This window comes from Sphingomonas sp. P3_C6 (assembly GCF_056402595.1).
Window position 1 is genome coordinate 1 of sequence record NZ_JBFUHB010000021.1, and the last position, 56,291, is coordinate 56,291.

A 56,291-nucleotide genomic window follows, 5' to 3' on the forward strand; every position below is an offset into this window, starting at 1 on the left:
GCCGGCATCCGGGCGTGCCTGGAAGACGCCGGCATGGGGCTGCTCTATCTCCCCGCCTACAGCCCCGACTTCAATCCGATCGAGCAGCTCTTCGCCAAAATCAAGAAACTGCTCAGGCGAATGGCACCTCGATCCTTCGACGCCATATGCAACGCCCTCAAGACCATCCTCGAAACTGTCAGACCTGCCGAATGTGCAAACTACCTCAAACACGCCGGGTACGTGCAAACCTGATCGAGAATGACTCTAAATTGTCCAGACCACCACATTACCGAAGATCACCAGCGCCAGCACCAGCATCAGCAGCGCCTTTTGCCGCTCGCGCTTCTTCACCAGCAGGTAGATCCCGCCGATCACCAGCGCGAACACCGCGAGCATGCTGATCGCCGGCGCGAGCGCCGACATCGCCTGAGCCACACCGCCCAACGCCCCGAAATACCCGTCCATTATTCGCGCCCCGCCAGCACGGCGCCATAAGCCGCCAGGTCGACATTGCCGCCGGACAGGATCACCAGCGTCCCCGGTACTAGCTCGACCTTCCCCGCCAGCAAGGCCGCCAGCGCCACCGCGCCGCCCGGCTCGACCACCAGCCGCAGCTTCTCCGCCGCCCAGCGCTGCGCGGTGCGGATATCGGCCTCACTCACGGCCACGCCCTGCACCCCACGCCGCGACAGCACGTCGAAGGTCAGCGGTGAGACGAGCGTCGTCTGCAGCGCATCGCACGCAGTCGGCGGCGGATTCGGACCGACCGGCTCGATCCAGCCCGCCTCCAGCGAACGCCGCATATCGTCCCATCCCTCCGGCTCGACGACAGTGACGAACGCGTCGCGCAAGCCGAGCGTGATTCCGGCCGCCAGCCCGCCGCCGCCGCAGGGAATGATCACCTGCACCGGCTCGCCCAGCCCGCGCTCGACCATCTGCGCCGAGGCTTCGATTCCGGCGCTGCCCTGCCCTTCAATGATCCACGGATCATCGAAGCTCGGCACCAGCACCGCGCCCCGCGCCTCGGCAAGCTGCGCCGCGATCGATTCGCGACTCTGGGTCGCGCGGTCGTAATCGACCACCTCGGCACCCAGTGCGAGGGTGCCGTCGCGCTTCGATTTCGGCGCATCCGCCGGCATAACGATCACGGCCGGCATGCCGAGCCGCTTCGCCGCCCAGGCGACACCCTGCGCATGATTGCCCGAAGAGAACGCAACCACGCCCTTGGCACGCGATTCTTCGTCGATCGCGGTCAGCCGATGCCAGGCCCCACGCAGCTTGAACGCGCCGATGGGCTGCAATGCCTCGGCCTTGAAAGCCACTGGAATTCCACGAATTTCCGTCACGAGCAACGGCGTGGGCGGCAGGATTGCAGCAATCTTCGCTGCGGCGTCACGCACGCCGGCACGGGTAGGCTGTCGCACAAATGTCACATTACGTCTCCGTGGCCCCAATTCCACTTTACATTGCAGAAAGTCGACCCTATTTCGCGCTTCCCGCTGCCCCATGGGACTTCCAACCGCAAGGCAGCTTTCGTCCGCCATTAGGCACTTGGAGGTCCCTTGAGTTGCACAAGCATCATAGCGCGCTGGGGTTAGCGACCACCCTTTCGAACGCCGTTCGCGGCATCGATATCGCTAAGCACGGACCGGTTCAGCCGGTAACGCTCATTCGCCCGCACGCCGCATCGCGTGCAGCCCGATTCTTCGTCGAGAAGTTTCCGGGCCGCTCGATGTATGCCGTGAAGGCCAATCCCTCGCCGGACCTGCTGAAGGTCCTGTGGGAGAGCGGAATCACGCATTACGACGTCGCCTCGATTGCCGAGGTACGGCTCGTCGCCCGCACCAATCCCGGCGCGACCCTGTGCTTCATGCATCCGGTCAAGGCTGAGGAAGCGATCGAAGAGGCGTATTTCACGCATGGCGTCCGGGTCTTCTCGCTCGATTCGCTCGAGGAGCTGGACAAGATCGTTCGCGCCACCCGTGGTGCACAGGATCTGACGCTCTGCGTTCGCCTCCGCGTCTCGTCCGAGCATTCGAAGCTCAGCCTCGCATCGAAGTTCGGCGCGGCGCCTGGCGAGACCAAGGCATTGCTGTTCGCGGCCCGTCAGGCGGCGGATGCCTTGGGCATCTGCTTCCATGTCGGATCGCAGGCGATGACGCCGGAAGCCTATGCCCAGGCGATGGAGCGCGTCCGCGCGGCAATCGTCGACGCGGCGGTCACCGTCGACGTCATCGACGTCGGTGGCGGCTTCCCCTCGTCCTATCCGGGCATGGAGCCTCCTCCGCTGGAGCGCTATTTCGAGACGATCCACCGCGCCTTCGAAAGCCTGCCGGTCAGCTATTCGTCCGAGCTGTGGTGCGAACCAGGCCGTGCGCTGTGCGCCGAGTACAGCTCGCTGATCGTGCGGGTGGAGCGTCGCCGCGGTGACGAACTCTATATCAACGACGGCGCATATGGTGCCCTGTTCGATGCGGCGCATATCGGCTGGCGTTTCCCGGTCGAGCTGCTGCGCGAGCCGGACAGCCGGGCGAAGCTGATGGAATTCAGCTTCTACGGCCCGACCTGTGACGACATGGATCACATGGCTGGCCCGTTCATGCTGCCCGCCGACGTTCAGGCTGGCGATTATATCGAGATCGGCATGCTCGGCGCCTATGGCTGTGCGATGCGCACCGCGTTCAACGGCTTCGGATCGGACGAGACGGTGATCGTCGAGGACGAACCGATGGTGTCGCTGTACATCAGCGACGAGCGCGAAGTCGCTTCGAACGTCGTCACGCTGTAACTAGCAACTACTATCGCCTTCCTTCCTCCCCTCCCGCTTGCGGGAGGGGTCGGGGGAGGGCCTGTATTCATTAGGGTTGCGGCGACATGCCCTCCCCTAACCCCTCCCGCGAGCGGGGGGGAATTAATGGAGCAACCAATGACCGAAGCCATCAACGACACTCGCAAGGCAGAGCTGCTTTCGACCCAGGTCGAGCATATCGACATCACCAAGTTCGACGCACGTCCGATCGTCGACGCGATGAAGAAGATGAGCTTCACCAGCCGCGATCTCGGCCGCGCGACCGACATCTACAACCAGATGCTCGCCGACCCCGACTGCTCGATCTTCCTGGTGATCGCCGGGTCGACCTCGGCCGGCGGCTGCATGGATCTCTATGCCGAGCTGCTGCGCAACAACATGATCGACGGCGTGGTCGCGACCGGCGCGTCGATCGTCGACATGGATTTCTTCGAGGGTCTTGGCCACAAGCATTACCAGGCGCTCGAAGTGCCGGACGACGACACGCTGCGCTCGCTGCTTATCGACCGCATCTACGACACCTATATCGACGAAGAGCAGCTCCAGGATTGCGATCACACGATCTACGAGATCGCGAACGCGCTCGAGCCGCGCCCCTATTCGAGCCGCGAGTTCATCCGCGCTATGGGCAAGTATCTCGTCGAGAACGGCAAGAAGGACAACAGCCTGGTCAAGCTCGCCTATGAGCATGACGTGCCGATCTTCTGCCCGGCATTCGTCGACAGCTCGGCCGGCTTCGGCCTCGTCAAGCATCAGGTCGATCGCGCCAAGGAAGGCAAGCCCTACATGGTGCTCGACGCCATCGCCGACTTCCGCGAGCTGACCGACATCAAGATCAAGGCAGGCACCACCGGCCTGCTGATGATCGGCGGCGGCGTGCCGAAGAACTTCATCCAGGACACCGTGGTCTGTGCCGAAATCCTCGGTCACGACGACGTCCAGGTGCACAAATATGCGGTGCAGATCACTGTCGCCGACGTGCGCGACGGTGCCTGCTCGTCCTCGACGCTTCAGGAAGCCGCCAGCTGGGGCAAGGTCAACACCGGCATCGAGCAGATGGTGTTCGCCGAAGCCGGCAGCGTGATGCCGCTCCTGGCATCCGACGCGTATCACCGCGGCCTCTGGAAGGACCGCACCAAGCGTCGCTGGGGTGCAAGCTTCGACTGACCTCACTCCTCCCCGACAGGGAAGGAAACCATGAAGTGGTGGAGGGGCTTGGAGCGCGGCACGCAACCGCACTCCGGCCCCTTTTAATTTGAGGCATCGCCAAGCCAACGCCCTGAACATTGCGCCACCGTCACGATTGAGGCAGCCTCTCCGAAAATAACAGGAGGGGACCTAGAGAATGACTGACCACAGCCCGATCCTTGCGCCTATTGTGGCGCTGATCGCCTGGAGCCTCGTAATGTGGCTCTGGATGTACGCGAAGCGCATCCCGGCGATGAACGCCGCGAAGATCGACACGAAGACCCTCGTCGGCGGCAACGGTGCCGATCTGAGAGCCCGGATTCCCGCCCAGGCGCAGTGGCCGGCCGACAATTACAATCACCTGATGGAGCAGCCGACGCTGTTCTACGCGATCGCGCTTACCCTGGCACTGCTCGATGCGGGCGGTGGCCTGAACCTGACGATTGCCTGGGCCTATGTCGGTTTGCGCATCCTCCACAGCATCGTGCAGGTAACGGTGAACCGGGTGATCGTCCGCTTCTCGATCTTCACCCTCGCGACACTCTGCCTGATCGCGCTGACGCTTCATGCGGCGATGCTGGCGTTCTGAAAATCGCATCGCCCCCGCCCCAACCCGTTCGTGCCGAATAGGGACAGGGCAGCCGAAAGCGTATCAAGGGCCCATATCGAGGTATAGTTGGGGCGCATAACGCGTGTCCCTCGACATGCTCGACGGCTACTCGGGACGAACGGAGAGGGAGGCCGATTCAGCGAAACGTCATCCTGCTCCATAAGCACGTCGGACTAACCGAACAGCCGCGCCATCGAGCGCTCCAGCATCACCAGCTGCCACAATGTCCGGCCATGCTCTGCCCGCCCTGCGCGATGGTCGGCCGCGATCCGCTCGATCGCGCGCGGATCGAACCAGCCACTACCGGTGAGCACCCGCGACCTCGCCAGGGCCGCAGCTTCCTCGGCAAGCGGTCCACGGAACCACGCGCTGATCGGGGTGACGAAACCCATTTTCTGCCGGTAGAGGATGTCGCGCGGCAGATAGCGTTCCATCGCCTTTTTCAGCAGCCATTTGCCCTGCCCGCCTTTCAACCGCATCGACACGGGCAAGGTGGCGGCGAACTCGACCAGCCGGTAATCGAGTAGCGGCTCGCGCGCTTCGAGGCTCACCGCCATGCTGGTGCGGTCGGCCTTGGTCAGGATATCGCCGGGCAGCCAGTGCTGAAAATCAGCATATTGCGCCCGGTCGATCGCGTCACGTGCAGGCGCGTCGCGCATGCTGCGCACATAGCGGTCCTCGGCACGATGCCCGTCGAGTGCCCGGCGTGCGCCATCGGTGAACAGCAGCGCCCGCAATGTCGGGTTGGTCACGCCGACCGACCGGGCATAGGCCTCCGCCCCGTCCTCGGCCAGCGCGAGCAGGGTCGTCCTGGCGCGCAGCGGGCGTGGCGCCCAGTCTGCCTTGGGATAGAAGCGCCCGAGCGCGCCGAACACATCCGAGCGGATCGATGCCGGCAACAGCGCCCTAACCCGCTCCTCGGCCGCCTGGAACTTGTAGCGGCGATAGCCGGCAAAGGCCTCGTCGGCACCGTCACCAGACAAGGCGACGGTCACATTCTCACGCGCCAGTTCGCAGACCCGGTAGGTCGCAAGTGCGGAAGCATCGGCAAAAGGCTCGTCGAACGCAGCGACCAGTGTATCGATCAGCGCAAAATCATCCGCCGCTACCACCCTCTCGCGATGCTCGGTGGCGAACCGCTTTGCTACGGCATCGGCGTAGGAGCGTTCGTCATGCCCGGCTTCGTCGAAGCCGATGGTGCAGGTTTTCACCGCGCGCTTTGACGCCTCGGCCATCAGCGCGACCACCGCCGAGCTGTCGACCCCGCCCGACAGGAAGGCCCCGAGCGGCACATCGGCAACCATGCGCAACGTCACGGCATCGCGCAGCAGGACTACCAGTTGCTCCTCGAGCGCCTCCGCCTTGCCCGTCGCGCGCCGCGAGAAATCGACGTCCCACCAGCGCGCCGGCGCGGGAACCGCCCTGCCGCGTTCGATCAGCAGCGAATGGCCGGCGGGTAGCTTCTTCACGCCCGCCACCAGGCAGGCATCGTCCGGCACATAACCGAACGCCATGAAATCCTCGACCGCACGGATATCCGGTGACCGCCTGAGCAGCGGGTGCGCGAGCAGGCCCTTCAGTTCCGACGCGAAGGCAAGCCCGCCGTCCGACAGATCGACATAATGGAGCGGTTTTACGCCGAGCCGGTCGCGTGCGAGGAACAGGCTCTGCCGCCGCGCATCATGCAGGGCGAAGGCGAACATGCCGTTCAGCCTGTCGAGCATCGCCGGGCCCCAGAACGCCCAGCCATGCAGCAGCACCTCGGTATCGCCCTTGGTGACGAACACGGCGCCCAGCGAGGCGAGTTCGGCGCGCAGTTCGGCGAAATTATAGATCTCGCCATTATAGGTGACGGTCAGTGCCCCGTCGGCGCTCGCCATCGGCTGGGGGCTGCCCGCAACATCGATGATCGACAGGCGGCGATGGCCAAGCCCGACGCCCGGCGCGGTCCACACGCCCGAACCGTCAGGCCCGCGATGCGCCTGCGCATCCGCCATAGCGGTAATGCGGGCCGGATCGACCGGCTTGGGCGTGGCGGGATAGAAGATCCCGGCGATGCCGCACATCAGTTAAGTCCCCACCCGATCGTCACGCGGCTCGATAGACAGGAAGCGCGCCGCTTCGACAAGCTCGACACGACCGAAATCACTGCTGGTTCAGCGCGCCATGCCGGCGCTGCGGTCGGCCAGCACGTCGATCGGGCCGAGCGCCCCCATAAAAGCCTCGATCGCGGCACGCGGATCGCGGCCCGGCAGCGCCTCGGCCGAGACATGCACCGCAACCGCACGCTGCGGCCCGCCCAGCATCTTCGCCTTCAACGTCTCCAGCTTCACGGTCCGGTCGCTGCTGGTCACCACATCGCCCACCCGGTACCAGGTCGCAATCTGGCGCTCGACCGGTCCCGGAGCGGTCGCGCGGATCACCGATCCGCCCGCGATATCCGGCAGATCCTCGATCCGCACCCACACATCATCTTCGCGGATCGCGCCGACGCCGAACGACACGAGTTCCTTGCCCTCACGCTGACTGCCATAGACGGCGACGGCCAGGTCGACCGCATCGCCCTGCCCGTTCTCGTAGCGGCCGATCAGATAATGGTCGGCGCCCGGATAATAGGGCGACCAGGGCGCCCGCAAGCTCATCTCGGCACGGTGCCAGCCGGGGATCTCGGGCAGCGAAATCGCCGTCGGCAGTGCCTGCGCCCGTCCGGCGATCGCCGCCGACCACGCCGGAAAGATTCCGGCGACCGTCAGCACCAGCGCGGCTGCGACCAGCGCATCGATCCTGCGCCCGGGCCTGGACTGTAATTTGGCGGGATCGAACACCGGGGCGTCGGGCGCGCGGTCGAACCAGCGCCAACCGATCGCCAGCACCGCCGCCATCACTACGCCGAAGAATACCCAGCCATAGACGATATGGTCCATGCCGGTGGCGCGCTCGACCGAGGTCAGGTGCGCGGCATAGATCGTCCCGAAGGCACGCAGGCCATTGGCGAGCACCGGCACGACCACCGCGACCACCATGAAGATCGCGCGCCGGGCCCAGGAGGTGAAGCATACATTCGCCACCAGCGTGCCATAGGCGATCATCGCGATGACGAACTTCGCGCCCGAACATGCCTCGGCCACTTCGAAATAGCCGTTGGGGATTGTGATCAGCACGCCGTCGACCTGCGCCGGTACGCCGAACAAGTGGAGCAACGGCATGGTCATCTCGACCGTGACGGTCTGGAGCGGCCCTTCCATCCCTTCCCCGAACGGCACCATGAAAAAGGCGTAGCAGAGTGGGAATAGCAGCCCGCGCGCGACATTGGGGCCGAGGATCGTCACCACCGCACCCTGCAGCATCGCCACCAGCCCGAGATGACGTGCAAGCGCCACGCTCGCTGCGTCGCCCATCAGCCAGCCGAACCCGCCGACCGCGACCAGCGCCAGACCCGGCCACCATGCGGCCGGCTCGACCTGCAAAAGCTCAGCCCGGCGCTGCCAGACGAGCCAGGCAATAACGGGCGCGATGAACAGGCAATGCCCAAAGGTCGTGCTGGTCCACCAGATCCGCGCAAGATCGGCAGTGTCGGCATGGAACACCAAGAGCAGCGCGACGGCGACTCCGCCAAGGACCGCCCCCTGCCGCTGCCAGAGCGCACCGAACCCGCCGGCTGACTTTCCGGCCGCGAAGTCAGCCGCCGGGACCGCGACGGTCATGCGGCAGACCGCCGACGCGGCGCCTTCACCCTGATGCCCAGGATCGTGTCGAGCGGCGCGAGACAGGCCTGCCAGCTGTAACGCTTCTGCACCTGTGCCCGTGCCTCGACGCCCATCGCACCGCCGCCCGCCGGGTCGTCGAGCACGGCGATCACCTGCTCGGCGATCTCGCCGACCGTCTCGCCGATGCGGATGGTCCCGCCATGGTCGATCCCCTCGGCCGCTGCGGCCGAGGCGACGACTGGACGGGCCATCGCCATCGCCTCCAGCACCTTGTTCTGCACGCCCCGCGCCAGCTTCAGCGGCGCGACGATCACCGAGGCGGCGGCGAGCCAGCCGCGCACATCGGCGACCTCCCCCGTCACCATCACGCCGGGATGCTCGGCCAGCGCCTTGACCGCCGCGGTCGGATTGCGCCCGACAATGGCGAAGCGCGCCTGGGGATAACGGACGAGGATATGCGGCAGGATCGCCTCGGCGAACCAGGTCACCGCGTCGATGTTCGGGCGGTAATCCATCTGGCCGGTGAAGACGATCACGGCGCTGGTCGTGTCGATCCGCTTGAAATGAGCGGCGGGGTCGAAAAAGACGGTGTCGATCCCGTTCTCGACGACATGTACCCGCTCGGCACCCGTCTTCGACTGGAACAGGTCGGCCTCGGCCTGGCTCACGAACAGGCTCGCATCGGCGCGCTGGGCGACCGACCGCTCATGCCCGAGCAGCAACTTCGCCTCGCGCTTCATGAACCACGCCATCGGGCCGGTCGTCGCCTGCGCATAGGTGGCGAACTTCGCGGAATCCATGTCGCAGAAATCCATGATCACGCGTTGCCGCGGCCGCGACGGCAGATATTGAGCCATCTGGCTCGAATAGACATAGATCGTGTCGATCGAATGCGCCGAGAGGAGTCGCTCGACCTGTTCGCGCAGCGGCCGGTTGTCGAACGCGGTCAGCGAGACCGGCCTGCGCGAGACGATCGCCTCGATCGCCGCTCTTGCGCGGGATTTGGACCGCCAGATGATCGAACGGTTGCCGGTGATCTTCGCCAGCCCGCTCTTCTGCTTCAGGTCGCGCGTGTCGTCGGCGAAGGCGATCAGATGGACCCGTTTTCGCTCCGACAGGAATTTCAGGATGTTGAAGCCGCGGATCTTGTCGCCCCGATCCGGCGGGTAGGGAACCCGGTGCGCCAGGAACAGGATATCGCCCATCAGCCGAGTCCCTTGGAAATATGCGGACCGACCATGTTTGCGACCCAAAGCGGCAGCTTTTTCCAAACCTCGATCTGGAGCCGGTAGCGCGGGTTCAATGGATTGATCTCGCGCGGCGCCTCACCCGGTGCCGCCCGCTTAGCATACATCAGCGGGACGCCCTGAAAACCCCAGTTCTTCTTGAACGCAGCCGGACCGGTCCCTGCCTTTGACCGGCCGAAATCAAAACTTGTACAACCCTTTGTCCGGGCATGCGCCATCAGCGCGAAATACATACGATCATTTGCACGCAGCCCCCGCGCAGCCTGAGTCCCGCCGCCCCAATAGGGATAGACGGTGCCGTTCATGTACAGGCTCAGCACGCTCGCCACCGGTTTCCCCGCCGAACGGATCGTCAGGATATCGGCCGAGTCGCCGAGTTCCTTCAGGACGGCGCGAAACAGCGATGCCGGAAACACCGGCGTACCCAGGTTGCGCACCGATTCGGCATAGACGGCATAATGCGCCCGCAGATCCGCCTCTCCGCGGCCGACCGAAACCTCCAGGTCGATGTCCAGGCTCTTGCGGACCTCGGCGCGCTGCTTGCGCGGGATCGCGCTCAACTCGGCCTCGTCGGTTTCGGCAAGCGGGCGAACGAAGCCCAGATAGGTCTCCTCGTCACGAATCCACTCATCCCCCTCGACCGCACCGCCGCGAATCTCGAGCGTCGGGCAACCGAGTTTCTCCGCCAGCGCCCAGGCGGCCTCGCCCAACGGCCGCACCGCGTCCTGGGTCTCGGTCAGAATGCCCCCATCGACGGCAAAGCCGTTCGAAACCAGCGCCTTGCCGAACATGGGCGACCGCACCTCGGTCAGCGGCAGCATGGCCGCCAGCGATCCGTCAGCGCGCTCGGCGATCAGCGTATGGCTGCGTTGCCTACACCCCTTCGCCACCGCGGCGCTCCACGCCGGCAGGTGAAACGGCGTGCCCTCGGGATGCGCGCGGACAAAGGCATCGAGCCGCGCCAGTTCGGCCGCAGCGCGCAGATCGACCGCCCGCAGCCCGAGCGGCACAGAGATCAACGGCATGGTCACGCCATCCCCGCCCGCGCTTCGGCAACCACTGCGTCCATCCGGCCCCAGTCGTGCCGCCGGATCAGCCCGCGCAGCTTTCCCGCCATGGCGCCAAGCCGGCTGTAGTGCCTGATCTTCGATTTGACCGGCGCATTGGCGACGCGCGGCTGGCCGGGATCGATCTCCCAGGGATGGAAATAGAACACCGCCGGCTGCCCCTCGCCCGCCACCTGGCGGATCGCGTAATTGGTCAGCGCCGCCGGAAATAAGCGAAAGAACCCGCCACCGGTCGCCAGCTTGCGCCCACCGACATCGGCGATCGTCACCGGCACCTCGATCAGTTCGGCACCGGCGACCGGCCGGAAGGCGAATCGCGGCGCCTCGGGCCAGCCATAATGGTCGTGCCGCACCGGAGCGACGCTCGACGAATAGGCATAGCCTTCTTCCGCCAGCACCGGGTGAGCCCAGGGGGTACGCTTGTCGATGGAGAAGCTCGGCGCGCGGTAGCCCGTCACCGCGACCCCGCCGGCATCCTCCAGCGTCTTGCGCGAGCGGGCGAGATCGGCCCGAAACTGGCCGGCATCCATGGTGAAGACGCGCTGATGGTCCCAGCCATGGCTGGCCAGCTCATGCCCCTGCTCGACGATCCGCCGGATCAGCGCCGGATAACGATGCGCCACCCAGCCGAGCGTGAAGAAGGTGCCCTTCACCCCGCTCTCGCCGAACAACGCCAGCACGGCATCGGTATTCCGCTCGACGCGCGGCGCGAGCGAATCCCAATCGGCCTTGTCGATCACCTTTTCGAAGGCACCGACCTGGAACCAGTCCTCGACATCGACCGAAAGAGCATTGCGCATGGCGCGCTACCAGCCGGCTGCGTGAACCGACGCCAGGTCCGGGCGCTGCTCACCCTCGACCCAGTCGACCAACAGGGTCAGCACCCGGCGCAGCGCCGCGTCCTGATCCTCGACCCGCGCCTCGAGCGCCTCGATCCGCGCCAGGAGCACGTCGTCGCGCACCGGCGAAGGTGCAGGCGCGAATTCGTCGCGGACCGAACGGATCGGCCGCGGCTCGTAACCCGCCGCCGGCTCGGCGACCGGCCGGGGTGCCGGCGCGGCCACCGGCGCAGGCTCGGCAAAGGCAACCGGCTTGGCCACGGGCGAATCGCCCGCGATATCGGCGATCACCGCCGCCACCGCACGCCCGTCGATCGTGTCGATCTGCTCGATCGCGCCGAACAACAGCACCCGACCGGCAAGCTGGTTCAGCCGCCGCGGCACGCCGTCCGATCCGTCATACAGCGCCTTGAACGCATCGGCCGTGAAATGCGGCCGCCCGGTCCAGCCGACCACCGAAAGCCGGTGGATCATATAGGGCTCGACTTCTTCAGGCCCCATCGGGTCGAGATGATGCATCGCGATCACGCGCTGGCGCAATTGCTCGAGCCGGTCCGACCCGTGCAGTCGTTCGCGGAACTCGGGCTGGCCGAGCAGGAAGATCTGCAGCAGCGCGTGCCCGCCCGCCTGGAAGTTGGACAGCATGCGCAACTCTTCCAGCGCCGAGACCGGCAGGGCCTGCGCCTCATCGACGATCAGCAGCGTGCGCCGGCCCGACCGTGCCTTGGCGTGCAGCCCGCGCTCGATGGCCGTCAGCAGTTGCGCCTTGGTCATGCCGGCGCTCTCGACGTCGAGTCCGCCCGACACCATGCGCAGCAGGTCGTCGGCCTCGATCTGGGTCGACACGATCTTGATGACGTGCAGACGCTCGCGATCGACCGTGGCCATCAGATGCCCGACCAGCGTGGTCTTGCCCGCACCGACGTCGCCGGTGATGACGATGAACCCCTCGCCCTGGGCAAGCCCATAGCCCAGATACGCCATCGCCTTGCGGTGCGTGGCCGTATCGAACCAGAAACGCGGATCCGGGGTCAGCTGGAACGGCCGGCCGCTCAGTCCATAATGGTCGTCGTACATTGTCACCATCCTAACGCGCAGCAATGAGCCGCTACGTGTTTCAGAATTGATACCGCATCCCGACCTGGGCCGTACCGGACACCTGGTCGTCAATGCCTTCCTGGCTGAACTGATAAACCCCGACCGACGCGGTCGTCCCGACCCGGCCGAAATTATGGTAATAAAGCCCGGTCGCCCCGGTCCCGAGCACGCCCGGCGTGTTGCCGATCCCACTCTGGAAATAATTGGCGAAGATATTGCCGGTCACGCCCGAATTGCGGTCGATCGCCGCCGAGACGAAGGCCTGGCCGTAATAGCTCTCGTCGGTCACCCCGTTGATGGTGAAGCCCGTGCCGCCCTGCGGCGCATAGAAGCGGCGATTGGCATAGCCGGCACCGACACCGAACTGGAGCGGCCCGCGATTGGCGGTCAGCACCGCATCTACACCGCGCGCACGATAGCTCGAGCTGTTGATCGACTGGAAGATGCCGTTCAGGCATCCACCCGGCGCTCCGCCCGTCGTGCCGTAGGTGCAGCCGCCGAATTGCTGGCCGAACGCGTCGCGCTGTTCGAGGAAGCTCGTCGGCAGGCTGGCGATGCCGTCGCGAAGCTGGCGGCCGAACGTGTCGACGCTGTCGTACACACCGATCTGGAAGCCGAGCGAGCGGCTCGCTGCATAGCTGAACGATCCGGTATAGGTCATGCCGCCATAACGACGGCCAGCCCGTGCCTGGAACGTGGTGCGCGGCGACGGCCGCCATATCACGCCCGCGTCATAGATCAGCCCGTCGGTCTCATAGGCGATGCGGCGCGGCGAGGCGGGATCGGTCCTGAACCGCCCTGCCCCGTCCGTCACCGGCTGACCGGTGCCGTCGAGCAGCGCATCCTTCTGGCTGACCGTGATCTTTTCGTACCCGGCACCCGCGGTCAGCGCGAGCGTCGGCAGCACCGGCAGGACGACATCGCCCCGCGCATATTTGCCCTCGTACCGCTGGTCGAGCTGGCTCGCATCGTCGCGCTCATAGGCGCCACTAACCGTGACACCGACCGGTAGGACCGTACCGGCCTTCACTCCGATGCTCGCCTGGGCGATATGGCTCGTCGAGCTGTCGAACACGTCCAGCTTCGGGCTGCCCGGGGCAACGCCGGTCACACCCGGCGACTCCACCTTGGTGTAGCCAAAGGCATAGCTGGCATTGAGGGTCGCCGGCCCGACATGGGTCGACAGGCTCGGCCCGACATAGGCCGAATAGACCTGGGAGATATTGTCGACATTGCCGACCAGCACGCCCGGCGCGGCACCGCGAATGTCGGACCGCGCACGCGTGGCGAGCGCCCCGCCCGCGATGCTCAGCCCTGGCGCGACGCTCACCGATGCACGCGCAAGGCCGCTATGGATATCGTCATCGCCGACGTCCTTGTTCCACGAGATGCGCCGCTCGTACCTGTAGCTCACCTGCACCTGGGTGCGTTCGGTCTGGATCGAGGCATCCACCCCGGCCGCGACGGTCGAATAGGTCAGCACGTCGCCGGATTGCAGATCGGCCGTCAGCACCTGGCCGAGCTCGATATAGGGCGCGATCGACTTGTTGCGCTGGCGGTCCTGCGCAACGGCGGGTGTGGCAACGAGCAGGGCAGTAACTGCCGTGCCGATAATGATCGGGCGCATCATTTTGCGTCCTCCTGATCGTAATAGCTGCCGAAACGGCGACCTCCCGGGACGAAAGACACTGCGTTCAGCACCAGTTGGATGTGCTCGCAGCCATCGAGCTGGGCCACTGCATCGCGCAGGTCCCCCTCGCTGGTGCGGTCGGCACGGACGACCAGCAACACCTGGCCGGCATGGCTGGCCAGCACCGATGCCGGCGAGGCGGCGAGCGCCGGCGGCGAATCGAAGATCACCAGCCGCCGCGGATCGGCAGCGAGCAGCTTGGCGACCAGTTCGCCGGTACGCCTGCTGGCGAGCATCTCGGTATCGTTGATCGATTTCCGGCCGGCCGGTAGCAGGCTTAGCTGCGGGATATCGGTGCCGATCACGCACGCCTCGACATCGACCTGGGGGTCGGCCAGTGCGTCGAGCAGGCCCGGTCCGTCCTCCAGCCCAAGGCGGTTCATCACGTCCGGCTTGGCGAAATCGGCATCGACCAGCAGCACCTCGACATCGCGCTCGGCCGCCATGGAGATGGCGAGGTTGACCGCGCAATAGGTCTTGCCGTCATTGGGCTTTGCCGAGCAGACCAGCACCGTGCGCGAATGATCGCCATCGGACCGGCGTACGACGCGAGCCGTCTGCAGCAGCTGGCGCTTCACCTGGCGGAATTCCTCCACCAGCGCGCCGATCGGCGCGCCCGGCACGAGCAGGCCGTTTTCGGCAAGCATCGCGCGGTCGATCCTGGCAATACGCCCCGACACAGGCCCGGCAGGCGGAACCGGCAACTCTTCCTGCGGGGCTTCGCGAACGAGCGGCAGCGGCTGTTCTTCGCGCACTGTCGCTACTGGCGCCTCTTCGGAAAGCTGGCCATCGTCGGACGGCGACGCGTCATCGAGCAGGAGCGCGTCGTCGGACGGCGCCTCATCTTCCGATATGCGCGCATGGTTCGGTTGGAGCTCGGCCCGAACCTCCTCATACAGCATCTCGTCCTGCGGCGCGGGCCGCAAGTTCGCGCCAAAATCATAGACCTGGGCGGCGCGCTCGAGCAGCGATCCGGTCGGCTTGCGGGGAGTCATGTCGTTCATGCCGCTAGCCCCCGTTGCAACATCTCGACGCCGAGCAGCGCGACATAAGCGACCGCCAGCGCCCCGGCGCCACCGCCGAAATAGACCAGCTTGCGACGACGCGAGACGATCTGCGCCTTCGTCACCATCTCGCCGATCGACCCGATCACCGGCATGCCCGTTGCACGCTCCAGCCTGCCCGCCGTGGCGAAGGTCGTCTGCAACTGCCCCATGGCGAACGCCGCGCCGATCCCGCCGAAAATGCCGGCGAGCAAGGCGCCGGTCAGCAGCAGCGGCCGGTTCGGCGAGGTCGGCACGCGTGGCGACGATGGCGGATCGATCACGCTGAACTTGATCGCATCGGTCTGCGTCTGGGCTTGGCCGCGCAGCTTGATCGCCTCGCGGTCGCCAAGCAGCTTGGAATATTGGTCCTTCAGCACCTGGTAGTTATTCTCGATCTCCGATTGCTCGGCCGCGACTGCCGGGTCGCCCGCCAGCTTCGAATTGATCTGCTCGAGATCCGACTGGAGCTGGGTCTTGCGCATGGTCAGCGCAGCGACCGTTGCCTGCTTGTCGGCCTGCATGGATTTCAGTGAGAGATAGAGCGGGTTGTTCGCCCCGCCGCCCGCACCGACCGGCTCGCTGCGTGCTGCCGCCTGCGCCGCCGCGAGCTGATTGCGCAGCGCGACGACATCGGGATGGTTTTCGGTATAGCCCTTGGCCCGCGCTTCGCCGAGCTGGCCCTGGATTGCAGCCAGCCGCGCGCGTGCCGGTCCGGTGGTTGGCCCGGCGCCTGCGACGGTCTGCGGCGTTCCCGCCATCTGGCCGTTCAATGCTGCCAGGCTCGACTGCGCGGCGGCAAGGTCACTGTCGACCTGCGCCATCTGGGTGCGGGCCGCACCCATCCGGTCGGTCAGCGATCCGGTGCCGGGCAAAGATCCGAGATAGCGGTTCTGGAAATCGGCGCGCTTCGCCTCCGCCTCCTGCAACTGCTTCTGCCGCTGTCCGAGCTGCGCATCGAGAAAGCCGAGCGACTGGGTCGTCTCGTCGCGGTCGCCGGCCAGGTTCTGTTCGACGAACAGATCGATAAGCTTCTGCACGATCTGGCGCGCGACCTTCGGGCTGGACCCGGTCACGACGATCTCGAACAGATTGTCCTGCTGCGCGGTGATCTTGATCGCTTTTTGCAGGCCGGCGACCCGGTCGGCGACGTCACGATCGGTCGACACGGTATTCGCCAGGTCGGTGCCCCGCACCACCTTTTCCAGGTTCATCGCCGATGTCAGCGTCTGGCGGATAGTATCGACGTCCTTCTGCTGGTCCGCGGCGGTGATGCCGACCGCGTCGGGCAGTATCCGCTGCATCTGCACGAAGACGCGCGCGCGCGATTCGTAGCTGTTCGGAATTTGCGAGACGAGCAGCCAGCCCACCACCGCGATCGCCCAGGCGACCGCAAGCGCAAGCCAGCGCCGCGTCCAGATCGCATGGATCGCGATCCTGATCTCATCGTAAAGGCCGTTCATCCCCCGGGCCCTCTCAGAACATGCTCTCGGGGATGATGATCACGTCGCCCGGCTCGAGCCGTACGTTCGCGCTCGAATCGCCGTTCTTGAGCAGGCTGGACAGCTTGATGTTATATTCCACCTGCTTGCCGGTGTTCCGATCGTAGCGCACCAGTTTGGCGCGGTTGCCGGCGGCATATTGGCTGAGACCGCCGACCGAGATCATCGCGTCGAGCAGGGTCATGTTGGCGCGGTACGGGATCGACGCGGGTTTCTCGGTCGCGCCGACGATGCGCACCTGCTGGCTGAACGTGCCCGAGAAATTCTCGACGATGACCGAGACGATCGGGTCCTTGATATACTCGCCAAGCGCAATCTTCATGTCGTCGGCCAGCATTGCCGGCGTCTTGCCGACCGCGGGCATGTCGCTGATCAGCGGCGTGGTGATGCGGCCATCGGGGCGCACCTGCACTTTCGCCGACAATTCGGGATTGCGCCACACGAAGATATTGAGCTGGTCGAGCGGGCCGATGATATATTCTTCGCCCGGCTGTTCCTGCGACGCCACGAAGCTGGCCGGCGGCAACTGCGATCGCCCGCCACCCCCAGCGCACCCGTTGAGCATGAGGGCGCTGCCAGCCAATAAAGTCAAGCCTTTGAAACGCACCGAAAAACCCATCGTAAAACCTCCCGCCGTCTGTCTCAACCGGTGACGTCAGTCCGGCAAAGTTCGCGGCAATGGTCTCGCTATGGGGCGGAAGAGGTGAAGATTACGTTAGGAGTAACTGCCTAAGTGGCGAGGATCTGGCCCGGAAGCTCATGTCCGAGAAAGGCGGCCGGACTTGCGGACAGTGCGTAAGCCCCCGCCATGAAGACAGCGATGACGTCCCCGGGATGCGCCACGGGCAACGAGACTCGGTCAGCCAGCCGGTCGAGCGGGGTGCACAGGCACCCGACGACACTGATCGTCTCGACATCGGCACCAGTGGCTGCGGTCGCGACCGACACCGGATAATTGCGCTTCACCACCGTGCCGAAATTGCCCGACGCCGCCAGTTGGTGATGCAGACCGCCATCGACCACCAGGAATGCCTCGCCCCGGCTCTCCTTCCGGTCGATCACCCGCGTCAGATAGACTCCGGCCTCGCCCACCAGCCAGCGCCCGAGTTCTACGGCGAAACGCGTGCCCTCCAACGCCATCGGAAGCGACGTCATGCGGTCGCCGAGCGCAGCACCGATCGCCTCTATGTCCAGGGGCACCTCTCCCGGAAAATAGGGAATGCCGAAACCGCCGCCCAGATTGACCAGTGGCGGCGTGACGCCAACCTCTTCCGCAAGCCGCCCGGCCAATGCCAGCGTCTCGGCCTGGGTCTCGATGATCGCCTGCGGATCGAGTGCCTGCGATCCAGCAAAGATATGGAATCCGCGCCAATCGGCTCCGGCTGCGACCACCCGTTTCGCCAGAGCCCCCGCCCGGTCGGCGTCCACGCCGAAGGGAGACGCCCTGCCCCCCATGCGCATGCCCGATCCGCGCAGCTCGATCTCGGGATTGACCCGCACGGCAAGTCGCGGCGTTACGCCAAGCCGTTCGGCGATCGTCAGCGCGCGGCCCGCCTCACCCTCGGATTCGAGGTTCAGGGTCACCCCGGCCTCTATCGCTGCCGCGATCTCGTCGTCACGCTTGCCCGGCCCGGCAAAGCTGATCGCGCTGCCCGGCTTCGCGGCAAGGGCGAGCGCCATCTCACCCTTCGAGGCGATATCCAGCCCATCTACCAGCGGCGCCATGGCGGCGATCAGCGGTGCGAACGGATTGGCCTTGATCGCATAATGCAGGTCGAGGCCGGCCGGCATCGCGACACGCAACCGAGCGATCCGGGCCTCGACCATGGCGACATCATAAACGAACAGGGGAGTGTCGCCCGCTAGCTCGATCCAGGCTTCGACGGGCTTGCCGCCGATCTTCAACGGTCCGTCCCCACGGAATTCTGCCGGAATCGCCCCCATCGGCTTCATGACGTCACTCCCTTGTCGCCGGAAGATCTCCCCCCACCCCCGTTCGGCCCCGGACTCGATCCGGGGTTGTCGAAGCCCTGCTCTTCCTCTTCGCCAGGAGAAAAGGGCAACCCTTCGACAAGCTCAGGGCGAACGGAACGCGTGATAGCCGCCCGATCCAACTTGCCATTCGCATTCCGGGGCATCTCAACCACCCACTCATACCGCGCAGGTTGCATGAAGCTCGGCAATTCCCGTCGCAACCGCTCCCGCAGCCGGACCTCAGCCTCGCCCGCATCAGCAATCGCCCGCACCACCACGACGATCGCCTGCCCCAGCCGGGCATCGGGCACACCGATCGCAACTGCCTCGGCCGCCTCCCCGCCAGACAGCACCGCCTCCTCCACTTCGGTCGGGCTGATGCGATTACCGGCGCTCTTGATCATCTCGTCATCGCGACCGACGAAACGGAACAGTCCGTCCTCGCCCTGGATCACGGTATCGCCCGACCACACCGCCATGCCGCCATGCTCTGCCCAGTCGGGCGCACGCCGAAAGCGCAGCGCGGTTCGCTCGGCATCTTGCCAATAACCCTGCGCGACGAGCGGCCCGGCATGGACCAGCTCGCCCGGCTCCCCCGCCGCCGCGCGCGATCCGTCGGTCCGCACCGCCATCACCTCGGCAAAGGGGATCGCCCGTCCGATCGCCTCGGGATGGGCGTCGACCAGGTCGGGCGAGAGATAGGTGGATCGAAAGGCCTCGGTCAGACCGTACATCGGGTAGAGATCGGCCTGCGGGAAACGATGCCGCAACGCCCGAATCATCGCAGGTGTCAGCGCCCCTCCAGAATTGGTGAGCCTTTTCAGGCGCGCCGCCGTCTCGCCCGGCCACTCGGCTTCGAGCAGCTGCACCCAGAGCGGCGGCACACCCGCGAGCGTCGTCGCCCCGACCCGTTCCACCGCCTTGATGACGTCACGCGCCGTCAGATAATCGAGCGGTGCCACCGACGCGCCCGCTGCCCAGGTCGAGAAAAGCTGGTTCTGCCCATAATCGAAGCTCAGCGGCAGCACGCCGAGCACACGATCAACAGGCGACAGCGTCAGATAGTGCGCGACCGAGATCGCCCCGAGCCACAAATTGGCATGACTCAGCATCACACCCTTGGGCCGTCCGGTCGAACCCGACGTGTAAAGAATCGCGGCCAGCGCAGCCGGATCGGCCGAGGATGGCGGCATGACGTCATCGGCCGCCACTTCTCCCTCCAGCACCAGCCGGCAGTCCGCCGATACATCGCCGGCCTCGAGCGATCCTGCCCGCGCACCCTGGGTTATCAGCAGGGTGGCGCCGCTATCCGCCAGGATATGGGCCACCTGGGCACGCTTGAGCACCGGATTGATCGGCACATGCACCAGACCGGCGCGTGGGGCAGCCATCGGCAGCACACAAGCAAGGCGGGTCTTGGGAAGCCACGATGCCACGCGCGATCCTGGCACCAGGCCTTGGGTCGAAAGCCATGCGGCCACCGATCCCGTCAGTACCTCCAGCCCGGCGAAATCAAGCGTCCCGGCCTTGTCGATCAGCGCGACGTCATCCGCCACCCCTCGCGCGGGCAAGCTATCGATCGGTCGCGGTGTGGGATCGAGCGGGATCATGCTCCCTGATACGCACCGCGCAAGCATGCTGCCAAGGCCTGCACTTGGCATCGCTCCGCCCATTCTCTAACGGCGAAAGCCATTAGGGGAAGAAACTGGGGTCGATAGTGCTGCCTGACGACAATGCCGAAATCGATACCGCGGTCCGCGCGGTGCTACGCGACGTTCTTGGCCTGAGCGAGGAACGCGTCGGCGCCTTCCGCAGCGAAACGCCCTTGTTCGGCGCCCTGCCGGAACTCGATTCAATGGCCGTGGCGGGCATGCTCACCGAACTGGAAGAGCGGCTTGGCATCCTGATCGAGGATGACGAGGTCGATGGCGAGATGCTCGAGACCTTCGGCTCGCTGGTCAGCTTTGCCGCTGCCAAGGCAAATCAGTGAAGGTTTGGCCTTGAACGACCAGTATGACTGGCCCGGCGGGCGCGAGGCGATGCTTCGCTTCGGTCCCGCCACCGGGCCGGTCGTAATCGCGGTGATGCCACTGTTCGAGGAAGCCAACCGTACCCGCGCCTTCATGGTCGCCATGCTGCGGGCACTGGCCGATCGCGGTATCGCCGGGATATTGCCGGACCTGCCCGGGACCGGCGAAAGTCGGACAGAAGCTAAGGATATCACCCTAAGCGATTGGGTTGCCTCCCTTTCGGCGCTGGTGAAGACCGTCCGGGCGAAACATGGTGAGGTCCATGGCGTCGCTCTCCGAGGCGGCACCCTGATCGACGCGCCCTTTGCCAGTCGCTGGCACTTCGCGCCCGTCACAGGCGAAAGCCTGGTCCGGGATCTGCTGCGAACACGTCTCGCTACGGGCAAGGACAGCGCGGACGACGCAATCGAACTCCCCGGCCCCCCGGTCGAACTGGCCGGCAACCGTCTTTCGCGCCCCCTGCTCGCCCAGCTCAAGGCGACGATGCCCTCCACGGCCGATCGCCTGCGTACCGTTCGCCTCGCAACCGACATGCAGCCCGCCGACCGCCACATCGCCGGCTCGCCGCTCTGGCGCCGCAGCGAGCCTGACAACGACCCTGCCCTCGCCCGTCTCCTCGCGGACGATATCGCCGCCTGGATCGCCTCATGCGGCGCCTGATCACCATCCCCTGCGCCGGCGACAGGCTCGCCGGCACGCTCGACGAGGGCGACGCGACTACCGGCTTGTTGATCGTCTCCGGCGGCAACGAGATACGGATCGGCGCGCATCGCGGCATGGCATTGCTTGCCGCGCGCCTGGCCGCATCGGGCATACCGGTCCTGCGCTACGACAGGCGCGGCATCGGCGATTCCACCGGCGAGAATCACGGCTTCCTCGATTCTGCCTCGGACATCGCCGCCGCCGCGGCAACCTTCGTCGCCGAGACGGGCATCAGGCGCCTTATCGCGTTCGGCAATTGCGACGCGGCGACTGCCCTCGCCCTGTTCCACGGCGTCGCCGGGATCGACGCCCTGATCCTCGCCAACCCCTGGGTGATCGAGGACGACGACGATCTGCCCCCCGCCGCCGCGATCCGCGCGCGCTATGCCGAAAAGCTCCGCAACCCGAACGAGGTGCTGCGCCTGCTGCGCGGCGGCGTGAATATCGGTAAGGTTTTCGGTGGTTTGCGCAAGATGTCTGCGACGAAGCCTGCGACTCCTGACAGCCTCGCCACCCGCCTGATGGAGGCACTGGCGACAAGCACCATCCCCATCACCATCCTGCTGGCCCGACGCGACAACACCGCCATCGCCTTCCGCAAACATTGGGAAACAGCCCCGCTCGCCCAAATCAGCTTGCGGGAATACGACACCGACAGCCACAGTTTCGCCACCCAGGCCGACAAGCAATGGCTGTTCGAGCAGATCCTCGTCGCGCTCGGTCGATAATCCTTCTTCCCGTTCCCCGGCGGAGGCCGGGGCCCAGTTGGGGGACGCCCGAAAGTTGGCGTCGCGCGTCGTCGCCAAAGCCTTATCGACTAGATTCCGGCCTCGCCGCAGACGAGAATTGGCAGGGTTGATTCAACCGCCAGAAACCCCCGCTACCGGATCGCCAACCACGCCGGGCAGCGCTCTTTGACATAACCGGAAAAATCGGACGGCGAGCAGCGGCTGATCCAGCGCAAAACAGCGGTATTTTCCGCAGAAATCACTGCATTTTACCGCTGTTACGCATAACAGCGGTAACGTCGCCCAACTCACTGAGACGAAACAGGATTTTCTACCGGAAAATCCAACATAACAGCGGAAGAAAAAACAAAACCGCCCAAGCGCCGAAACTGTTGGGAAATGTTGGAGGGTCGCGACCCTCGGAGCGTCATTCGGCCGCTTCGGCGATCTCGAAATCCGCCTCGGCCAGGAAGCGCTCGGCATCCAGCGCCGCCATGCAGCCCGTGCCAGCCGCCGTGACTGCCTGGCGATAGACCTTGTCCATCACGTCGCCGCACGCGAACACGCCCGGCACGCTGGTGCGCGTCGAGCCGGTCTGGACCTTGATATAATGGTCCGAATCCAGCTCCAGGTGTCCGCGGAACAGCTCGGTAGCCGGGTGATGGCCGATTGCGACGAAGCCGCCCTCGACATCGAGCCGCGACTTCTCACCAGTGACGGTATCGACAAGGTCGAGCGCTACGAGGCCGGCATTGCCGCCGCCATCGACAAAGGTCTCGACCTCCTTGTTCCACAACACCTTCACGTTCTTGTGCGCGAACAGCCGGTCCTGGAGGATCTTCTCGGCGCGGAACGAATCGCGGCGGTGGATCAGGGTCACGTCGTCGCTATGGTTGGTCAGGTACAGGGCTTCCTCGACGGCGGTGTTGCCGCCGCCGATCACCGCGATCTTCTTGCCGCGGAAGAAGAAGCCGTCGCAGGTGGCGCAGGCGCTCACGCCCTTGCCCTTCAGCGCTTCCTCGCTGTCGAGGCCGAGCCATTTCGCCTGGGCGCCGGTCGCGATGACCAGCACATCGCCCTCATAGACATCGCCGCTGTCGCCGATCAGCCGGAAAGGACGCTTCGACAGGTCGATCTCGACGATCGTGTCCCACATCATGCGCGTGCCGACATGCTCAGCCTGTGCCTGCATCTGCTCCATCAGCCATGGCCCCTGGATCACGTCCTTGAAGCCCGGATAATTCTCGACGTCCGTCGTGGTCATCAGCTGGCCGCCGGGCTGGATGCCCTGCACTACGATCGGCGCGAGGCCGGCGCGGGCGCCATAGATCGCGGCGGACAGGCCGGCGGGGCCAGAGCCAAGGATGAGCATGCGGGTCGTGTGGGTGGTCATGGAGTCGTCCGTAATAAGGTCGCGCGCATCTAGGGGCGATCGGTGTTGGGTGGCAACATGGCGACGCAGCCCCGCCGGCGGAATGGCCGGAGCGCGCAGTTTTGCTTTCAGGCCTTCAACCGCGTGGCATGCCAGGCGACATGATCGGCCATGAAGGTCGAGATGAAATAATAGCTGTGGTCGTATCCGGGCTGCATGCGAAGCGTCAGGTCGATCCCGGCCTTGTCGCACGCCTCGCGAAGCAGTTCCGGCTTGAGTTGCTCTGTCAGGAAATTATCCTTATCGCCCTGATCCACCAGGATTTCCGGCACGCGAAAGCCATCGGCGATCAGCGCGCAGGAATCATAGGTCCGCCAGTCCGCGCGATCACTGCCGACATAGCCGGTCAGCGCCTTCTCGCCCCACGGGCAATGCAATGGCGACACGATCGGGGCAAAGGCCGACACGCTTCTGAAGCGCCCCTGGTTACGCAGCCCGATGGTCAGCGCACCGTGCCCGCCCATCGAATGGCCGGTGATGCCCTGCCGGGTCAAATCGGCCATCGGGAACTCGGCCATGATCAAGGCCGGCAACTCGTCCTCGATATAGCTGCGCATGCGGAAATTGGCCGACCACGGTTCCTCGGTCGCATCGACATAGAAGCCGGCGCCCTTGCCGAAGTCATAGGCCTCGTCATCGGGCACCTCGTCGCCACGCGGGCTGGTGTCGGGCGCGATGAAGATCACGCCATGCTCGGCACAGGCGGCGCGATACTCGCCCTTCTCGGTGACATTGGCGTGGCTGCAGGTGAGCCCCGACAGATACCACAGCACAGGCAGTGTCGCGCCGGCCTCATGCTCGGGTACGAACACCGAGAAGGTCATCGGCGTACCCGTCACGGTCGACTCGTGCCGGTACACACCCTGCACACCGCTATGGGCCCTGTTGGTGCTGACCGTCTCCATCAGTAGACCACGACGCTGCGGATGCTCTCGCCGGCGTGCATCAGGTCGAAGCCCTTGTTGATCTCCTCCAGGCTGAGGACATGTGTGATCATCGGGTCGATCTCGATCTTGCCGTTCATGTACCAGTCGACGATCTTCGGCACGTCGGTCCGCCCCTTGGCGCCACCAAATGCGGTCCCGCGCCAGTTGCGGCCGGTGACGAGCTGGAACGGCCGCGTGCTGATCTCCTTGCCCGCCTCGGCTACGCCGATGATGATGCTGGTGCCCCAGCCGCGATGGCAGGCCTCGAGCGCGGTACGCATCACCTCGGTGTTGCCCGTGCAATCGAAGGTGAAGTCGGCACCGCCATCGGTCAGGGCCAGGATCGCGGCGATGGTTTCCTCACGCGATTTGCCGCGGGCGTCGATGAAGTCGGTCATGCCGAAGCGGCGGCCCCATTCCTCACGGTCCGGGTTGATGTCGACGCCGATGATCTTATTCGCGCCTGCCATCCGCGCGCCCTGCAGCACGTTGAGGCCGATCCCGCCCAGGCCGAACACGACGATGTTCTCGCCGACCTGCACCTTGGCCGTGTTCACCACGGCGCCGACGCCGGTGGTGACGCCGCAGCCGATGTAGCAGCTCGTCTTGAACGGCGCGTCCTCGCGGATCTTCGCGACGGCAATCTCGGGCAATACCGTGAAGTTGGAGAAGGTCGAGCAGCCCATATAGTGGAAAATGGTCTGGCCCTTATAGCTGAAGCGGCTCGTGCCGTCCGGCATCAGGCCCTTGCCCTGGGTCGCGCGGATCGCGGTGCACAGGTTGGTCTTGCCGCTGAGGCACGACTTACACTGGCGGCATTCCGGCGTGTAGAGCGGGATGACATGGTCGCCCGGCTTGACGCTGGTCACGCCCGCGCCGACCTCCCGCACGATACCGGCGCCTTCATGGCCGAGGACGCTGGGGAACAGCCCTTCCGAATCGAGACCGTCGAGCGTGTAGGCATCGGTATGGCAGATGCCCGTCGCCATGATCTCGACCAGCACTTCCCCCGCCTTGGGCCCTTCGAGATCGAGCTCGACGATCTCAAGCGGCTTCTTGGCCTCGAATGCTACGGCGGCGCGGGTCTTCATGGGCATCTCCTTGAATGAGGTTGCGCTAGCCCAATTGGACGGGACGGAAAAGGCGCAGAAGGGAGATTGCGTCCACCGCGGCAACGCACCATGCCGTGACCATGGCAATCCACACCCTTTACCGGAAGGCGCTCCGGGTCCTGGTCGGAGGGTTCCAATATGGCCGGAGCCGCATCTGGTCGCTCACCCGCCCCGATGTCGAGGGAGCGCACGCCATCGCCCTCACCCCGGCGGGCAGGATCATCCTGGTCAAACTGAGCTATGCGCGCGGCTGGCACCTGCCCGGCGGCGGCCGCAAGCCCGGCGAGAGCGCCGAGGAGAACGTGCTGCGCGAGCTGCGGGAAGAGATCGGCATGACCGGGCACGACGCCCCCATCCTCGCCTTTAAGGTGGAGGAGCAGGTCCATAACCGGCTGGACCACGCCTCGGTCTTCTTCGTCCGCAATGTCGTCTATCGGCCGAACCGCTGGTCGATCGAGATCGAACGGGTGATCGAGGCTGATCCCGACGCGATGCCCGCCAACATCTCCTGGCGCGCGCGGCGGTGGATCGATTCGGTAAACTTGTGAATCTCGCGAATGGCAGGTGGGCCCACTACGAAATGGTAGCGGAGGAGGGACTTGAACCCCCGACCCCAGGATTATGATTCCCGTGCTCTAACCAGCTGAGCTACTCCGCCCCAGCCATTCGAGAGCGGCGCCTATAGGAGCGGTCCCCCGTCCCGGTCAAGCGAACATATGACGCGACAGCGGCGCCCATGGCCCGCCGCGATACCACCAGCTCGCCAGCCCGGCGATCATGACCGGTCGCGGCCTGAATTCCGCCTCCAGCGCACCCAGCAAAGCCTTGGCTTGCTGCGGCGCCACCTTGTTCTGGATCGTCACATGCGGACGCCACCCGGCCCGGTCCTGCGGCATCAGCATCGGCGCAAAGGCTTCGGCCAGCCGGTCGCGGATATCCGCCAGTTCCGGGCTCTCGATGCGGAACGCCACCCCTCCGCCGAGCGAGATCAGCCCAGCGGCCCACGCCTGGGGCGGCCTCACGCCCCTGGTCTCGCCGGCCAGCCGATGCTTCAGCTCAGCATCGAGCGACGGCGCAAGATGATGAAACATCGTCAGATGCGCCTCCAGCTGGTTGCGCTCGGGTGGAAAGTGCGCCCGGCGCAGGCCATCGAACCAGGCAAGGTCGGCCCTGCCGAACAGGGCCGTGACGATAATCGGCGACGACTCGCTCAAATCTCTAGCTGGCTGCCGAGTTCGACCACACGGTTGGTCGGCAGGCGGAAGAACTCCATCGCGCTTTCCGCATTGCGGAGCATCCAGGCGAACAGCTTCTCACGCCAGATCATCATGCCCGGCCGGGCCGAAGGCAGCAGCGTCTGCCGCGCCAGGAAGAAGCTGGTGTCCATCATGCGGAAATCGGCGCCGCACTGATGCACGCGCGACAGCGCAACCGGCACGTCCGGCTCCTCGATAAAGCCGTAGCGCAGGATCATCCGGTGGAAGCCATCGCCCAAATTCTCCAGCATGAAGCGGTCCGACTCGGGCAGATAGGGCACGTCCATGATCTTCACGGTCAGCAGGATCACCCGCTCGTGCAGCACCTTGTTGTGCTTCAGATTATGAAGAAGCGCGTGCGGAACGCCCTCGGGCGACGAGGTCATGAACACGGCGGTGCCGGGGACTCGTGTCGCCGAGCTCGCGGCGGACGAGATGAACACCTTGATCGGCATCGCTGCCTCCCGCATCCGATCGATCATCAGTTGCCGCCCCTTCGACCAGGTCGTCAGGAAGGTGAAGATGATGAATCCGACCAGCAGCGGGAACCAGCCTCCCGACGGCACCTTGGTCAGGTTCGCCGCGAAATAGGCCCCATCGACCAGGAAGAAGACCGCCAGCAGCGGGATTGCGGCATATTTTGGCCACTTCCAGAGCCGGAAGAGCACCACGGAGAGCAGGCAGGTGTCGATCAGCATCGCACCCGTAACCGCGATGCCATAAGCCGAGGTGAGGTTGGACGAGGTGCGGAAGAACATGACCAGCAGGAGCACCATCACCAGCAGCGCCCAGTTGACCAGCGGGATATAGATCTGACCCGCGGTCGCGGCGTTGGTATGCTCGATGCGCAGTCGCGGAATGAAGCCGAGCTGGATCGCCTGCTGGGTGACCGAGAAGGCGCCGGAGATCACCGCCTGACTGGCGATGACGGCGGCGGCGGTGGCGAGCACCACCAGCGGAAGCTGCAGATTCTCGGGCGCGAGCATGTAGAAGGGGCTCCGCAGCGCATGGGCACCCTCCCTGAACAGCAGGGCACCCTGCCCCATATAGTTCAGCATCAGCGCCGGCAGCACGAAGAACAGCCAGGACACGCGGATCGGGTTGCGCCCAAAATGCCCCATGTCGGCGTAGAGCGCCTCCGCCCCCGTCACGGCGAGCACGACCGAGCCGAGTGCGAGGAAAGCGCGGATCGGATCGAGCATGAAGAACGCGACCGCATAATGCGGCGAGAAAGCCTTCAGTATCTCGGGCGTATGGACGATGCTGAGCAGGCCGAGCGTCGCGATCACCGCGAAATAGATCAGCATGATCGGGCCGAAGAACAGCCCGACGCGCGACGTGCCGCTGCGCTGGATCATGAACAGGCCTATGATGATCACGACCGCGATCGGGATCACCAGGCCGCCGAATGCGGGCGCTGCGACCGCAAGGCCTTCAACTGCCGACAGCACCGACACCGCCGGCGTGATCATCGAGTCGCCGTAGAACAGCGCGGTTGCGAACACGCCGAGCAGGATGATGCCGTTCGACCAGCGCCGCGTCTTGGTCTGGCCATTGATCAGCGCGAGCAGCGCCAGGCTGCCGCCTTCGCCCTTGTTGTCGGCGCGCATGATGATCGAGACATATTTGAAAGTCACGACGACCATCATCGACCAGAACATCAGGCTGACGACGCCCCAGATATGGGCTGGATCGAGCGCGAGCTTGTGGTGGCCCGCAAAGGTTTCGCGGAAAGCATAGAGCGGGCTGGTGCCGATATCGCCGAACACGACCCCGATCGCGCCGAGCGCTAGCTTGGCGAGACCGTCCTTGTGATGGTGAATGGCGGATGCCGTGGCTTCGGCGGGCGCGGACTCGTCCACGCTGGGCGAATCGCTGCTCACGGCCGGGTCAATCTTGCCCGATTTTCAACTATATAGGTCATGGGTGAACCGAACTGCGCCCCTGCGTTCGAAGAGGCGGCGCAGTAGCACGGCCCCAATGCCCCCGCAACGCCACCCGGATTGGGGCACGACACCATCCTATTCCTCCGTCGCAAGGGTGCGGATGGTGAACTGGGTGACGAGCCGGTGGACGCCCGGCAATGCCGACAGCACCTCGCGGTGAATGCGCTCATAGCTGTCATCCTCGCAGACCAGCACTTTGAGCAGATAGTCGGATTCGCCGCTCATCAGATGAGCCTCGGTCACCTGGGACGTATGCTCCAGTGCCTTCTCGAAAGACATCATCGTCGCCTGGCGCTGATCCGTAAGCGTCACCGATACGAATACGGTCGACGGATTGCCCCGTGCCTCGCGCGACAGGCGAGCACGATAGCCGCAAATCAGACCCTGCTGCTCCAACGTCTTCACACGCCGATGCGCGGCGGAAGGAGAAAGCCCTACTCGCTCCCCCAATTCCTCGCTGGTGATGCCCGAATCGGCGCCAAGCTGCGCGATGATTTTGCGGTCAATAAGATCCATTCGGGATTCCATTGCGCGCATATGGGTGCGAGCACAATATGATTGCAAGCCGCGTTGCCCGTCAGCGGACTTTGCAAGCACTTCCCGGCCCCTCTGGTGTAAACTCCCGGAAAATCCAGGAGAGCTTCCATGCGCATCGGTGTCCCCAAGGAAATCAAGAACCACGAATATCGCGTCGGCCTTACGCCGCCTTCGGTCGCCGAGCTGGTCGCGGCCGGGCACACGCTGCGCGTGCAGACCGGCGCCGGCCTCGGCATCGACTTCGAAGACGCTGATTATATCGCGGCAGGCGCGACGATCCTGCCCGATGCGGCAAGCGTGTTCGCGCAGTCCGACATGATCGTGAAGGTCAAGGAACCCCAGCCGGGCGAAGTGGCCATGCTCGAGCCGCGCCATCTGCTCTTCACCTATCTCCACCTCGCCGCCGACAAGCCGCAGGCTGAGGGCCTGATGAAGTCCGGTGCGACCTGCATTGCCTATGAAACGGTGACGGCGAACGACCGTTCCCTTCCCCTCCTGAAGCCGATGTCCGAAGTGGCCGGCCGCATGTCGATCCAGGTCGGCGCGCACTATCTGGAGAAGGAACAGGGCGGCCGCGGTGTTCTGCTGGGCGGCGTGCCCGGCGTGGCACCGGCGCGGGTCGCGATCCTTGGCGGCGGCGTCTCAGGCGTCAACGCGGCGCAGATGGCGGTCGGCATGCGTGCAGATGTGACGATCTACGACATCTCGAACGCGCGGCTGGCCGAACTCGACATGTTCTTCGGCAGCCAGATCAAGACGGCCTATGCCTCCAAGGCGGCGATCGCCGCGGCGGTGAAGAATGCGCACCTCGTCATCGGTGCCGTGCTGGTGCCCGGCGCGGCCGCGCCGAAACTGGTCACGCGCGAGATGTTGAAGACGATGAAGCGCGGTTCGGTGCTGGTCGACATCGCGATCGATCAGGGTGGCTGTTTCGAGACATCGCATGCCACCACGCATGAAGACCCGGTGTTCGAGGTCGATGGAGTGATCCATTATTGCGTGGCGAACATGCCGGGCGCCGTCGCCCGCACCTCGGCCTTCGCGCTCAACAACGCCACCCTGCCCTTCGTGATGAAGCTGGCCACGCTCGGCGCCGAAGCGGCGATGAAGGCCGATCCGCATCTCGCCAACGGCCTGAACGTTTCGGGCGGGAATATCCGCCACCAGGCAGTGGCCGACGCGCTCGATCTGCCGTTCGAGGCCTGGCAGGGCTGAACCCGATCAACCCCTCGGCAGGCCGGTCATCGCGATGACGCGCCAGCCTGCCGAGGCCGATTGAATCGACGATCGGGCGGGTAGCGCCCCTCGCTCATGCCGAGCGAAGTCGATCCTAGTTCGCAGGCCCCAAAGGCCGGGCCTGTTCGGCAGCAAGGAACGCGTCAAGCCGTGCAAGCTGCGCCGCGATGTCCTTGCGATAGGGTTGCTCGGGCGGCGACAGCTCGATCGCCTTGGCCCAATAGGGCCGCCCGACCGCATATTCGCCGGCCCGGATATAGGCGAGGCCGAGGAAATAAGGCGGCGCGGGATGTTTCGGGTTGAGCTCGGCCGCATGCTTGAAAGCATAGAGGGCCGCCGGCGATACGCTGCCGTCGTGCAGCGAAAGCGCCGAGCCGAGGCCTGTCCATAGCGCCAGGCTGCGGGGATATTTGTTGATCCCGCCCAGCACCGCCCGCACCGCACTACGGGTATCACCAGCACGCGTCACGCCATCGGCGGCGATCAGATAGGCCCCTTCCGCAGAGTAACGCCCGAGCATCGAATCGCGGAGCTCGACCAGCCCGGCATCGACGTCGATGGGTTCGGCATTGGCCGCTACCGGATGGCCCGGCAGAGCAGGACTGCCCTGCAACGCATAACCCGCCGCACCGAGCATCATCGCCGCGCCGACGAAGCTCCACAGCGAACGCGACACGCCCGACAGCCACAGCACCGCCGCTGACGCCACGCCGACCAGGGCAAGCATGATCCAGCCCATCAGCGCCGCTTCCTCTTGAAACTGCCGCGCGCAAGCCACGCACCAGCCGCCAGCATCACCAGCGGCGCGAGCCACAGCAGCGCGGTCGTGGCGTTGAACGGCGGGTCATAGGTGACATAGTCGCCATAGCGCTCGATCAGCCAGCGCCGGACCGAATCCGGGCTTTCCCCCGCCTGGATACGCTGCCGTACCAGGGCGCGCATGTCGCCCGCCATATCGGCGTCGCTGTCGGCGATCGACTGCCCCTGGCAGACAAGGCAACGCAGCGTGACCATCAGTGCCCGGGCGGTGGCCTCCTTCGCCGGATCGCGCAGTTGCGTGTTGGCGAGCGCGGCCGGCGGCAGGCCGCTATCGGCATGGAGTGGCGCCGCGAGGAGCAGCAGGAGGAATGCGAGACGCCTCATTTCGGCGCCGCCTGCAGAGCTGCCAGAATGCCAGGAATATCCTCGGCGCGGATGTCGCCGATATGCTGCTTCACGATCCGTCCCTGCCCGTCGATCACGAAGGTCTCCGGCACGCCCGACGAGCCAAGCGACAATTGCACCGCACTGACCTTGTCGTCGCCGATCCGATCATAGGGATCGCCGTTTCTCGCGAGGAAACCGCGGATCGCCGGACCGGTGTCGCGGATCGCGATCGCGTCGATCGGCACGCCCATCTCCTTCAGCCGCATCAGGTTCGGCGCTTCGGCGATACAGGGGATGCACCAGCTCGCGAACACATTGAGCAGCCTTGGCTTGCCCTGCTTGAAGGTCTCGGTGCCGATACCCGGCTTGGTGTCGATGATCGCAGGCAACGTGAATTTCGGCAGCGGCTTGCCCACCATGGCCGATTTCACCGTGCGGTCCGCAGGCGCGAACAGCCCACTCGCCACTACGACGAACAGCAGCGCGAACGCAGCGAACGGCACCCAAAGCAGCAGACGCTTCACGCCTCCTCCTCCCGCGCAGCGACGCGGCGCTCACGCCGCACGCGACCGAGCAGCGACAAAGCCCCGCCAAAGGCAATCAACGCCCCACCCAGCCAGATCAGGGTGACGAACGGCTTCCACCACAGGCGAAGCTGCCAGCGGCCCTGCTCATCCTCCTGGCCAAGCACTGTGTAGAGCTGCCCATCGATCTTCGTCGCGATGGCGGATTCGCTGGTGACGGTCGGCGGCGACGCGAAGAAGCGCGATTGCGGGCTCAGGATAAAGGGCGCACCGTCACCGCGCCGCACCGTCAGCGTGCCTTCGAGCGCCGACCAATTGGGGCCGATCACCGGGCGGATATGATCAAGTGTGACGGTGAACGGGCCAACGCGCTGCGGCTCTCCCATCCGCGCCGCGACCAAAGTCTGCTGGGTAAAGGCGCTGTCCGAGGCCATGCCGGCAAGGCTGACCGCAATGCCGAGATGCGCGATCACCATTCCCCAGGTGAACAGTGGTGTGCGGAGAAGGTTACGCTTCCACAGCGGGGCGACACTCGCCGTGCCGACACCGACCGCGAGGGAAAGCCCCAGTAGCGGCAGGATCCCGATGCCGCCGCCAAGCGCCGCGAACGCAGCGAAGGTTATGCCGGTGGCCGCCACCGGCACCATAACCCGACCGAGCACTGCATTGGCCTCGTCGCGGCGCCAGCGCATCAGCGGCCCTGCCCCCATGATCGCGACCAGCACCAGCGCGATCGGCCCGGCGGTCTTGTCGAAGAAGGGCGGACCGACCGAAAGCTGCACGCCCATGCCGGCGGCGACGATCGGGTAAAGGGTGCCGATCAGCACGATGCCCAGGATCACGCTCAGCAATAGGTTGTTGGCGACCAGCGCGCCTTCGCGGCTGACCGGCTCGAAGGTGCTGCCCTGGCGCACCGTGCCGACCCGCGCCGCGAACAGCAGCAGCGCCCCGCCGATATACAGCGCAAGCAAGACGAGGATGAACGCGCCGCGCTTGGGGTCGACCGCAAAGGCGTGCACGCTGGTCAGGATGCCCGACCGCACCAGAAAGGTGCCGATCATCGACATGGAGAAGGCGACGACCGCGAGCATCACCGTCCAGGCACGCAGCCCGTCTCGGGTCGCCAGCACGGTCACCGAATGGAGCAACGCCGTTGCGGCGAGCCAAGGCATCAGCGAGGCGTTCTCGACCGGGTCCCAAAACCACCAGCCACCCCAGCCGAGCTCATAATAGGCCCAGTAGCTGCCGGCGGTGATGCCAAGCGTCAGGAAGATCCAGGCGCCGAGCACCCAGGGCCGCATCGCGCGCGCAAAAGCAGGTCCGACATCGCGCGTCACCAGCGCGCCGACCGCAAAGGAGAACGCCACCGAGATGCCGACATAACCGATGTAGAGAGTCGGCGGATGGAAGGCGAGGCCAGGATCCTGCAACAGCGGATTGAGGCCGTTGCCGTCTGCGGGCGCGGGGTTCAACCGGGCGAACGGATTGGAGGAGAACAGCAGGAAGGCGTAGAAACCGAGCGCGATCATCGCCTGCGCGCCGAGCGTCGCGATCAGCGTGGTGCGTTGCAGGCGATGTTCCAGGATAGCGACCGCGCCACCCGCCAGCCCCAGGATAGTCACCCAGAGCAGCATCGAGCCCTCGTGGTTCCCCCAGGCGCCGGCGATCTTGTAGATCAGCGGCTTGTCGGAATGGCTGTTGGTCGCGACCAGCAGCACCGACATGTCCGAGCGAACGAAGACGGTGAGCAGCAGCAGGAGCGCGAGCCCGGCGAGCAGCCCCTGCACCACCGCGACCGGCCGTACCGCGGAGAGGATCTGGTTGGTAAGCGCGATATCGTCATCGCCGCCCTTGGCCGGGATGGAGAACATCGAGCGCCGCACGCCGATGGCAGCCAGCGCCAGCTGCAATGCAGCGAGCGCGGCGGCGAACCAGAGCGCGGCCAGGCCTGCTTCGGCGATCATTGTTCGAGCGTCTTCGTCTCGTGCATCTTGCCCGCGACTTCAGGTGGCATGTACTTCTCGTCATGCTTGGCGAGCAGGTTGGTCGCGGTGAAGCTGCCGTCCGGGTTGAAGCTGCCCTCCGCCACCACGCCCGATTTCTCCCGGAACAGGTCGGGCACGATGCCCTTGAACGCGACGGGCACCGTGGCGACGCCGTCGGTGACGATGAAGCGAATCGAGATGCCGTCCGGCTGCTTGGCGATCGACCCGGCCTGTACCATGCCACCGAGCCGTACCGCGCGGCCGATCGGCAATTCTCCCTTCTTAACATCGCCCGGCGCATAGAAGAACGCCGCCTGGTCCTTGAGCGCCGATAGCGCGAGCAACGCGGCGCCGATCACCGCCGCGACCGCGAGCAGCGCCAGGGTCAGCCGTTGATGCTTGGCCTTCATTTACGTTCGCTCCCGCGCATCGCGATCCAGCTCCAGACAACCAGCGCCGTGATCGCTGCGAAGGTGATGCCATAGGCACCGATGACAAAGGGCCAGGGATTCATGCCGCCATCCGCCGCATGCGCGCCTCGGCCTTGGCCGTGGCGAGAAGGGTCCGCATCCGCATCAGCACCACAGCACCAAAGATCAGCGAGAAGCCGAGCAAGGTGAAAGGCAGCGGCCAGAGGATCGAATTGTCGATGGTCGATTTGGTCAGGCTGATGCTCTGTCCCTGATGCAGCGTGTTCCACCACACGACCGAATAGCGGATGATCGGCAGCAGCACCGATCCGGCGATGCCGTAGATCGCGGGGATTCGCCCGTCCCCGCCCCGTTCGGCATCGGCACGGGTCAGCGCCATGAAACCGAGATAGACGAAGAACAGCAGCAGCATCGAGGTCAGCCGGCCATCCCATTGCCACCAGGTGCCCCAGGTCGGCCGCCCCCAGATCGAACCGGTGACAAGGCATAGGCCGCAGAACACCGCTCCCGGGAGCGCGATGGCGCGCGCAGCGACCATTGCCAGTGGATGCCGCCAGACCAGATAGACGATCGACGAAAGCGCGATCCCGGCCCAGGCGCCCATACCGAGCGACGCGGTCGGGATATGGATATGCATGATCCGCACCGTCTCGCCCTGGAGATAATCGGGCGGGATACGGAACAGCGCGCCCCACAGGCCAATCGCAAGCAGCCCCAGCCCCGACCAGAACAGGATCGGGGTCAATGGGCGGGCGAGCTTCAGGAAGCGCGCGGGATTCGCAAGGGCATGAAGGCTGGGCACGGTCGCTTCGTGTCCTAGAGGGAGTTGGGGTGCTACTCAACCGTGCGTAGCGCGCATGTACCACAAGATCCGCCACCAACCAGGATGAGGTCGGATGGGTCATCCGTCCCATAAGCGCCATATGCGCCATGTATCGCCCAACCCTGGTCGGGTTTCGCGCGCTTTTTAGAATACGGCGAGCATATCTGGACACGGTCACGCGCAAAATGAGGCTGTTACCTCGCGACCGTTCATCGCCGCCAAAAACATCCTAAAATAATCAGTGGAACGCCCCCGTGCCAGCGACAGCAAGACAATTCCATTACCACCGAATCGGAGACATCTCTTGCCAGCAATGCAAGCCAGGATTTGCGTCCGGAACCCTCCGTTAACCGCTCTCGGGCATTTCCCTCCCCGGCTCTGTCGCAGCGGGGAGGATGTTGAATGTTAACGGTTCTCCGAGGATCAAATACGAACAGAAACACAGGCATAGATCTATTTCGAGGCCTGCTCGTTCTTGCAGTAATCTTAGGCCACTTCGATGACGTCACCCAAGGCGCGAGCTTCCTCAACTGGATCGGCCATGGCTTTCGCATGCCGCTCTTTCTTGGCCTGACCGGCTATATGTTCAACCTCGACCGGGCTCGATCGGCCGCGGTGTCGACGCTTTTCCAGAAATACTACGCCCGACTTATACTACCTTGGCTGGTCGCTTGCGCCGTATATCTGACAATCACTCAGCAACTGGGGTATCTTAGCCCGCTTTACATTTTCGTCCGGCCACCGTTCCATCTGTGGTTCGTGCCCGTCATGATGGTTTTCATCCTTACGGCAACGGTCAGCCGACGCAGCGCGACCGCCATGCTTGCGATCGCCGTCCCTGCGAGCATTGGCGCCATGTATGTTTTTGGCGTTGGCCACATAATCGAGCAGTTCCATTCTTGGACGCCGGACCGCCGCTTCTTCGTCTACCCGATCTATTTCTTCCTGGGGCTGTGGGTCGCGCGTCACCCACCTGAGCGACGTCAGCAACGAGCGGCCCTGTTGCTGGTACCCATCGGACTGTTGTGGTGGTGCGGGCTCTACAATCAACTGAGACCTTTGGCCGAAGTAGCGGCCAACCTGACCTTGTGCGTGCCGCTCATCATCCTCCTGCCCATGGTCCGAACCATCTCGTTCAACATTCCGCTGGTCGCGAGCATCGGACGCGAGAGCCTGTTTTTCTATCTTTGGCATCCGATGGTTTTCGGGCTGTGGGAAAGTTGCCACGTCTTTCGGCTCCCCATGTTGCTATTCTCTCTGCTAACGCTGATCGTTGCCCGGGCAGTCCTTGTCCGGATACCGGATGTCGCAGGAATATTGGGGATATCGCCGCGCAACTTGCCGGTCCGCCTGGCGTTTCCGGAAGCGGCTGCACCTGGCTGAGTATCGTCGGAGTGAGCTTTATGACCCAGATATGGCAGCTACTCCGAACCGGCAGTCTGACTATCGCATGGCTGCTGGTCCTGCCGTGCATCGTCCTGCTGTTGTCGGCGATCGTGCCGATTGTCCCGTGGGTCCGGATCTACGCCTCTGGGGTGGTGCCCAATCACGTACCCTGGCTGTTGTTGCTTTCGATCGCGGTGCTGGTCGTCGGGTTGCTGGCACATTCGCGGCGAAGGACAGGCATGACACGCTATCTGATCGCGGTGGCGTCGGTCGCCGCGCTGGCGGCCGCCTGGGTGATGTCGCATCTTCTGTACGTCGCAATCAGCAACGGCGCCCGCATCGACCTGCTCAAAACAATGTCGTTGCGCGAGTACAGCGAAAGCGCAGGGCCTGACGAGACACGGATATATGCCCGTCCGCAGGGTGAGGCGCTATCGCTGGACATCTATCATGCCCGAAGGACCAGCCCGAAAGCCTTGAGCCCGGTACTGCTGGTCGTTCATGGTGGAGGTTTCGTCGAGGGAAGTCGCAGCACCGGTGCCGCTAATATGCGCGGATATGCCAATCGCGGCTGGACCGTCATCAGCATCGATTATCGGCTGGCGCGGCCCGACCGCCCCACTTGGAACCTTGCCATCGCCGATGTCCGCTGTGCGCTCGCCTGGACCGGCGCCAACGCCGCCACATTGGGTCTGGATCTGAAGCGACTGACGATAAGCGGCGCCTCGGCTGGCGGCAGTCTGGCGATAGCTGCTGCCTATGAAAGCGGCGCGAAAAATCCGGATCCGTCCTGCGGCCCGACGATACCGCGCGTCGCCGCAGTGGTCGTCAAGGCGCCGCTGATCGATGTGGTCGGATCGTGGCAGCATGCTGGTGAGCTACAGGACCAGCAGCGCCGATATCTCACCCAGTATATCGGCGGCCCGCCCGAACAATATCCGGAGCGTTACGCCGCCGTGGATCTGCGGCGCCATATCCGCCCGCAAAATCCACCGACGCTGATCCTTTGCGGAACGAACGATCCGTTACTGCCCGTGGCCGCGGCGAAGGATTTCGCACGACGGGCAGAAGCTGCCGGCAGTCAGGTGCAACTGGTTATGTTCCCTTATTCAGGGCATGATTTCAACACGACCTTCGGCGGGATCGCCAACCAAGCCGTGGTTCAGATCGTCTCGCAATTTACGATCGATCACAAGGTCGGGCCGCAAGCGCCGTCGGCGGCGGCCCCTTGAAAGACCTGAAGCCTGCTCAGCCGCGGCCGATCAGGCGCCTTGCGATCATGTCCGCCACATCCGATGTCGGCGCGCCGGTGCGGTCGCTTTCGTCCCAGACCTCGACGAGACGGTCCGGAATGCGCGCGATACGGGCCTCCACCTCGGCACGGTCGCCCTGGCCGAGATATTCGAGACCGACATTGATGATGCCGCCCGCGTTGATGACGTAATCGGGCGCGTAGAGGATGCCGCGTCCCGCAAGGCGCGTGCCGTCGGCCTTGGTCGCAAGCTGGTTGTTCGCGCCGCCGGCCACCACGGTCGTGCGCAGTGCCGCAATCGACTCGGCCGTCAGGATCGCCCCGAGCGCGTTGGGGCTGACGATATCGGCCTCGATCCCGAGGATCGAATCTGCCGCCACCGCCTCAGCGCCCAGTTCCGCCGCGAGCGCTGCCGCCTTGTCGGCGTTGACGTCGGCGAGGGTCAGCCGCGCGCCATCCTGCGCGAGCAGCCGGGCGAGGCCGCCACCAACGCTGCCCACGCCCTGGATCGCGACGTGCACGCCCTTCATCGAATCGGCCGAGAGGCCACGCTTCGCGGCCGCCTTCACGCCGAGATAGACGCCCATCGCCGTGAACGGTCCGGGATCGCCGCCGGCACTGCCAGCCGCGACCGGCAGGCCGGACACGTGGCGGGTCATGGTCGCGATGGTCTTCATGCTCGCTTCGGACATGCCGACATCCTCGGCCGTCACATAGCGACCACCGAGCGAATCCACCGAGCGGCCGAACGCCTCGAGCTGCGGCACCGTGATCGAATCGCCAGGCTTCGCCGCGAGCACCACACCCTTGCCGCCGCCCATCGGCAGGCCCGCCATCGCATTCTTGAAGCTCATGCCTCGCGACAAGCGCAGCGCATCGGTGATCGCGCCGTCGCTGTCTGCATAATGCCAGAAGCGCACGCCGCCCGCTGCCGGGCCGAGATGAGTCGAATGGACCGCGATCACCGCCTGAAGCCCGGAGGCCGGATCGGTGAACAGGTGGACGCCCTCATGGTCGTCGAAATCGGGGAAGCCCCAGCCGCTGGTCACGCGATTATCCCAGTTAACAAAAAATGGGCTGATGAAAAAATGGGGCGACCGACGGGACTTGAACCCGCAACATCCGGCATCACAAGCCGACGCTCTAACCAATTGAACTACGATCGCCGCAGAGCCAGCGCCCCTAGCGGGCGAAACATGGCACCGTCAAGATTAGCGTTTCCTATTCCGCACCGCCAACCCAAAAGCGTCAGAAGCGACCCTCGATCGATAGCCTGTACCCGTTCGGCGTGGCCTGGAAGCCGCTGAGCCGCAGTTTCTCGATCGCGGCGGGATCGCTCACCTGTACCGTCAACTCACCACGGAACCGGCCGCTGGGCCATAAACGGAGCGCGATATTTTCCGTGCCCGCCTGACTGGCGAGCGGCAATAACAGGGCTCCCGCATCGCACCGGGCGGTTCCCGTCATGCCCTGGCCGAGGCTCACGCCCGCCAGATCGCCCGAGATGGCCGCGCGCACGCGCCCTTCCGCCTTCTGGCAATTGCCGTCTTGGAAGCGGACGCTGACGTCGTCGAATTCAAGCGATGAGACCGGCATGGGGGCGAAGACGTTACCTGCGGGGAGAGTCGCCGTCAGGTCGTCGATGCCGAAGCTGTGGCGGCTGACGCCGATCGCGCCGCGAAACGGCCGCGCATCCGCCTTGCCCGTCCCCGCCAGATCGATTCGCGCCCGTCCGACCAGCAACTGGATCGGCGACAACCGCGCCCGCAGATCGCCCAGCGCCACGCCGCCGAAACTCGCCTCGCGCAGCGTGCCGTACCAGAGGCTGCCCTCGACCTGCCGCGCCGTGAGCCCGGTATTGCCGAGATCGAACCAGCCCATGGCGAGCCGAAGCGGCAGGAACGCGATCAGCGCAATCACGAAGGCAGCGCCGAAAAAGGCGCGCGGCCCCGTCTTTAGTCTAAAGCGCCTCATTGCCCGCGCACCTTCAGCGCGAGCTGTGCCGACACCGTCTTGTCGCCATTGTCGGTGGTCGCCAGCGAATCGACCAGGATACCGGCTGCCTCCAGCCCGGCGATCCAGCCGAACAACAGGCCCGGCCGGGCAGTGGCGATGGTGATCTGAACCCGATTCGGTCCGTCGGGAGTCACGCTGGCCAGGGCGAAGCCGGCCTCGTTCGCCCGGTCGCGGACGACCGAATCGAGCTGCGCCTCGAGCGCCGCCGGCCGGTTGCGCTGCAGCGCCTCCACTTCCTTCACCCGCGCCTGGGTTTCGGCGAGTCGAATCACCGCATCGGCGTGACGCTCGCGTGCGGAGGACAGACCGTCGGTCACCGGCCAGATGATCCCGGCCCAGACGATCGTGAGCGCCAGAAGCGCGACCATCACCAAGAGCATGCGCTGCTCGCGCGACGAGCGCCCGGCAAACCAGAGGCGTAGGCGCTCGATCATCGCGGGGTCACCGTCAATTCGCTGGAGAAACGGCCGGCATTCGATTCGATCGTGCTCTGGCGCACGGCGAAACCATAGGCCTGGATCCGCGAGCGGAGATCGGTGATCTGCCCCTCGCTCTCGGCCGCCACGGTCACGCGCAACTCGCCATTGGCCGCAAAATTAAGGGTCCGAGCCTCGGCCCCCTGAACCGACCGGATCGCCGCAAACACTGCAGCCGTGGTGCGGCTGAAGCCGGCCCCGCCGCCACGCAGATCGGACAAGCGTGTGTCGAGCTGGCGATCGGCGTCGTTGACCGTCTCGCCACGCGGCAGGCCCTGACGGGCCAGCAGGTCGGCCTGACGCTCGACCGAATCGGCGGCGAAGCTGTATTTCATGATCTGGGCGAGGCTGATCAGCAGCGTCACGCCGAGGATTGCCACCGACAGCCAGCCGAGCCGGCGGATCAGCTTCCAGTCGATCGCGAAACGACGGCGCCGCGCGAACGGCCCCTGCCGCAGATCGAGCGCGGGCGCGGCAAGCGCCGCGGCAATGGCGGTTTCCAACTCCTCGCGAGCCAGCACCGTCGGCGCGACACCACCGGTTATCAGCTCGGTCAGCCGCGCCTCATCGGCAAAGCCGCTGGTCGGGCCGCGCACAACGCCCTCCCCGCCAAGATCGGCGCGGATATAGCCCTGTTCCGGCCGTGGCAGCAGCAGCGCCGACGGCACCAGCATGGCGGGATCGATGCCGTGGGTCGCCAGCGTATCGAGCCACGCCTGCATCTGTGCGGAGGAGACAACCGCGATGGGGCGTTCTGCCTGGGCATCCTCCCGCCCGACCGCGACATGAAGCTCAGAGAGCGGCGCCGCGCTCGCGTCGCCGATCAGCATGCGGGCCGCGGTGACGGCCTGGGCAGTCGACCGATCCGGCAGTTCCGCCCAGTGCAGCGTCACCGCCTCGGCCGGGACGATGACGATCGGCGGCGATTCTTCGGCGTCCGGAAGTTCGGGCAGCCCTTCGCCACGGGCCACGACGGCACCATCGGCAAGACGCAGCCAGCGCCAGGGCGCGGTGCCGGTCGGCAGGAAGAGCGTGAGCGATTCGGTCATGACGGCTCGCCCCAGTGCCGCGAGACAAGGCGCGCGGGAAGTTCCGTCGCATCGATTAGCGCATGTTGTTCGAGTTCAGTGCTGCCCACCGTCGAATTCACCTGCAACGAGAACCAGCCGGTGGTGACGGCCGTCTGCGCCATGGCTTCCTGCGAGGGGGTGACGGCGTCGAGGGACGGCAGCTTCCAGAAAGCGGGCGTGCTTTCGAAGCCGTCGGGCGGGCGGCGCAGCAGCACCTGGCGGGCGGCCTCGACCGTCATGGTGTCTGGCATCAGCATTGCGAGCAAGGGCGCCTGTTCCGGAAGCAGGGTGTTGACGTTGATCTTCGACGGCTTGGCCACCGGCAGGGTGCAAATCCAGGGACGAAGCTTGGCATAGATTTGTGGCGTTACGCCGGCCACGGCGCGCAGCTCGCTCGGATCGGCCATCAGCGTGTTGGCGGTGCGATAGGGCGTCGACTGGCCGCTATAGGTCGCGTCCTCGGCACCGAGATCGATCGGGCTGGTATCGCTGTCGATCCAGTCCGACGCGGCGGCCGCAATTGAGTCGGCCGATCCGGCCGATCCGCCGATCAGCCGGATCAGACGCGCGAACTGGAGGCGTGACGGGGTGTAGGAGGCATAGCTACCGGGCGATGTCTCGACCGCCAGACTGTTGAGATTGAAGCAATTGCCGCCATCCGAGACCCTGGCGGTGGCGAGGCCGCCCGGCACCGGCAGCGGTATCGGCCGGCCGCTCCAGCCGCCGACCAGGGTCACCCGGCTCTTGTCGCGTGACAGCAGGTCGGAGACCTTGGTCAGGGCAAGCGTCTCCGCCGCCAGCCCATAGGCGCGTGCCTGATCGAGTGCGATGGCATTGCCGCCGAGCCTCGTCGCGATCCGCAGTTTCTCCAGCGCGGTGCCGGCCAGCACCGCGATCAGGGCGACGAGCAGCAGCACCGTCAGCAGGGCCGCACCGCGCTCGGAATGGCGGTCAGTTGCCCGCATCGGGCGCCCTCCGCTTGCCATAGCCCGAGCCGACCAGGAACACCTGCCGGAACTCGACCCCGTCGTCGCGCAGGACGCGCATCTCCATCGCCTGGGGCAATGCGTAGATTGGCGTACCCTGCCAGCGGTCACTCCACGCGCCGTTGATCCGGTACCGCAGCGAGACCTGGCGAACATGCGTCAGCATCACGGCGGGCGACAATGGCAAGGCGCCGTCGAGCATCGGATAGGCAACCCGTTCGAGCGCCCCGTTGGCGACGCGATATTCGACCTTCTGCTCGCCGGGACGCGGGGCAGCGTCGAGATTGCTCCAGCCCGCCCGTACCAGGCGGACCATCGGCGTAGTGGCCGATCCCGATTCGCCGGTGAAGGCCGGCAAGAGATCGCCCGACTCGTTGCGGGTCTGGCGCTCGGTGGCCTGGGCAAGATCGGCCGCCAGGGACGAGGACAAGCGGTTGAGCGCCTGTACATCGTCGAGCTTCGCGTCGGTCGCGGCCTGAGCACGCACACTGAACGACAGCAGCGCGACACCCGATGCGGCGAGCAAGCCGAAGATCAGGAGGGAGATCATGACTTCTACAAGCGTGAAGCCGTGTTCGGCGGAACGCCTCACGGGCATGAAGCCGTGTTCGGCGGAGCGCCTCACGGGCGTGAAGCCGTGTTCGGTGGAGCGCTTCACGATGCCGCCCCTCCGATCGTCGCCGCGCGCACTACAGTGAGATGCCCCTGGCGGCTGCCAGCGGCGTCATCGACCTGCACGTCGATGCGCAGGATGCGTGCATCGGCCGTCGCGCGGGTCTCGCGCGTCCAGGACCATATCTTGCCGCCATTCTGTTCGGCGCCCTTCGCGATGCCGACCGCGGGCGGCTTGGCGTCGGTCATCGCCTCGATCGCGACGTTGCGGGCGACCATCTGCGCGGTGAGTGTCGAATCGAGGATGGAGGTACCGCGGATCGTCGCGCCTTCAAGCCGGATCAGCGCGAGCGCAGCCAGGCTGAACACCGCCAGCGCGACCATCATCTCGATCAGCGTGAAACCGCGCTCGGCAGGACGCCAATGATGGAAAGACCCCCGGGGTACCATCAGCTGCCGACCTTCACCGAGCCGTCGGCGGCGATGCGAATCGCCACTTCCACGTCATCGCGCTTCAGCCGGACGTCGAGCGGGCGATCCGCCAGGCCGGTCGTGTCGAACATGACCCGCTGGCGGCCGCCGGTATCGGTCACCACCGCGCGCGTACCCCTGCCCCAGCTGGTCACGCGCAGCGGCTTTTCGGCGATCGGCGCCCATCTGCCCCCTACCCGCTCGTCGAAGCCATAGCCGCCACCGGAGACCCACAGGCTCACCGGATGTGCGTCGATGATCGCCGATTGCTGCGCCGCCTGTGCCCGCGCCGCGAAGCGCGAGGCCTCATCGAGCAGGCGACCGCGCGGATCCGGCAATGCCCAGACGACGGCAGCCGACGCCAGCCCGATGATCGTGATGACGATCATCAGCTCGATGAGGGTGAAACCACGGTCACGCTCGCGCGGCCGGTTTCTCGTAAGGGCGGGCGCCCGTGACAATTACTGCCAGCTGCCGATATCGGCGTCGGTGCCCTCGCCGCCTTCCTTGTTGTCCGCACCGAGCGTCCAGATGTCCGCGTCGCCATGCTGGCCGGGCGAGGCATAGAGATAGGGGCGGCCCCAGGGATCGTCAGGCAGGCGCTTGATATAGCCGCCGCGCTGATATTTGGCAGGATCGGCACCAGAGGGTGCCGAGACGAGCGCCTGCAGGCCCTGGGCGGTCGACGGATAGACGTCGTTCTGCAGCTTGTAATTGTCGAGCGCGCCTTCGATCGTCGAGATGTCGGTCTTGGCCTTGATGACCTTGGCCTTCTCGCCGCTCGGGATGACGTTGATCGCGACGATCGTCGCGAGCAGCCCGAGAATGACGATTACGACCATCAGCTCTACGAGGGTGAAGCCTTCTTCACGGCGACGCTTCCGGATCGGGGTGGTGCGGGGATTCTTCATACTGGTCCTCATTGGCCGGCAAGCGTGTTGAGCTGCAGGATCGGCAGCAGGATGGAAAGAACGATGGTGGCCACGATCCCGCCCATCAGCACGATGATCGCAGGTTCGAGCAGCGACAGCGCCGTCGCGGTGAAGCGGTCGAACTCGCGCTCGAGATAATCGGCGGCGCGTTCGAGCATGTCGTCGAGCTGGCCGGCCGTCTCGCCAGAGGCGGCGAGATAGGTCAGCAGCGGCGGGAACACGCCAGCGCGGCGCATCGCGGCCGAGAGGCTGCCGCCGCCCCGGATCGATTCGACGATCTCGTCCGAGGCGATCCGCAGGCGGCGATTGTTGATCGTGCCCGCCGTCAGGGTCAGCCCCTCGAGCAACGGCAGGCGGCTGGCGATCATCGTCGCGAGGGTGCGGGCCATGCGCGCGGCGTGGAGATCGCGGATCAGCCGACCGAGCAGCGGGAGCCGAAGCAGCCAGCTATCGAAAGCGAGCCTGATCCCCGGATCCTTGAGCGCACGCCAGGCACCGAAGATACTGAGCGCGATCGCGATCAGGATCGCCCACCAATAGCCGACGAGAAAAGCCGAGATGCCGATCACGATCTTGGTGAGCAGCGGCAATTCCTGCCCAACCGTATCGAACTGCTCGACCACCTGCGGCACCACGAACATCATCAGCGCCGTGACCACGCCCATCGCTACCACCGCGAGCACCGCGGGATAGGCAAGCGTAGTGATGATCTTGCCGTTGATCTCGGCCTGGCGTTCGAGCAGCACCGAGAGGCGTTCGAGGATCACCGGTAGCGAACCGGAACGCTCGCCGGCCGAGACCATGGCGCGGTAGAGCGGCGGGAAACTCTTCGGCTCGCGCCCCATCGCCTCGGCGAGGCGACGCCCCTCGACGACGCCGGCATGAACCGATGCGACGATGGTGCGCACCGCCTCCTGCTCGGTCTGGCGGGTAATGGTGCGAAGCGATTCCTCGAGCGGCGACACCCGGTTGAGTGTCGCGAGTTGGCGGGTGAACAAGGCGAGTTGCTTCGCGCCCATCTTCTTCCCGCCGAGACGGAAGTCGGACAGCAGCGGCTTACCCCGGGTCTTGGCCGGGCCCGAACCCGGCTCGACCTTCACGACGTAAAGGCGTTTCTTATCCAGCAGGACACGCGCGTCGTCGATCGACTCGGCGGCGATATGCCCCCGCGTCTCGCGCCCCCGCGTATCGATCGCCAGATAGTCGAAATCAGCCATTCGACGGCGCATCCACCACCAAGGGCGCCTCGACATCGGCCATGTCGCGGCGCGAGACCCGGACCGCTTCCTCGGGCGTGGTCAGCCCCTCGCGCACGAGCTGCCGCGCGGCCGAGCCGAGATTGGGCGAGTGGAGGAAGGCATGGCGAGCGATGATCGCCTCATCACCGCCGTCATTGATCAGGCGGCGGATCGTTTCGTCGACGCGGATCGCTTCGAACACGCCGATCCGGCCCTTGAAGCCCGATCCCTGGCAATGCTCGCAACCGACTGGTTCATAGACCACCGCGCCGACATCGAAGCCGAGCAGGGCCGACACCGAGCCGCTGGCCTGGACCGGGCGGCGGCAATGCTCGCACAGCTTACGCACGAGGCGCTGGGCGATGACCGCACGCAGCGTAGAGGCGAGCAAGAACGGTTCGACCTTCATGTCGCGCATACGGGTGATCGCGCCGACCGCGTCGTTGGTGTGAACCGTCGAGAGCACGAGATGGCCGGTGAGCGAGGCCTGGACCGCGATCTCGGCCGTCTCGCGGTCACGGATTTCGCCGACCATCACCACGTCCGGATCCTGGCGCAGGATCGCGCGCAGTCCGGCGGCGAAGGTCAGGCCGACCTTGGGGTTCACCTGAGTCTGGCCGATGCCGTCCATGGCATATTCGACCGGATCCTCGACCGTCAGGATGTTCCGGCTGCCGTCGTTGAGCAGGCGCAGCGCGGCGTAGAGCGTGGTCGTCTTGCCCGAACCCGTCGGGCCGGTGACCAGGATGATACCGTTCGGCTCGGACAGCGCGCCCTTCAGCATGGTGTTGATCGCGGCGGTCATGCCGAGCACGTCGAGCGTGATCCCCGCATTCTCCTTGTCGAGGATACGCAGGACCACGCGCTCGCCCGCCCGGCTCGGCAGGGTCGAGACGCGCACGTCGAGCAGCTTGCCGCCGAGCGTCAGGCCGATACGGCCGTCCTGTGGAACGCGACGCTCGGCGATGTCGAGGCGCGCCATGACCTTCACCCGGCTAACCACCACCGGCGCGACATGCGGCGGCATACGCAGCGTCTCGCGCAGCACGCCGTCGATGCGCATGCGCACGACCAGGCCGGTCTCGTATGGCTCGATATGGATGTCCGATACGCCGTTGCGCGCCGCATCGGCGATGATCCCGTTGATCAGGCGGATCGCGGGCGCGTCGTCGGCCGTGTCGAGCAGGTCGTCGGCCGTGGGCAGATCGCCGGCGAGCAGGTCGAGCTCATCACCCAGGCCGAGCGTACCCGCGGCGACGGCAGCGGCCTGGCCGTCCATGGCATAACGATCCGACAGAAGGCGGTCGAAATCCTCGGGGCTCACGAAGCTGACGTCGAACGGCCGGGCGAGATGGCGGCGCAGTTCGAGCAGGACCTTGGGGTCCGAGCCTTCGCGCATGGCAATCGACAAATGGCTGCCGTCACCGATCTCGAGCGCGACACCGAAGCGCCTGGCAAAGCCATAGGGAATGGCGATCATGCGATCGGGCAACGGCGTGCCCTCCTCCAATATCAGCGGCTCCGCTGCGTCTTCCGTGTTTCCCTGGGCGATCTGCATCACTTGTCCCCCGCCGGCCGTACAATCCGGGTCGAGTTGCGCATTATCGGCACGGCAACGCGTGGATCCTCGATCCCGCCCGGCGTGCCAGCCGCCGGTAAGGGCGCCGCGGCGCCCATATAATCACGTACGAGCTGATCGATGCTCGGCTCCGATTCGGGGTTTTGCCCCGCCTGCTGGAGGCGCAGATAACCATAGCGCCGCTCCGCGACCTTGCGGCTGTCCTCGGGCGTGCGCAGCACGGTCGGGCGGATGAAGATCATCAGATTGGTCTTGGTACGCTGCTTCGCCTTCGAGCGGAACAGCTGGCCGATGCCGGGCAAGTCGCCGAGAAACGGCACCTTCTCGATCGTGCGCCGCTCATCATCGCTGAGCAGGCCACCGATGATCGCGATCTGGCCGTCATCGACCGTGAGTGTGGTCTCCACCTCGCGTTTGTTGAGGATAAGGTCGCTATTGTCGCTCGACACCGGGCCGGCGATGCTGCTGACCTGCTGGTGCAGGAACAGCTTGATCGCACCCGACGAATTGACCTGCGGCCGCACCTCCAGCTGGATACCGACATTCTCGCGCTGCACGGTGCGGAAGGCGTTGTCGAAATTGGTCGACAGCGCCTGGCCGGTGGTGATCGGGATTTCCTGGCCGACCAGGATACGCGCCGGCTGATTGTCGAGCGTGGTCAGCGAGGGCGCCTGAAGCAGGTTCGACGTGGTATCGGATTTGACCGCGCTGATGATCGTGCCGAAAATCGCGTCCTTGCCGATATTAAAGGCACCACCACCAAAGCCGCCCGATGCGCCGAGGATCGAGTTCAGCGCCGACTGCGCAAGGGAATCACCGACCGCGCTGCCATTGGTGGTGACGGTCGTGGTGCCGTTGACTGTCGTGGTGCTGGTCGCAAGCGAGCGAGCGCCGATCGCGCCGGCGATGGTCAGCAGATTGGGCGCCGAATTGCTGTACGCGGTGGCGAAGGTGGGCACGCCACTCCCCGGCAGGCCGGCGAGCAGGAACTGGACGCCCAGCTTGCTTGCCGTCGCATCGGAAACCTCGGCGACGATCGCCTCGACCAGCACCTGCTCGCGCCGCGTATCAAGCTGGCGGACCACCTCGGAAAGCTGGCGCTGCACCTCGGCCGGGGCGGCGATGACGATCGCGTTGGCGCCGGTGAAACGGGTCACCACCGCCGCAGTGCGACCGCCCTCGGCAACGATGGCAGGCTGACCGCTACCGCCGCCAGCAGCAGCGGGCGCCGCCTGCTGAACCGGCGCCGGCATGCTCGACGGCTGGCTGTCATTATTGCCAGTGCCGCCGAAATTGGAGCGCGACAGGGTGTTGGACTGGGTCGGCTGGCTCGGCGTCTGGCCGACGAGTTGCTGGAGCACCGGCAGAAGCTGTTCGGCATCTGCGTTTTCCAGGAAGACGACCTTGATCTCGGTGCCGTTCTTGGCGCGGCCGTCGAGATCCTCCGCAACGGTGGCGAGACGCGCGACCGATGACGGATCGCCGCGCAACGCGACCGAATTGGAGCCGACGATCGCCACGACGCTGACACTCTGGCCACCGCCCGGGGTCGCCCCCTGCCCGCTCGTTCCGACCAGCGCCTGGAGCGCCGTCGCAATCTCGCGCGCACCGGCATTCTTCAGTGCGATGACCCGGGTGGAATTATTGTCGGTATCGATCCGCCGCAGCACCTCGCGCACACGGCGCACATTGTCCGCGAAATCGACGATCACGACAGAGTTGCCGCCGCGATTGGCGGTGACCGATCCCTGCGCGCTGACCAGCGCCCGGACGGTATCGACCGCCGAGGCAGCGTCGATCGCGCGCAGCCGCACAATCTCGGTGACCAGGCTGTTGCGCGCCGCGCCGGCCGATCCGATACGGCTTGGCTGAGACGCGGAATTGTCGCTCGGCTGGATGCGAAAGGCGCCGTTCGAGGTTGGCACGGCGACCAGGCCATTGGCCCGAAGCGTGGACAGGAACACTTCAAAATATTCGGAACGCGACAGCGGGCGATCGGTGACGACCGTCACCTTGCCCTGCACACGCGCGTCGATAATGAACGTCCGTCCAGTGACGCGCGCCGCATCGGCGATGAAGGCGCGGATATCGGCATCGCGCACGTTCATCGTCGTCTGCGCGGAAACCGTGCCGACCAGCACGGTTGCCAGGACGGGTGCAAGAATAAGGTTTTTCATTGGCCCGCGATCGTGAGGGTGAGAGAAAGGGTATCGTTGCCGCGCTCGACGGTGACAGGGATGGTGCCGCCCTTCCCGATCTGCGCGCCGAGTTGTTCCATGTCGCCCTGGCCTGTCACCGGGCGACCGTTGATAGCGGTGATGACATCGCCTTCGCGCAAACCGGCCTGGCGGAAGGCGGTGCCGGAACCCTGCGGACGCACGACAAGACCGCTGATCTTGCCCGCGTCGACGCGCGGGATGAAACCGATATCGGCGCGGAGCTGGGTTGGCGTCAGGCCCGCCCTGGCGTTTGGCACATTCGGCAGCCCCGGCAAGGCAGGCGCGCTCGGCAACAAGGACGGCGTGGTTTCGGACGGCGGCGGGGCGACCGGCTGAACCGATCCGCTCTGGTCGAGAAACAGATCCTCCGCCGCTCCGCCGCGGTCGATCGTGACGTGATCGAACGCCACCGCCTTGAGCGTGACGCCCGGGCTAATCTCGTCGCCGACAGCAAAGCTCTGCTGGACGCCGTCCGGGCCTGCGATGATCGCAGAGCCGCCACCCATCGCCTCGTTCACTCGCGTGCCGAACAGCGTGAGTTGGAGCGAGGTCACCACCACGGTCTTGTTGTCGGCACCGCCGCTCATCCGGAAGAAGGGGTCGAAACCCTGCAGCACTGCGGTGGGCGAGCCGGAGAAGCCCGGCTGGACCGGTTGCCATGCGCCGAGCGCCCCCACCGGCGTGACCAACACCCAGAACAGCCGGGCGCATTGCACGGCCAGCGCCGCAAGCAGCACCAGTTCAGCCGCCGTATAGACGTTGGTGCGAGGCAGCCGCCGCAACAGCGCGCGAGCCCGCGCATCCAGAACCAAACGCATGCGGAAAATCCCCGATCGCGAACCTGCTAGGTGGCGATTGTTACAGTCGTACGTCGTTCCTGTGAACCATCCGCGACACCAATCCTATACGTCGACACACTGGAAAAGACGCGATGTTTTTGGCACCATCATCTCCGATGACTTCTGCCCCCCAATGCGCCGCATCTTCGTCCCCTTTCGGGTCCGGACTTCCATCGGAAGGCCTGACCCGGCACCTCACTGCCCTGCCCGGCGTGCAACGCGTGCCAAGCCCGAAGCTGACCCTGTTCCTCAACCGAGGCTTCCTAGATCCGGAAACCTGCGCCGCCGTGATCTCGATGATCGACGCGGTGCGGCGCCCCTCGACCATCTCCGACCCTAATGGCGATGCCGCCTTTCGCACCAGCGAGACCTGTGACCTCGACCCCCTCGATCCAGTGACGGCCGAAGTCGAGGCACGGATCGCCGCGCTCACCGGCCTCGACCCCGTCTTTGGCGAACCGATACAGGGCCAGCGCTATGCTGTTGGGCAGGAGTTCAAGGGGCATACAGACTATTTCGAGCCGTCGGGTGCGGATTATGAACGCTATTGCGGCGTTGCGGGCAACCGCACCTGGACGGTGATGATCTACCTCAACGAACCCGAAGCGGGTGGCGCTACGCGGTTCAAGGCGATCGACAAGATCGTCCAGCCGGAGACAGGCAAGCTCCTCGCCTGGAACAATCGTCGCCCCGACGGGAGCCTCAATCCCGCAACGATCCATCAGGGGATGAAGGTCCGCAGCGGCGTGAAATATGTCATCACCAAATGGTTCCGCGAACGGCCCTGGGGCTGGTGACGAAACCCCGCCACCGCCGTGAGGCGGAAGCGGGGGTACTGCTGCATCAGAAGGTCGTGCTGAGCCCGAGCGAGAAGGTCCGGCCAAGCGTGTAGCGATTGGCATAGACCGTCTTGCCGCTGGCGAAGGTCTGGCCTTCCTGGAAGCGGGTCTTGGTGAGGTTACGCGCTTCGGCCTTTATCTCCCACGCACCGCCCAGCAGCTTGAAGCCCTGCCGGGCGACAAAATCGAGACGGATGCCAGGATGCTCGACGATGTCGGGCTGAAAACCGACGCCGCTCAGGTTCGACGGGCCACGATTGGTCACGCGGTCGCTGGCATAGTTGAACAACAACGTCGCCTGGGACAGCGACTCCTTGTCTTCGATGCCGATCTGGACATTCGCCAGATGCTCGGACTGACCGGTCAGCGGTGCGCCATCGCGGAATTGCAGCCCGGCCGGGCCGAAGCCGGTCTGGCAGCCACCCAGCGTCTGGCCGAGCACGTTGGGCGCGCACTCGCTACCCGCCGTGATCGACGATTTCGAATAGGTATAGTTCGCGATCAGGACGATGCGGCGGCTCGCGAAGAAATCCGAATTGAGGAAATCGAGCGCGAAATATTTCTGGAGCTCGACTTCGGCGCCGTAGAGCTTCGCCTTGGGCAGGTTGGTGAAGCCGGTCTGCAGACGATCGTCCGAGCCGGTGTAGAAGCCGACCTGCTCGATCGGATTGTCGATCTTCTTGTAGAAGCCGCCCAGGGTGATGCGCTGATCGCGCGCGAAGAACCATTCATAGCGCGCTTCGAAGTTCAGGAGCTCCGAGTCCCGCAGCAGAGGGTTACCGAAGAACAGTCGATCCGAATCCGGATCGCGGAACTGCTGCGGCGCGAGTTCGCGGAACTGCGGGCGCGAGATCGTCTTGGACGCGCTCGCCCGAAGCTGCATGTCGCTCGCGAAGTTCCATGTCAGCGTCGCCGCCGGCAGGGAATATTCGTTGTTCAACCGCGTGGTGGCTGCGCCGATTGGCGTTACACGCTCGTCGGCCTTTTCGTAACGCACGCCCACGGTGCCGCGTACGCCTTCGAACAGGTCCATCTCGGCCTGGACATAGCCCGCATGGATGCGGAGCGACGCGTCATAGGCGTAAGCGCCGAGCGGCGTGCTGAACTGCAGCTCGATATTGTTGGCGCGGATCGAGTCGATCGACAGCAGATAGTCCGGTCGCAACAGGTTCCACGGGTAGCCCGGCACGGTGCCGCCACCCGCCGAGGTCTGATAGTTGAACTGCAGGCGGGTCGAAGTGCGGCTGGTATCGGTGTAGTTATAGCCGGTCGACAGGGTAAGCGCACGGCCGTCGGTCGGCACCTTGAACGTCAGGTCGCCCTGGCCGCTATAGAGATCCTCGTCCAGCGTGCTGAAGATGATCGAGGCGAAAGGCGAGAAGCGCGGCGTTACCTGGAACGCGCCGTCGCATTGCTGCCCTTCCCCCGGATTCGGGGTCTGAACGGTGATTGGCAGGCCGGTCGTGGTGCGGTTGGAACAGAGATAATCGAACTGGCGCTCATACGGCGCATCGCGCTTCGAGTTGGCGTAAGCGCCGCGCACATCGAGCTTCAGGGCATCGCTGAACTTGAACTCGCCGACCATCTGCGTCTCGAATAGCTGGCGTTCGAACCAGTTGGTGTTCTGCTGGAAACGCAGCCCGCTCGGATTGTTGTACAGGGTCGCGGCCGAGGCGCGGCCTTGCTTCAGCGTGTCGTGGATATAAACATTGGTCCAGCGGAGCTTGTTCTCGCCGAATTCATAGCCGAGACCGAGCAGACCSTTGGTGATGACGCGGTTGTCGGTCAGCACCGTCCGGTAATCGTTACGCAGCGTCCCGTCCTCCGAGACCGAATCCTGCTGCGTCGTCGACCGGGTACGGAAGGTGTTGCTTGCGCCTGCCGAGGCGATGATACCCATACGGCCGCCGCCCAGGTCGAACGACGTGCCGGCGCTTAATTCGCCCGAGAAGTTCGCCGGCAGGTGATCGTTGCGCTGGAGCAGCGTAGTGCTGGCGTTGCTGAGCGCCTCGACTTGGCTGCTCGGAATGATGCCGCTGCCGTTCGGCGCGTTGCGGATGAAGTCGGGCACCTTGCGGGTGCCGTCGTCGTAACCGATCCAGTCCCGCTTGCCGCCGGCATAGGTGTATCCGAGCTGGTTGGTCGTCGCGGTGTCGGCCGTGACGGAGCCACCGACCGTGATGAAATCCTCGTCCGGGATCGCCTTGGTCGTGAGGTTGATCACGCCGCCGCCGAATTCGCCGGGATAGCTCACCGAATAGGTCTTCTGGACGAGTGCCGAGCCGATCAGGCCGGTCGGGAAGATGTCGAGCGGCACGGAGCGGCGGAGCGGCTCGGGGCTCGGCAGGGGCAGGCCGTTGAGCAGCGAGGACGAATAACGATCGCCCAGGCCGCGCACATAGACGAAGCCGCCGCCGACGACGCTGAGACCGGTGACGCGCGTGAGGGCGCCGGCGATGTCGCCTTCCCCGGTACGCGCGATGTCGGCGCTCGACAGCACCGAGACCACCTGCGGCGTGGCGCGAATGACGTTGGGGATGTTGCGGCCGATAACAACGATGTCTTCGCCAGCCGACGAGTCGAAGCCAGGGCTGGAGACCTCGACCTCGGCTTCGGGATTGCCCTGATCCTGCGCCGCGGCGTCAGCCGTGGGCGCTGGCGTGGTCTGTGCCGCCGGCGGTGCCGTTGGTGCCGGTGTGGCGCCACCCGAAGTCTGCGCCAGCGCGGCCGGCGCGACCAGCGTGGACGTTAGGAGAAGGAGCGTTCCATAGGAGAGGCGCTTCTGCATGGCCTGAAATCCCGATCGATATTTAATAGGCAAACGCCGGGGCGGCGCTGGAGGCCGCCCCGGCATCAATGCTGGTCGGATCGCTGCCCGGCCTTAACGGCCCTGGCAGGCGAAGTAGACCGAGTTGAACACCGGCGGGCCAACGTCCTGAAGCGCCGCATCTGCCGGACGGATGGTCGAGCGGCCGCCCGCGTCCACGCCCGCGATGATGTTGACACAGGCGACGTTCGCCGGGGTCGAGATGACGCCGTTCACGAAAGTCATGTCCGCGCCACCGCGAAGGCGGATCGCAGCGGGGGCGAGCGCACGCTGGATGAAGGTGAAGTTGGCATAGCGGCCGAAGGTACGCGGCAGCAGATCCTCGGCATTGTTCGAGTCGATCTCGGTCGAGAAGGAGTCGGCCGTCGCGCCGGTGAGACGCTGCGCGGCAACCATGAACTGGATGAAGCCGCGATAGCCGTTGTCGATGTCGAACCCGTCATCGTCGGCGCCGGTGACGACGAAATACTTGATGTTGGTCGTGCCGCCGAAGATCTCGACGCCATCATCGGCCGAATTGTGGCTCTGGATGTGATCGAGCACGGTGCCCGAGCCGGTGCCGCCCAGGGTCAGTCCCTGGAGTTCGTTACCGTCGCTGATCGCAATGCCGCTATAGCGGATCTGCACATATTGCATCTTGCCGTTGCTGTCGGCTGCGGTCGGGCCGCCATAGAAGCGACCGGTCACACCTTCGATCGCCTGCTGGCAGGTCGTGCTGCTGCCGGCCGCGTTGTTAGGGCCGGTGCCGGCTGCGCAGACGCCGACCGGCGCACGGCCGAGCAGGATGATACCACCCCACTGGCCTTGCGACGCATCACTGACGCCGTTGGCGGTCAGGTTCTGCTGCGAGGTGAAGATGATCGGCGCGGACACGGTGCCGACCGCGTTGATCTTCGCACCGCGATTGACGAGCAGCAGGTCATTGGTCGGCTCGCTCGAGTCCGCGGCGATCACGACGCCAGGCTCGATGTTCAGCACCGCATTCGAGTCAGCGCCGGTCGTGCCGACATCGGTGCCGACCTCGGTCTGGCCGCGGAGGCGGTAAAAGACACCAGCGATCTTCGGCAGGTTGAGCGTACCGGTGATGACGGTCGGCAGGCGGCAGGCGCGGAAGGTGTTGCTCAGCACGCCATCGTCGATCGTACCGGTCGGGCATGCCGCGGCGGCAGCACCGGAACCGACGTTCGGCACCGCGGTGCAGGACGCGCCCGAACCACCGAAATTCGCCGTGGTCGAGTTACAGGTCCAGCCCTGGAAGGCCGTGTCGGTCGAGCCATTGAAGGCGCCGACGAAGTTGGTGCTGGTGAAGAAGGGATTGATCGTCGAGGGATCGAGCGCCGGGGTGAGCGAGGCGGCGCCTGCGGGGAAGATACCACCGGTAATCGAAGCGTTGACGCCGTCGACTTTGTTGTTGGTGCCGGCATTGACCAGCGCAAGCTGTTCATCCGCGGTGATCGAAATGCCGTTGACCGTGGTTACGGCCGCGAACTGCGCAGCGGTGATCGGCGACGGCCCTGGAGTCGGCGTGGGCGTCGGAGCCGGCGCGGGCGGGTTGATGACGACAGTGCCTGCACCCGGCGAGGCAACGCCGTCGGCGCCGTCGCAGCCACCCAGCGCGAGAAGAGCGGTGCCGCTCATGAGGACAAGACTAAAGCGCTTGAAGCTGGTCATAATGACTCCGTTCGATCTGTGGGCGAGAGCTGACACGCTCTCCGGATCGACTCGGTGTTCCCCCTGCCGACCACACAGCCCCGCTAGGGGCGGCCCGTGACTCCACGGTGCGGATTCGAAGACTCTATGATGACGCCCGCATTTCAGATCGGTGACAATTGTTGCGGATCGATGACTAGCAACGGCCGCCGCGCCACAAATGCGACAGCCCGCCGGTCGCTAAGCAACCGGCGGGCTGGAAATCTGGTGGGCGCGACAGGGATTGAACCTGTGACCCCACCCGTGTGAAGGGTGTGCTCTACCGCTGA

The 56,291-nt window shown here is 65.3% G+C and carries 54 protein-coding genes and 3 tRNA genes (1 of these 57 running past the window's edge); 12 read left to right on the forward strand and 45 right to left on the reverse strand.

Annotated elements, in window-relative coordinates:
• Positions 1–234 (forward strand): transposase (locus AC1DT7_RS17565; protein WP_478037378.1); only part of this gene is annotated, 234 nt, incomplete at its 5' end.
• Between the two features lie 12 nt (positions 235–246).
• Here AC1DT7_RS17565 and AC1DT7_RS17570 read toward each other — a convergent pair.
• Together AC1DT7_RS17570 and AC1DT7_RS17575 are read right to left on the reverse strand one after the other, a co-directional pair.
• A complete protein-coding gene (locus AC1DT7_RS17570) occupies positions 247–447 on the reverse strand; it encodes a hypothetical protein (protein WP_478037380.1) in 201 nt (66 codons plus the stop codon).
• Complete coding sequence (locus tag AC1DT7_RS17575) at positions 447–1,415, reverse strand: threonine ammonia-lyase (protein WP_478037382.1); 969 nt, start codon at positions 1,413–1,415, stop codon at positions 447–449. The genes AC1DT7_RS17570 and AC1DT7_RS17575 overlap by 1 nt, the downstream gene beginning before the upstream one ends.
• Before the next feature lie 134 nt (positions 1,416–1,549).
• Between AC1DT7_RS17575 and AC1DT7_RS17580 the strand changes: the two genes are divergently transcribed.
• The 3 genes from AC1DT7_RS17580 (at position 1,550) to AC1DT7_RS17590 (ending at position 4,568) form a co-directional block, all read left to right on the forward strand.
• Complete coding sequence (locus AC1DT7_RS17580) at positions 1,550–2,770, forward strand: type III PLP-dependent enzyme (RefSeq protein WP_478037383.1); 1,221 nt, start codon at positions 1,550–1,552, stop codon at positions 2,768–2,770.
• A gap of 138 nt (positions 2,771–2,908) precedes the next feature.
• Entirely contained in the window at positions 2,909–3,958 is a 1,050-nt protein-coding gene (locus tag AC1DT7_RS17585; protein ID WP_478037385.1) for a 1,9-bis(guanidino)-5-aza-nonane synthase, read from the forward strand.
• Between the two features lie 178 nt (positions 3,959–4,136).
• Positions 4,137–4,568 (forward strand): MAPEG family protein, encoded by a 432-nt coding sequence (locus AC1DT7_RS17590; protein WP_478037386.1) that lies wholly within the window; start codon positions 4,137–4,139, stop codon positions 4,566–4,568.
• A gap of 194 nt (positions 4,569–4,762) precedes the next feature.
• On the opposite strand, the gene AC1DT7_RS17595 is transcribed toward AC1DT7_RS17590, so the two are convergent.
• The 12 genes from AC1DT7_RS17595 to AC1DT7_RS17650 all read right to left on the reverse strand — a co-directional run bounded on the left by AC1DT7_RS17595 (position 4,763) and on the right by AC1DT7_RS17650 (position 20,366).
• Positions 4,763–6,655 carry an XrtA/PEP-CTERM system amidotransferase gene (locus AC1DT7_RS17595; protein WP_478037388.1) on the reverse strand — a complete coding sequence of 631 codons (1,893 nt, stop codon included), beginning with the start codon at positions 6,653–6,655 and terminating at the stop codon, positions 4,763–4,765.
• A 90-nt stretch (positions 6,656–6,745) separates the two neighbouring features.
• Positions 6,746–8,293: an exosortase A gene (gene xrtA / locus AC1DT7_RS17600; RefSeq protein ID WP_478037390.1), complete on the reverse strand. Its 1,548-nt coding sequence runs from the start codon at positions 8,291–8,293 to the stop codon at positions 6,746–6,748.
• A complete protein-coding gene (locus tag AC1DT7_RS17605; RefSeq protein ID WP_478037391.1) occupies positions 8,290–9,501 on the reverse strand; it encodes a TIGR03087 family PEP-CTERM/XrtA system glycosyltransferase in 1,212 nt (403 codons plus the stop codon). Before AC1DT7_RS17605 ends, xrtA begins: the two co-directional genes overlap by 4 nt.
• Complete coding sequence (locus AC1DT7_RS17610; RefSeq protein ID WP_478037393.1) at positions 9,501–10,574, reverse strand: FemAB family XrtA/PEP-CTERM system-associated protein; 1,074 nt, start codon at positions 10,572–10,574, stop codon at positions 9,501–9,503. Before AC1DT7_RS17610 ends, AC1DT7_RS17605 begins: the two co-directional genes overlap by 1 nt.
• A complete protein-coding gene (locus AC1DT7_RS17615) occupies positions 10,571–11,410 on the reverse strand; it encodes an XrtA system polysaccharide deacetylase (protein ID WP_478037394.1) in 840 nt (279 codons plus the stop codon). The genes AC1DT7_RS17610 and AC1DT7_RS17615 overlap by 4 nt, the downstream gene beginning before the upstream one ends.
• 6 nt (positions 11,411–11,416) lie before the next feature.
• Positions 11,417–12,526, reverse strand: coding sequence for an ExeA family protein (locus tag AC1DT7_RS17620; RefSeq protein ID WP_478037396.1), 1,110 nt, complete (start codon positions 12,524–12,526; stop codon positions 11,417–11,419).
• Positions 12,527–12,566: 40 nt separating this feature from the next.
• Positions 12,567–14,177, reverse strand: a complete 1,611-nt coding sequence (locus tag AC1DT7_RS17625; RefSeq protein ID WP_478037397.1) for a hypothetical protein — start codon at positions 14,175–14,177, stop codon at positions 12,567–12,569.
• A complete protein-coding gene (locus AC1DT7_RS17630; RefSeq protein WP_478037399.1) occupies positions 14,174–15,241 on the reverse strand; it encodes an AAA family ATPase in 1,068 nt (355 codons plus the stop codon). The genes AC1DT7_RS17625 and AC1DT7_RS17630 overlap by 4 nt, the downstream gene beginning before the upstream one ends.
• Positions 15,238–16,743, reverse strand: a complete 1,506-nt coding sequence (locus AC1DT7_RS17635) for an XrtA system polysaccharide chain length determinant (protein WP_478037401.1) — start codon at positions 16,741–16,743, stop codon at positions 15,238–15,240. The genes AC1DT7_RS17630 and AC1DT7_RS17635 overlap by 4 nt, the downstream gene beginning before the upstream one ends.
• Before the next feature lie 13 nt (positions 16,744–16,756).
• Positions 16,757–17,401 (reverse strand): XrtA/PEP-CTERM system exopolysaccharide export protein, encoded by a 645-nt coding sequence (locus AC1DT7_RS17640; protein ID WP_478037403.1) that lies wholly within the window; start codon positions 17,399–17,401, stop codon positions 16,757–16,759.
• A gap of 110 nt (positions 17,402–17,511) precedes the next feature.
• Positions 17,512–18,735 (reverse strand): pyridoxal-dependent decarboxylase, exosortase A system-associated, encoded by a 1,224-nt coding sequence (locus AC1DT7_RS17645; protein WP_478037405.1) that lies wholly within the window; start codon positions 18,733–18,735, stop codon positions 17,512–17,514.
• Positions 18,732–20,366, reverse strand: a complete 1,635-nt coding sequence (locus tag AC1DT7_RS17650; RefSeq protein ID WP_478037407.1) for an acyl-CoA ligase (AMP-forming), exosortase A system-associated — start codon at positions 20,364–20,366, stop codon at positions 18,732–18,734. The genes AC1DT7_RS17645 and AC1DT7_RS17650 overlap by 4 nt, the downstream gene beginning before the upstream one ends.
• A gap of 107 nt (positions 20,367–20,473) precedes the next feature.
• On the opposite strand from AC1DT7_RS17650, the gene AC1DT7_RS17655 reads away from it, so the two are divergent.
• From AC1DT7_RS17655 to AC1DT7_RS17665, 3 genes are read left to right on the forward strand one after another with little or no spacing between them, the layout of a single operon-like run.
• Positions 20,474–20,746 carry an acyl carrier protein gene (locus AC1DT7_RS17655; protein WP_478037408.1) on the forward strand — a complete coding sequence of 91 codons (273 nt, stop codon included), beginning with the start codon at positions 20,474–20,476 and terminating at the stop codon, positions 20,744–20,746.
• Positions 20,747–20,756: 10 nt separating this feature from the next.
• Positions 20,757–21,446: an alpha/beta hydrolase family protein gene (locus AC1DT7_RS17660; protein WP_478037410.1), complete on the forward strand. Its 690-nt coding sequence runs from the start codon at positions 20,757–20,759 to the stop codon at positions 21,444–21,446.
• Complete coding sequence (locus tag AC1DT7_RS17665) at positions 21,434–22,216, forward strand: hydrolase 1, exosortase A system-associated (RefSeq protein WP_478037412.1); 783 nt, start codon at positions 21,434–21,436, stop codon at positions 22,214–22,216. Before AC1DT7_RS17660 ends, AC1DT7_RS17665 begins: the two co-directional genes overlap by 13 nt.
• Before the next feature lie 427 nt (positions 22,217–22,643).
• Here AC1DT7_RS17665 and trxB read toward each other — a convergent pair whose 3' ends face one another.
• The 3 genes from trxB to AC1DT7_RS17680 all read right to left on the reverse strand — a co-directional run bounded on the left by trxB (position 22,644) and on the right by AC1DT7_RS17680 (position 25,665).
• Complete coding sequence (trxB, locus tag AC1DT7_RS17670) at positions 22,644–23,609, reverse strand: thioredoxin-disulfide reductase (RefSeq protein WP_478037414.1); 966 nt, start codon at positions 23,607–23,609, stop codon at positions 22,644–22,646.
• A 107-nt stretch (positions 23,610–23,716) separates the two neighbouring features.
• The gene (gene fghA / locus AC1DT7_RS17675) at positions 23,717–24,553 is read right to left on the reverse strand and encodes an S-formylglutathione hydrolase (RefSeq protein ID WP_478037416.1); all 837 of its coding nucleotides are present in this window, start codon (positions 24,551–24,553) and stop codon (positions 23,717–23,719) included.
• Positions 24,553–25,665 (reverse strand): S-(hydroxymethyl)glutathione dehydrogenase/class III alcohol dehydrogenase, encoded by a 1,113-nt coding sequence (locus AC1DT7_RS17680; protein WP_478037418.1) that lies wholly within the window; start codon positions 25,663–25,665, stop codon positions 24,553–24,555. Before AC1DT7_RS17680 ends, fghA begins: the two co-directional genes overlap by 1 nt.
• A 101-nt stretch (positions 25,666–25,766) precedes the next feature.
• On the opposite strand from AC1DT7_RS17680, the gene AC1DT7_RS17685 reads away from it, so the two are divergent.
• Complete coding sequence (locus AC1DT7_RS17685; protein ID WP_478037489.1) at positions 25,767–26,234, forward strand: NUDIX domain-containing protein; 468 nt, start codon at positions 25,767–25,769, stop codon at positions 26,232–26,234.
• Positions 26,235–26,267: 33 nt separating this feature from the next.
• On the opposite strand, the gene AC1DT7_RS17690 is transcribed toward AC1DT7_RS17685, so the two are convergent.
• The 4 genes from AC1DT7_RS17690 to AC1DT7_RS17705 form a co-directional block, all read right to left on the reverse strand.
• Positions 26,268–26,344: transfer RNA gene (locus tag AC1DT7_RS17690), tRNA-Met, on the reverse strand.
• Between the two features lie 46 nt (positions 26,345–26,390).
• A complete protein-coding gene (locus tag AC1DT7_RS17695) occupies positions 26,391–26,900 on the reverse strand; it encodes a 2'-5' RNA ligase family protein (protein ID WP_478037419.1) in 510 nt (169 codons plus the stop codon).
• Positions 26,897–28,804 (reverse strand): potassium transporter Kup, encoded by a 1,908-nt coding sequence (locus AC1DT7_RS17700; protein WP_478037491.1) that lies wholly within the window; start codon positions 28,802–28,804, stop codon positions 26,897–26,899. The genes AC1DT7_RS17695 and AC1DT7_RS17700 overlap by 4 nt, the downstream gene beginning before the upstream one ends.
• Positions 28,805–28,963: 159 nt before the next feature.
• Positions 28,964–29,404: an Lrp/AsnC family transcriptional regulator gene (locus AC1DT7_RS17705; RefSeq protein WP_478037420.1), complete on the reverse strand. Its 441-nt coding sequence runs from the start codon at positions 29,402–29,404 to the stop codon at positions 28,964–28,966.
• Between the two features lie 129 nt (positions 29,405–29,533).
• On the opposite strand from AC1DT7_RS17705, the gene ald reads away from it, so the two are divergent.
• Positions 29,534–30,640, forward strand: a complete 1,107-nt coding sequence (gene ald, locus AC1DT7_RS17710; RefSeq protein ID WP_478037422.1) for an alanine dehydrogenase — start codon at positions 29,534–29,536, stop codon at positions 30,638–30,640.
• Between the two features lie 115 nt (positions 30,641–30,755).
• Here ald and AC1DT7_RS17715 read toward each other — a convergent pair whose 3' ends face one another.
• Genes AC1DT7_RS17715 through ccmC form a run of 7 tightly spaced genes read right to left on the reverse strand, consistent with a single transcriptional unit; the run spans position 30,756 to position 35,549 of the window.
• Positions 30,756–31,400 (reverse strand): tetratricopeptide repeat protein, encoded by a 645-nt coding sequence (locus AC1DT7_RS17715; protein ID WP_478037424.1) that lies wholly within the window; start codon positions 31,398–31,400, stop codon positions 30,756–30,758.
• Positions 31,400–31,804, reverse strand: a complete 405-nt coding sequence (locus AC1DT7_RS17720) for a cytochrome c-type biogenesis protein (RefSeq protein WP_478037426.1) — start codon at positions 31,802–31,804, stop codon at positions 31,400–31,402. The genes AC1DT7_RS17715 and AC1DT7_RS17720 overlap by 1 nt, the downstream gene beginning before the upstream one ends.
• Positions 31,801–32,331, reverse strand: coding sequence for a DsbE family thiol:disulfide interchange protein (locus tag AC1DT7_RS17725; RefSeq protein WP_478037428.1), 531 nt, complete (start codon positions 32,329–32,331; stop codon positions 31,801–31,803). Before AC1DT7_RS17725 ends, AC1DT7_RS17720 begins: the two co-directional genes overlap by 4 nt.
• Complete coding sequence (locus AC1DT7_RS17730) at positions 32,328–34,295, reverse strand: heme lyase CcmF/NrfE family subunit (protein ID WP_478037430.1); 1,968 nt, start codon at positions 34,293–34,295, stop codon at positions 32,328–32,330. The genes AC1DT7_RS17725 and AC1DT7_RS17730 overlap by 4 nt, the downstream gene beginning before the upstream one ends.
• Positions 34,292–34,726 carry a cytochrome c maturation protein CcmE gene (ccmE, locus tag AC1DT7_RS17735; RefSeq protein WP_478037431.1) on the reverse strand — a complete coding sequence of 145 codons (435 nt, stop codon included), beginning with the start codon at positions 34,724–34,726 and terminating at the stop codon, positions 34,292–34,294. The genes AC1DT7_RS17730 and ccmE overlap by 4 nt, the downstream gene beginning before the upstream one ends.
• Entirely contained in the window at positions 34,723–34,830 is a 108-nt protein-coding gene (gene ccmD / locus AC1DT7_RS17740; RefSeq protein ID WP_478037433.1) for a heme exporter protein CcmD, read from the reverse strand. Before ccmD ends, ccmE begins: the two co-directional genes overlap by 4 nt.
• Positions 34,827–35,549, reverse strand: a complete 723-nt coding sequence (gene ccmC / locus AC1DT7_RS17745; protein ID WP_478037435.1) for a heme ABC transporter permease CcmC — start codon at positions 35,547–35,549, stop codon at positions 34,827–34,829. Before ccmC ends, ccmD begins: the two co-directional genes overlap by 4 nt.
• A 423-nt stretch (positions 35,550–35,972) precedes the next feature.
• Here ccmC and AC1DT7_RS17750 point away from each other — a divergent pair, with 423 nt between their 5' ends.
• A complete protein-coding gene (locus AC1DT7_RS17750; RefSeq protein WP_478037437.1) occupies positions 35,973–36,953 on the forward strand; it encodes an acyltransferase family protein in 981 nt (326 codons plus the stop codon).
• Positions 36,954–37,312: 359 nt separating this feature from the next.
• Positions 37,313–38,188 (forward strand): alpha/beta hydrolase, encoded by an 876-nt coding sequence (locus AC1DT7_RS17755; protein WP_478037493.1) that lies wholly within the window; start codon positions 37,313–37,315, stop codon positions 38,186–38,188.
• Between the two features lie 16 nt (positions 38,189–38,204).
• On the opposite strand, the gene AC1DT7_RS17760 is transcribed toward AC1DT7_RS17755, so the two are convergent.
• The 14 genes from AC1DT7_RS17760 to AC1DT7_RS17825 form a co-directional block, all read right to left on the reverse strand.
• The gene (locus AC1DT7_RS17760) at positions 38,205–39,257 is read right to left on the reverse strand and encodes a Glu/Leu/Phe/Val family dehydrogenase (protein ID WP_478037438.1); all 1,053 of its coding nucleotides are present in this window, start codon (positions 39,255–39,257) and stop codon (positions 38,205–38,207) included.
• 40 nt (positions 39,258–39,297) lie between these two features.
• Positions 39,298–39,374: transfer RNA gene (locus AC1DT7_RS17765), tRNA-His, on the reverse strand.
• Between the two features lie 82 nt (positions 39,375–39,456).
• Positions 39,457–40,182 carry a type II secretion system protein N gene (locus AC1DT7_RS17770; protein ID WP_478037439.1) on the reverse strand — a complete coding sequence of 242 codons (726 nt, stop codon included), beginning with the start codon at positions 40,180–40,182 and terminating at the stop codon, positions 39,457–39,459.
• Positions 40,179–40,658, reverse strand: coding sequence for a type II secretion system protein GspM (gene gspM, locus AC1DT7_RS17775; RefSeq protein WP_478037440.1), 480 nt, complete (start codon positions 40,656–40,658; stop codon positions 40,179–40,181). Before gspM ends, AC1DT7_RS17770 begins: the two co-directional genes overlap by 4 nt.
• Positions 40,655–41,749, reverse strand: a complete 1,095-nt coding sequence (gspL, locus tag AC1DT7_RS17780; RefSeq protein ID WP_478037442.1) for a type II secretion system protein GspL — start codon at positions 41,747–41,749, stop codon at positions 40,655–40,657. The genes gspM and gspL overlap by 4 nt, the downstream gene beginning before the upstream one ends.
• Entirely contained in the window at positions 41,746–42,735 is a 990-nt protein-coding gene (gene gspK, locus AC1DT7_RS17785) for a type II secretion system minor pseudopilin GspK (RefSeq protein ID WP_478037444.1), read from the reverse strand. The genes gspL and gspK overlap by 4 nt, the downstream gene beginning before the upstream one ends.
• Positions 42,722–43,414 carry a type II secretion system minor pseudopilin GspJ gene (gene gspJ / locus AC1DT7_RS17790; RefSeq protein ID WP_478037445.1) on the reverse strand — a complete coding sequence of 231 codons (693 nt, stop codon included), beginning with the start codon at positions 43,412–43,414 and terminating at the stop codon, positions 42,722–42,724. The genes gspK and gspJ overlap by 14 nt, the downstream gene beginning before the upstream one ends.
• Positions 43,411–43,818, reverse strand: a complete 408-nt coding sequence (gspI, locus tag AC1DT7_RS17795) for a type II secretion system minor pseudopilin GspI (protein ID WP_478037446.1) — start codon at positions 43,816–43,818, stop codon at positions 43,411–43,413. The genes gspJ and gspI overlap by 4 nt, the downstream gene beginning before the upstream one ends.
• On the reverse strand, positions 43,818–44,228 hold the full coding sequence (locus AC1DT7_RS17800) for a GspH/FimT family pseudopilin (protein WP_478037448.1): 411 nt from the start codon (positions 44,226–44,228) through the stop codon (positions 43,818–43,820). Before AC1DT7_RS17800 ends, gspI begins: the two co-directional genes overlap by 1 nt.
• A 72-nt stretch (positions 44,229–44,300) precedes the next feature.
• Complete coding sequence (gspG, locus tag AC1DT7_RS17805; RefSeq protein ID WP_478037449.1) at positions 44,301–44,762, reverse strand: type II secretion system major pseudopilin GspG; 462 nt, start codon at positions 44,760–44,762, stop codon at positions 44,301–44,303.
• Positions 44,759–45,988: a type II secretion system inner membrane protein GspF gene (gene gspF, locus AC1DT7_RS17810; RefSeq protein WP_478037450.1), complete on the reverse strand. Its 1,230-nt coding sequence runs from the start codon at positions 45,986–45,988 to the stop codon at positions 44,759–44,761. The genes gspG and gspF overlap by 4 nt, the downstream gene beginning before the upstream one ends.
• Positions 45,981–47,489 carry a GspE/PulE family protein gene (locus AC1DT7_RS17815; RefSeq protein ID WP_478037494.1) on the reverse strand — a complete coding sequence of 503 codons (1,509 nt, stop codon included), beginning with the start codon at positions 47,487–47,489 and terminating at the stop codon, positions 45,981–45,983. Before AC1DT7_RS17815 ends, gspF begins: the two co-directional genes overlap by 8 nt.
• Before the next feature lie 77 nt (positions 47,490–47,566).
• Complete coding sequence (gene gspD, locus AC1DT7_RS17820; RefSeq protein ID WP_478037452.1) at positions 47,567–49,765, reverse strand: type II secretion system secretin GspD; 2,199 nt, start codon at positions 49,763–49,765, stop codon at positions 47,567–47,569.
• Positions 49,762–50,625 (reverse strand): type II secretion system protein N, encoded by an 864-nt coding sequence (locus tag AC1DT7_RS17825; protein ID WP_478037453.1) that lies wholly within the window; start codon positions 50,623–50,625, stop codon positions 49,762–49,764. The genes gspD and AC1DT7_RS17825 overlap by 4 nt, the downstream gene beginning before the upstream one ends.
• A 137-nt stretch (positions 50,626–50,762) precedes the next feature.
• Here AC1DT7_RS17825 and AC1DT7_RS17830 point away from each other — a divergent pair, with 137 nt between their 5' ends.
• The gene (locus tag AC1DT7_RS17830; RefSeq protein WP_478037454.1) at positions 50,763–51,443 is read left to right on the forward strand and encodes a prolyl hydroxylase family protein; all 681 of its coding nucleotides are present in this window, start codon (positions 50,763–50,765) and stop codon (positions 51,441–51,443) included.
• Positions 51,444–51,489: 46 nt separating this feature from the next.
• On the opposite strand, the gene AC1DT7_RS17835 is transcribed toward AC1DT7_RS17830, so the two are convergent.
• From AC1DT7_RS17835 to AC1DT7_RS17845, 3 genes are all read right to left on the reverse strand, one after another.
• Positions 51,490–54,273, reverse strand: coding sequence for a TonB-dependent receptor domain-containing protein (locus AC1DT7_RS17835; RefSeq protein WP_478037456.1), 2,784 nt, complete (start codon positions 54,271–54,273; stop codon positions 51,490–51,492).
• Positions 54,274–54,366: 93 nt separating this feature from the next.
• Entirely contained in the window at positions 54,367–55,983 is a 1,617-nt protein-coding gene (locus AC1DT7_RS17840) for a hypothetical protein (protein WP_478037457.1), read from the reverse strand.
• A gap of 244 nt (positions 55,984–56,227) precedes the next feature.
• Positions 56,228–56,291, reverse strand: a tRNA-Val gene (locus tag AC1DT7_RS17845) (it continues 11 nt past the right edge of the window).

What these genes read in the sequence shown, in the direction of transcription:
- fghA (WP_478037416.1), bottom strand. Translation starts at nt 24,553, where the DNA reads ATGGAGACGGTCAGCACCAACAGGGCCCATAGCGGTGTGCAGGGTGTG.
- trxB (WP_478037414.1), bottom strand. Translation starts at nt 23,609, where the DNA reads ATGACCACCCACACGACCCGCATGCTCATCCTTGGCTCTGGCCCCGCC.
- AC1DT7_RS17800 (WP_478037448.1), bottom strand. Translation starts at nt 44,228, where the DNA reads ATGATCGTCATCACGATCATCGGGCTGGCGTCGGCTGCCGTCGTCTGG.
- AC1DT7_RS17590 (WP_478037386.1), top strand. Translation starts at nt 4,137, where the DNA reads ATGACTGACCACAGCCCGATCCTTGCGCCTATTGTGGCGCTGATCGCC.
- AC1DT7_RS17585 (WP_478037385.1), top strand. Translation starts at nt 2,909, where the DNA reads ATGACCGAAGCCATCAACGACACTCGCAAGGCAGAGCTGCTTTCGACC.
- gspG (WP_478037449.1), bottom strand. Translation starts at nt 44,762, where the DNA reads ATGAGGACCAGTATGAAGAATCCCCGCACCACCCCGATCCGGAAGCGT.
- xrtA (WP_478037390.1), bottom strand. Translation starts at nt 8,293, where the DNA reads ATGACCGTCGCGGTCCCGGCGGCTGACTTCGCGGCCGGAAAGTCAGCC.
- AC1DT7_RS17620 (WP_478037396.1), bottom strand. Translation starts at nt 12,526, where the DNA reads ATGTACGACGACCATTATGGACTGAGCGGCCGGCCGTTCCAGCTGACC.
- AC1DT7_RS17625 (WP_478037397.1), bottom strand. Translation starts at nt 14,177, where the DNA reads ATGATGCGCCCGATCATTATCGGCACGGCAGTTACTGCCCTGCTCGTT.
- AC1DT7_RS17770 (WP_478037439.1), bottom strand. Translation starts at nt 40,182, where the DNA reads ATGAGGCGCTTTAGACTAAAGACGGGGCCGCGCGCCTTTTTCGGCGCT.
- gspD (WP_478037452.1), bottom strand. Translation starts at nt 49,765, where the DNA reads ATGAAAAACCTTATTCTTGCACCCGTCCTGGCAACCGTGCTGGTCGGC.
- gspK (WP_478037444.1), bottom strand. Translation starts at nt 42,735, where the DNA reads ATGCGGGCAACTGACCGCCATTCCGAGCGCGGTGCGGCCCTGCTGACG.
- AC1DT7_RS17595 (WP_478037388.1), bottom strand. Translation starts at nt 6,655, where the DNA reads ATGTGCGGCATCGCCGGGATCTTCTATCCCGCCACGCCCAAGCCGGTC.
- AC1DT7_RS17755 (WP_478037493.1), top strand. Translation starts at nt 37,313, where the DNA reads ATGTCGTTGCGCGAGTACAGCGAAAGCGCAGGGCCTGACGAGACACGG.
- AC1DT7_RS17815 (WP_478037494.1), bottom strand. Translation starts at nt 47,489, where the DNA reads ATGATCGCCATTCCCTATGGCTTTGCCAGGCGCTTCGGTGTCGCGCTC.
- AC1DT7_RS17615 (WP_478037394.1), bottom strand. Translation starts at nt 11,410, where the DNA reads ATGCGCAATGCTCTTTCGGTCGATGTCGAGGACTGGTTCCAGGTCGGT.
- AC1DT7_RS17570 (WP_478037380.1), bottom strand. Translation starts at nt 447, where the DNA reads ATGGACGGGTATTTCGGGGCGTTGGGCGGTGTGGCTCAGGCGATGTCG.
- gspL (WP_478037442.1), bottom strand. Translation starts at nt 41,749, where the DNA reads ATGACCGAATCGCTCACGCTCTTCCTGCCGACCGGCACCGCGCCCTGG.
- AC1DT7_RS17650 (WP_478037407.1), bottom strand. Translation starts at nt 20,366, where the DNA reads ATGATCCCGCTCGATCCCACACCGCGACCGATCGATAGCTTGCCCGCG.
- AC1DT7_RS17635 (WP_478037401.1), bottom strand. Translation starts at nt 16,743, where the DNA reads ATGAACGGCCTTTACGATGAGATCAGGATCGCGATCCATGCGATCTGG.
- AC1DT7_RS17715 (WP_478037424.1), bottom strand. Translation starts at nt 31,400, where the DNA reads ATGGGCTGGATCATGCTTGCCCTGGTCGGCGTGGCGTCAGCGGCGGTG.
- AC1DT7_RS17825 (WP_478037453.1), bottom strand. Translation starts at nt 50,625, where the DNA reads ATGCGTTTGGTTCTGGATGCGCGGGCTCGCGCGCTGTTGCGGCGGCTG.
- AC1DT7_RS17630 (WP_478037399.1), bottom strand. Translation starts at nt 15,241, where the DNA reads ATGAACGACATGACTCCCCGCAAGCCGACCGGATCGCTGCTCGAGCGC.
- AC1DT7_RS17680 (WP_478037418.1), bottom strand. Translation starts at nt 25,665, where the DNA reads ATGAAGACCCGCGCCGCCGTAGCATTCGAGGCCAAGAAGCCGCTTGAG.
- AC1DT7_RS17730 (WP_478037430.1), bottom strand. Translation starts at nt 34,295, where the DNA reads ATGATCGCCGAAGCAGGCCTGGCCGCGCTCTGGTTCGCCGCCGCGCTC.
- AC1DT7_RS17705 (WP_478037420.1), bottom strand. Translation starts at nt 29,404, where the DNA reads ATGGATCTTATTGACCGCAAAATCATCGCGCAGCTTGGCGCCGATTCG.
- AC1DT7_RS17665 (WP_478037412.1), top strand. Translation starts at nt 21,434, where the DNA reads ATGCGGCGCCTGATCACCATCCCCTGCGCCGGCGACAGGCTCGCCGGC.
- AC1DT7_RS17750 (WP_478037437.1), top strand. Translation starts at nt 35,973, where the DNA reads ATGTTAACGGTTCTCCGAGGATCAAATACGAACAGAAACACAGGCATA.
- AC1DT7_RS17605 (WP_478037391.1), bottom strand. Translation starts at nt 9,501, where the DNA reads ATGGGCGATATCCTGTTCCTGGCGCACCGGGTTCCCTACCCGCCGGAT.
- ccmE (WP_478037431.1), bottom strand. Translation starts at nt 34,726, where the DNA reads ATGAAGGCCAAGCATCAACGGCTGACCCTGGCGCTGCTCGCGGTCGCG.
- gspF (WP_478037450.1), bottom strand. Translation starts at nt 45,988, where the DNA reads ATGGCTGATTTCGACTATCTGGCGATCGATACGCGGGGGCGCGAGACG.
- AC1DT7_RS17840 (WP_478037457.1), bottom strand. Translation starts at nt 55,983, where the DNA reads ATGACCAGCTTCAAGCGCTTTAGTCTTGTCCTCATGAGCGGCACCGCT.
- AC1DT7_RS17720 (WP_478037426.1), bottom strand. Translation starts at nt 31,804, where the DNA reads ATGAGGCGTCTCGCATTCCTCCTGCTGCTCCTCGCGGCGCCACTCCAT.
- AC1DT7_RS17640 (WP_478037403.1), bottom strand. Translation starts at nt 17,401, where the DNA reads ATGGGTTTTTCGGTGCGTTTCAAAGGCTTGACTTTATTGGCTGGCAGC.
- gspM (WP_478037440.1), bottom strand. Translation starts at nt 40,658, where the DNA reads ATGATCGAGCGCCTACGCCTCTGGTTTGCCGGGCGCTCGTCGCGCGAG.
- AC1DT7_RS17830 (WP_478037454.1), top strand. Translation starts at nt 50,763, where the DNA reads ATGACTTCTGCCCCCCAATGCGCCGCATCTTCGTCCCCTTTCGGGTCC.
- ald (WP_478037422.1), top strand. Translation starts at nt 29,534, where the DNA reads ATGCGCATCGGTGTCCCCAAGGAAATCAAGAACCACGAATATCGCGTC.
- ccmD (WP_478037433.1), bottom strand. Translation starts at nt 34,830, where the DNA reads ATGAATCCCTGGCCCTTTGTCATCGGTGCCTATGGCATCACCTTCGCA.
- AC1DT7_RS17645 (WP_478037405.1), bottom strand. Translation starts at nt 18,735, where the DNA reads ATGAAGCCGATGGGGGCGATTCCGGCAGAATTCCGTGGGGACGGACCG.
- AC1DT7_RS17685 (WP_478037489.1), top strand. Translation starts at nt 25,767, where the DNA reads ATGGCAATCCACACCCTTTACCGGAAGGCGCTCCGGGTCCTGGTCGGA.
- gspI (WP_478037446.1), bottom strand. Translation starts at nt 43,818, where the DNA reads ATGGTACCCCGGGGGTCTTTCCATCATTGGCGTCCTGCCGAGCGCGGT.